This is a genomic window from Nocardia amamiensis, assembly GCF_015477605.1.
Classification (GTDB): Bacteria; Actinomycetota; Actinomycetes; order Mycobacteriales; family Mycobacteriaceae; genus Nocardia; species Nocardia amamiensis_A.
Genome location: NZ_JADLQX010000012.1, coordinates 115343 through 171676 on the forward strand (window position 1 = coordinate 115343; position 56334 = coordinate 171676).

Annotated in this window: 57 protein-coding genes and 1 pseudogene (2 of these 58 only partly in view); 23 read left to right on the plus strand and 35 right to left on the minus strand. The window is 68.2% G+C overall.

All coding sequences use genetic code 11. From position 1 onward, the window contains the following. Positions 1 to 430, plus strand: partial view of a DUF1206 domain-containing protein gene (locus IU459_RS17660; RefSeq protein WP_195130632.1) — the 3' portion only. 383 nt of this gene lie to the left of the window's left edge; the window shows 430 of its 813 coding nt (coding positions 384-813); the start codon falls outside the window, past its left edge; its stop codon occupies positions 428 to 430. Between the two features lie 62 nt (positions 431 to 492). Here IU459_RS17660 and IU459_RS17665 read toward each other — a convergent pair whose 3' ends face one another. The 4 genes from IU459_RS17665 to IU459_RS17680 form a co-directional block, all read right to left on the minus strand. After that, positions 493 to 3021, minus strand: a complete 2529-nt coding sequence (locus tag IU459_RS17665; protein ID WP_195130633.1) for an ABC transporter permease — start codon at positions 3019 to 3021, stop codon at positions 493 to 495. Between the two features lie 5 nt (positions 3022 to 3026). After that, the gene (locus IU459_RS17670) at positions 3027 to 3800 is read right to left on the minus strand and encodes an ABC transporter ATP-binding protein (RefSeq protein WP_195130634.1); all 774 of its coding nucleotides are present in this window, start codon (positions 3798 to 3800) and stop codon (positions 3027 to 3029) included. Between the two features lie 113 nt (positions 3801 to 3913). After that, positions 3914 to 4846, minus strand: coding sequence for a serine hydrolase (locus IU459_RS17675; protein WP_195130635.1), 933 nt, complete (start codon positions 4844 to 4846; stop codon positions 3914 to 3916). Between the two features lie 180 nt (positions 4847 to 5026). After that, positions 5027 to 5902 carry a LysR family transcriptional regulator gene (locus IU459_RS17680; protein WP_195130636.1) on the minus strand — a complete coding sequence of 292 codons (876 nt, stop codon included), beginning with the start codon at positions 5900 to 5902 and terminating at the stop codon, positions 5027 to 5029. Positions 5903 to 6067: 165 nt separating this feature from the next. On the opposite strand from IU459_RS17680, the gene bla (IU459_RS17685) reads away from it, so the two are divergent. The 4 genes and pseudogenes from bla (IU459_RS17685) to IU459_RS17695 all read left to right on the plus strand — a co-directional run bounded on the left by bla (IU459_RS17685) (position 6068) and on the right by IU459_RS17695 (position 8577). Continuing rightward, positions 6068 to 6991, plus strand: coding sequence for a class A beta-lactamase (gene bla, locus IU459_RS17685; protein WP_195130637.1), 924 nt, complete (start codon positions 6068 to 6070; stop codon positions 6989 to 6991). A gap of 10 nt (positions 6992 to 7001) precedes the next feature. Next, the gene (gene bla / locus IU459_RS17690) at positions 7002 to 7937 is read left to right on the plus strand and encodes a class A beta-lactamase (protein WP_440446501.1); all 936 of its coding nucleotides are present in this window, start codon (positions 7002 to 7004) and stop codon (positions 7935 to 7937) included. 54 nt (positions 7938 to 7991) lie between these two features. Continuing rightward, positions 7992 to 8157 (plus strand): annotated as a pseudogene (locus tag IU459_RS38545) (RNA polymerase subunit sigma-24); the annotation flags it as partial. A gap of 141 nt (positions 8158 to 8298) precedes the next feature. Next, positions 8299 to 8577 (plus strand): hypothetical protein, encoded by a 279-nt coding sequence (locus IU459_RS17695; RefSeq protein WP_195130639.1) that lies wholly within the window; start codon positions 8299 to 8301, stop codon positions 8575 to 8577. A gap of 29 nt (positions 8578 to 8606) precedes the next feature. Here IU459_RS17695 and IU459_RS17700 read toward each other — a convergent pair whose 3' ends face one another. The 5 genes from IU459_RS17700 to IU459_RS17720 all read right to left on the minus strand — a co-directional run bounded on the left by IU459_RS17700 (position 8607) and on the right by IU459_RS17720 (position 13031). Further along, positions 8607 to 9548, minus strand: a complete 942-nt coding sequence (locus tag IU459_RS17700) for a hydroxymethylglutaryl-CoA lyase (RefSeq protein WP_195130640.1) — start codon at positions 9546 to 9548, stop codon at positions 8607 to 8609. Then, a complete protein-coding gene (locus tag IU459_RS17705; protein WP_195130641.1) occupies positions 9545 to 9712 on the minus strand; it encodes a hypothetical protein in 168 nt (55 codons plus the stop codon). The genes IU459_RS17700 and IU459_RS17705 overlap by 4 nt, the downstream gene beginning before the upstream one ends. A gap of 85 nt (positions 9713 to 9797) precedes the next feature. Further along, the gene (locus IU459_RS17710) at positions 9798 to 11018 is read right to left on the minus strand and encodes a CaiB/BaiF CoA transferase family protein (protein WP_195130642.1); all 1221 of its coding nucleotides are present in this window, start codon (positions 11016 to 11018) and stop codon (positions 9798 to 9800) included. 80 nt (positions 11019 to 11098) lie between these two features. Next, complete coding sequence (locus IU459_RS17715; RefSeq protein ID WP_195130643.1) at positions 11099 to 12031, minus strand: TauD/TfdA dioxygenase family protein; 933 nt, start codon at positions 12029 to 12031, stop codon at positions 11099 to 11101. A gap of 229 nt (positions 12032 to 12260) precedes the next feature. Continuing rightward, positions 12261 to 13031 carry a deoxyribonuclease IV gene (locus IU459_RS17720; protein WP_195130644.1) on the minus strand — a complete coding sequence of 257 codons (771 nt, stop codon included), beginning with the start codon at positions 13029 to 13031 and terminating at the stop codon, positions 12261 to 12263. A gap of 123 nt (positions 13032 to 13154) precedes the next feature. On the opposite strand from IU459_RS17720, the gene IU459_RS17725 reads away from it, so the two are divergent. The 3 genes from IU459_RS17725 to IU459_RS17735 are packed head-to-tail and all read left to right on the plus strand — an operon-like array spanning position 13155 to position 17949. Next, a complete protein-coding gene (locus tag IU459_RS17725) occupies positions 13155 to 14393 on the plus strand; it encodes a protein kinase domain-containing protein (RefSeq protein WP_324198911.1) in 1239 nt (412 codons plus the stop codon). 55 nt (positions 14394 to 14448) lie between these two features. Continuing rightward, positions 14449 to 16257, plus strand: coding sequence for a serine/threonine-protein kinase (locus IU459_RS17730; protein WP_195130645.1), 1809 nt, complete (start codon positions 14449 to 14451; stop codon positions 16255 to 16257). A gap of 3 nt (positions 16258 to 16260) precedes the next feature. Beyond that, complete coding sequence (locus IU459_RS17735) at positions 16261 to 17949, plus strand: serine/threonine-protein kinase (protein ID WP_195130646.1); 1689 nt, start codon at positions 16261 to 16263, stop codon at positions 17947 to 17949. A 198-nt stretch (positions 17950 to 18147) separates the two neighbouring features. On the opposite strand, the gene IU459_RS17740 is transcribed toward IU459_RS17735, so the two are convergent. Both IU459_RS17740 and IU459_RS17745 read right to left on the minus strand, forming a co-directional pair. Then, a complete protein-coding gene (locus IU459_RS17740; protein WP_195130647.1) occupies positions 18148 to 18999 on the minus strand; it encodes a GNAT family N-acetyltransferase in 852 nt (283 codons plus the stop codon). A 43-nt stretch (positions 19000 to 19042) separates the two neighbouring features. Then, a complete protein-coding gene (locus IU459_RS17745; RefSeq protein WP_195130738.1) occupies positions 19043 to 19267 on the minus strand; it encodes a hypothetical protein in 225 nt (74 codons plus the stop codon). Positions 19268 to 19616: 349 nt separating this feature from the next. Between IU459_RS17745 and IU459_RS17750 the strand changes: the two genes are divergently transcribed. Continuing rightward, entirely contained in the window at positions 19617 to 20045 is a 429-nt protein-coding gene (locus IU459_RS17750) for a hypothetical protein (protein WP_195130648.1), read from the plus strand. Positions 20046 to 20085: 40 nt separating this feature from the next. Here the strand turns inward: IU459_RS17750 and IU459_RS17755 are convergent, their stop codons facing one another. Further along, positions 20086 to 21210, minus strand: a complete 1125-nt coding sequence (locus tag IU459_RS17755; protein WP_195130649.1) for an acyl-CoA dehydrogenase family protein — start codon at positions 21208 to 21210, stop codon at positions 20086 to 20088. A 9-nt stretch (positions 21211 to 21219) separates the two neighbouring features. Further along, a complete protein-coding gene (locus tag IU459_RS17760; protein ID WP_195130650.1) occupies positions 21220 to 22392 on the minus strand; it encodes an acyl-CoA dehydrogenase family protein in 1173 nt (390 codons plus the stop codon). A 318-nt stretch (positions 22393 to 22710) separates the two neighbouring features. On the opposite strand from IU459_RS17760, the gene IU459_RS17765 reads away from it, so the two are divergent. Further along, entirely contained in the window at positions 22711 to 23424 is a 714-nt protein-coding gene (locus tag IU459_RS17765) for a hypothetical protein (RefSeq protein WP_195130651.1), read from the plus strand. Between the two features lie 53 nt (positions 23425 to 23477). On the opposite strand, the gene IU459_RS17770 is transcribed toward IU459_RS17765, so the two are convergent. The 13 genes from IU459_RS17770 to IU459_RS17830 form a co-directional block, all read right to left on the minus strand. Next, positions 23478 to 24377 (minus strand): hypothetical protein, encoded by a 900-nt coding sequence (locus tag IU459_RS17770; RefSeq protein ID WP_228838064.1) that lies wholly within the window; start codon positions 24375 to 24377, stop codon positions 23478 to 23480. A gap of 351 nt (positions 24378 to 24728) precedes the next feature. Then, positions 24729 to 25508 (minus strand): ESX secretion-associated protein EspG, encoded by a 780-nt coding sequence (locus IU459_RS17775; protein WP_195130653.1) that lies wholly within the window; start codon positions 25506 to 25508, stop codon positions 24729 to 24731. After that, positions 25501 to 26784 carry a PPE domain-containing protein gene (locus tag IU459_RS17780; RefSeq protein WP_195130654.1) on the minus strand — a complete coding sequence of 428 codons (1284 nt, stop codon included), beginning with the start codon at positions 26782 to 26784 and terminating at the stop codon, positions 25501 to 25503. The genes IU459_RS17775 and IU459_RS17780 overlap by 8 nt, the downstream gene beginning before the upstream one ends. Continuing rightward, on the minus strand, positions 26781 to 27158 hold the full coding sequence (locus IU459_RS17785; RefSeq protein ID WP_195130655.1) for a hypothetical protein: 378 nt from the start codon (positions 27156 to 27158) through the stop codon (positions 26781 to 26783). The genes IU459_RS17780 and IU459_RS17785 overlap by 4 nt, the downstream gene beginning before the upstream one ends. A gap of 8 nt (positions 27159 to 27166) precedes the next feature. After that, positions 27167 to 27754 (minus strand): DUF3558 domain-containing protein, encoded by a 588-nt coding sequence (locus IU459_RS40110; protein WP_195130656.1) that lies wholly within the window; start codon positions 27752 to 27754, stop codon positions 27167 to 27169. 163 nt (positions 27755 to 27917) lie between these two features. Next, on the minus strand, positions 27918 to 28349 hold the full coding sequence (locus tag IU459_RS17795; RefSeq protein ID WP_228838066.1) for a DUF4254 domain-containing protein: 432 nt from the start codon (positions 28347 to 28349) through the stop codon (positions 27918 to 27920). Between the two features lie 31 nt (positions 28350 to 28380). Next, positions 28381 to 28839 (minus strand): DNA-directed RNA polymerase subunit beta, encoded by a 459-nt coding sequence (locus tag IU459_RS17800; protein ID WP_195130657.1) that lies wholly within the window; start codon positions 28837 to 28839, stop codon positions 28381 to 28383. 211 nt (positions 28840 to 29050) lie between these two features. Continuing rightward, the gene (locus IU459_RS17805; protein WP_195130658.1) at positions 29051 to 30280 is read right to left on the minus strand and encodes a helix-turn-helix domain-containing protein; all 1230 of its coding nucleotides are present in this window, start codon (positions 30278 to 30280) and stop codon (positions 29051 to 29053) included. Between the two features lie 378 nt (positions 30281 to 30658). Then, complete coding sequence (locus tag IU459_RS17810) at positions 30659 to 31225, minus strand: TetR/AcrR family transcriptional regulator (RefSeq protein WP_228838067.1); 567 nt, start codon at positions 31223 to 31225, stop codon at positions 30659 to 30661. Next, a complete protein-coding gene (locus IU459_RS17815; RefSeq protein ID WP_228838068.1) occupies positions 31222 to 31611 on the minus strand; it encodes a DUF1304 domain-containing protein in 390 nt (129 codons plus the stop codon). The genes IU459_RS17810 and IU459_RS17815 overlap by 4 nt, the downstream gene beginning before the upstream one ends. A 152-nt stretch (positions 31612 to 31763) precedes the next feature. Next, entirely contained in the window at positions 31764 to 32282 is a 519-nt protein-coding gene (locus IU459_RS17820; protein WP_228838069.1) for a hypothetical protein, read from the minus strand. Between the two features lie 137 nt (positions 32283 to 32419). Continuing rightward, positions 32420 to 33199 carry an SDR family NAD(P)-dependent oxidoreductase gene (locus tag IU459_RS17825; protein WP_195130659.1) on the minus strand — a complete coding sequence of 260 codons (780 nt, stop codon included), beginning with the start codon at positions 33197 to 33199 and terminating at the stop codon, positions 32420 to 32422. Between the two features lie 76 nt (positions 33200 to 33275). Further along, positions 33276 to 34121, minus strand: coding sequence for an NAD(P)-dependent oxidoreductase (locus IU459_RS17830; RefSeq protein ID WP_195130660.1), 846 nt, complete (start codon positions 34119 to 34121; stop codon positions 33276 to 33278). Positions 34122 to 34223: 102 nt separating this feature from the next. Between IU459_RS17830 and IU459_RS17835 the strand changes: the two genes are divergently transcribed. From IU459_RS17835 to IU459_RS17845, 3 genes are all read left to right on the plus strand, one after another. Next, positions 34224 to 35054: a helix-turn-helix transcriptional regulator gene (locus tag IU459_RS17835; protein ID WP_195130661.1), complete on the plus strand. Its 831-nt coding sequence runs from the start codon at positions 34224 to 34226 to the stop codon at positions 35052 to 35054. Positions 35055 to 35130: 76 nt separating this feature from the next. Continuing rightward, a complete protein-coding gene (locus tag IU459_RS17840) occupies positions 35131 to 35658 on the plus strand; it encodes an SUKH-4 family immunity protein (protein WP_195130662.1) in 528 nt (175 codons plus the stop codon). A gap of 263 nt (positions 35659 to 35921) precedes the next feature. Beyond that, the gene (locus IU459_RS17845; RefSeq protein ID WP_195130663.1) at positions 35922 to 36230 is read left to right on the plus strand and encodes an antibiotic biosynthesis monooxygenase family protein; all 309 of its coding nucleotides are present in this window, start codon (positions 35922 to 35924) and stop codon (positions 36228 to 36230) included. Positions 36231 to 36295: 65 nt separating this feature from the next. On the opposite strand, the gene IU459_RS17850 is transcribed toward IU459_RS17845, so the two are convergent. Beyond that, positions 36296 to 37396 (minus strand): 4Fe-4S binding protein, encoded by a 1101-nt coding sequence (locus IU459_RS17850; RefSeq protein WP_195130664.1) that lies wholly within the window; start codon positions 37394 to 37396, stop codon positions 36296 to 36298. Positions 37397 to 37644: 248 nt separating this feature from the next. Between IU459_RS17850 and IU459_RS17855 the strand changes: the two genes are divergently transcribed. Beyond that, positions 37645 to 37986: a nitroreductase family deazaflavin-dependent oxidoreductase gene (locus IU459_RS17855; RefSeq protein WP_228838070.1), complete on the plus strand. Its 342-nt coding sequence runs from the start codon at positions 37645 to 37647 to the stop codon at positions 37984 to 37986. A gap of 77 nt (positions 37987 to 38063) precedes the next feature. Here IU459_RS17855 and IU459_RS17860 read toward each other — a convergent pair whose 3' ends face one another. Continuing rightward, positions 38064 to 39866, minus strand: coding sequence for a CocE/NonD family hydrolase C-terminal non-catalytic domain-containing protein (locus IU459_RS17860; protein ID WP_195130666.1), 1803 nt, complete (start codon positions 39864 to 39866; stop codon positions 38064 to 38066). Positions 39867 to 39886: 20 nt separating this feature from the next. On the opposite strand from IU459_RS17860, the gene IU459_RS17865 reads away from it, so the two are divergent. Then, positions 39887 to 40150: a hypothetical protein gene (locus IU459_RS17865; RefSeq protein ID WP_195130667.1), complete on the plus strand. Its 264-nt coding sequence runs from the start codon at positions 39887 to 39889 to the stop codon at positions 40148 to 40150. Between the two features lie 87 nt (positions 40151 to 40237). Here IU459_RS17865 and IU459_RS17870 read toward each other — a convergent pair whose 3' ends face one another. Then, positions 40238 to 41149, minus strand: coding sequence for an SMP-30/gluconolactonase/LRE family protein (locus IU459_RS17870; protein ID WP_228838071.1), 912 nt, complete (start codon positions 41147 to 41149; stop codon positions 40238 to 40240). 107 nt (positions 41150 to 41256) lie between these two features. Here IU459_RS17870 and IU459_RS17875 point away from each other — a divergent pair, with 107 nt between their 5' ends. From IU459_RS17875 to IU459_RS17890, 4 genes are read left to right on the plus strand one after another with little or no spacing between them, the layout of a single operon-like run. Next, positions 41257 to 41979, plus strand: a complete 723-nt coding sequence (locus IU459_RS17875; RefSeq protein ID WP_195130669.1) for an alpha/beta hydrolase — start codon at positions 41257 to 41259, stop codon at positions 41977 to 41979. Between the two features lie 40 nt (positions 41980 to 42019). Next, entirely contained in the window at positions 42020 to 42454 is a 435-nt protein-coding gene (locus IU459_RS17880; RefSeq protein WP_228838072.1) for a hypothetical protein, read from the plus strand. Further along, positions 42447 to 43736 carry a WXG100 family type VII secretion target gene (locus tag IU459_RS17885; RefSeq protein WP_195130670.1) on the plus strand — a complete coding sequence of 430 codons (1290 nt, stop codon included), beginning with the start codon at positions 42447 to 42449 and terminating at the stop codon, positions 43734 to 43736. The genes IU459_RS17880 and IU459_RS17885 overlap by 8 nt, the downstream gene beginning before the upstream one ends. Further along, positions 43718 to 44581 (plus strand): ESX secretion-associated protein EspG, encoded by an 864-nt coding sequence (locus IU459_RS17890; protein ID WP_228838073.1) that lies wholly within the window; start codon positions 43718 to 43720, stop codon positions 44579 to 44581. Before IU459_RS17885 ends, IU459_RS17890 begins: the two co-directional genes overlap by 19 nt. Before the next feature lie 79 nt (positions 44582 to 44660). Here IU459_RS17890 and IU459_RS17895 read toward each other — a convergent pair whose 3' ends face one another. After that, on the minus strand, positions 44661 to 45008 hold the full coding sequence (locus IU459_RS17895) for a DoxX family protein (RefSeq protein ID WP_195130671.1): 348 nt from the start codon (positions 45006 to 45008) through the stop codon (positions 44661 to 44663). Positions 45009 to 45191: 183 nt separating this feature from the next. On the opposite strand from IU459_RS17895, the gene IU459_RS17900 reads away from it, so the two are divergent. Then, positions 45192 to 45716, plus strand: a complete 525-nt coding sequence (locus IU459_RS17900) for a gamma carbonic anhydrase family protein (protein ID WP_195130672.1) — start codon at positions 45192 to 45194, stop codon at positions 45714 to 45716. A gap of 6 nt (positions 45717 to 45722) precedes the next feature. Here the strand turns inward: IU459_RS17900 and IU459_RS17905 are convergent, their stop codons facing one another. Further along, a complete protein-coding gene (locus tag IU459_RS17905) occupies positions 45723 to 46346 on the minus strand; it encodes a phosphoribosyltransferase (RefSeq protein ID WP_195130673.1) in 624 nt (207 codons plus the stop codon). A gap of 11 nt (positions 46347 to 46357) precedes the next feature. Further along, positions 46358 to 47212 carry a carbon-nitrogen hydrolase family protein gene (locus tag IU459_RS17910; RefSeq protein ID WP_195130674.1) on the minus strand — a complete coding sequence of 285 codons (855 nt, stop codon included), beginning with the start codon at positions 47210 to 47212 and terminating at the stop codon, positions 46358 to 46360. A gap of 62 nt (positions 47213 to 47274) precedes the next feature. Between IU459_RS17910 and IU459_RS17915 the strand changes: the two genes are divergently transcribed. Together IU459_RS17915 and IU459_RS17920 are read left to right on the plus strand one after the other, a co-directional pair. Next, positions 47275 to 49062, plus strand: coding sequence for a DEAD/DEAH box helicase (locus IU459_RS17915; protein WP_195130675.1), 1788 nt, complete (start codon positions 47275 to 47277; stop codon positions 49060 to 49062). 237 nt (positions 49063 to 49299) lie between these two features. Continuing rightward, on the plus strand, positions 49300 to 53001 hold the full coding sequence (locus tag IU459_RS17920; RefSeq protein ID WP_324198915.1) for an AAA domain-containing protein: 3702 nt from the start codon (positions 49300 to 49302) through the stop codon (positions 52999 to 53001). Between the two features lie 6 nt (positions 53002 to 53007). Here IU459_RS17920 and IU459_RS17925 read toward each other — a convergent pair whose 3' ends face one another. Further along, the gene (locus IU459_RS17925) at positions 53008 to 54186 is read right to left on the minus strand and encodes an amino acid deaminase/aldolase (protein WP_195130677.1); all 1179 of its coding nucleotides are present in this window, start codon (positions 54184 to 54186) and stop codon (positions 53008 to 53010) included. Between the two features lie 49 nt (positions 54187 to 54235). Then, positions 54236 to 54718, minus strand: coding sequence for a TetR family transcriptional regulator (locus tag IU459_RS17930; RefSeq protein WP_195130678.1), 483 nt, complete (start codon positions 54716 to 54718; stop codon positions 54236 to 54238). Between the two features lie 415 nt (positions 54719 to 55133). Between IU459_RS17930 and IU459_RS17935 the strand changes: the two genes are divergently transcribed. Further along, positions 55134 to 55880 carry a tyrosine-protein phosphatase gene (locus IU459_RS17935; RefSeq protein ID WP_195130679.1) on the plus strand — a complete coding sequence of 249 codons (747 nt, stop codon included), beginning with the start codon at positions 55134 to 55136 and terminating at the stop codon, positions 55878 to 55880. Between the two features lie 7 nt (positions 55881 to 55887). Here the strand turns inward: IU459_RS17935 and IU459_RS17940 are convergent, their stop codons facing one another. After that, positions 55888 to 56334 carry the 3' portion of a class I adenylate-forming enzyme family protein gene (locus IU459_RS17940; RefSeq protein WP_195130680.1) on the minus strand. It continues 810 nt past the right edge of the window, so 447 of the gene's 1257 nt are visible here — the last part of the coding sequence; the start codon falls outside the window, past its right edge; it ends in the stop codon at positions 55888 to 55890.

Genomic DNA, 56334 nt, shown 5'->3' on the forward strand with positions numbered 1-56334 from the left:
TTTCGCACAGGGCAGTGGGCAGTCGAGCAGTAGCCAGAGTGTCGGGCTCACCGCACGCCTGATGCAGCACACGGCGGGCACGATCGTGCTCGTCGCTGCTGGGCTGGTCATCATCGCGGTCGGCGGCTACCACGTGCACAAAGGAGCCAGCCAGAATTTCCTCGACGATCTTCGCGGGGTCCCGAGCGCCTTTGTGCGGCGGCTGGGCACTGTGGGCTACATCGCCAAAGGGCTGGCCGTCGCCGCGGTCGGGTTGCTGGTCATCCTCGCCGCGACCGAATCCGATCCGAACAAGTCCGCAGGCCTGGACGGGGCCGTGAAAACGCTCGGTGCGCAACCCTTCGGCATGGTCCTGCTCCTGATCGCGGGGTCAGGCATCATCACTTACGGGCTCTACAGCTTCGTCATGGCCCGCACCACCAAGATGTAGCGCTCGGCGCCGACTGCGCACAAGGCCGTGCGGCGCACAACCGTTGTGCGCCGCACGGGTTTTCAGAGGTCGGCGATCGCCGCGAGCGGGGGTGTGCGCGCGGCGCGCACCGCGGGCCAGAGCGCGGCCAGTACTCCGACGACGGCCGAGCTGATCAAGACGAGCACCAGTTGCGTCCACGGGATCGCGATCTGGTCCAGGCCGAGGTCGCGCAGGGTGCGCAGGAAGCCGACGCCGAGGCCCAGTCCGAGCAGCATGCCCACGATCGCGCCGAATACCGCGATCAGCATGGACTCGAGATAGATCGTCCTGCGCACCTGCATGCGCTGCATGCCGACAGCGCGCAGCATGCCGATCTCCCGGCGACGCTCCACCACCGAGAGCGCGAGCGTATTGACGATGCCCAGGATCGCGATCACCACCGCCAACGCGAGCAGGCCGTAGAGGATTGCCAGCATTGTGTTGATCTGCCTGCCCTGTGCGCCCTTGTACTCCTCACGGTCCTGCACCTGCACCACGACGAATTGCTCGGTCGCTTTCTCCAGGTCGGTGCGCATCTGGGTGATGTCCGCGCCCGGCTTCGCCTTGACCAGCACCAGGAAGTTGGTCCGGAAGTTGAGCGGAACCGCCTCGTTGTAGACGGCTTGCGGCACCACCATGGGACCGAGCAGCGGAGTGTTCTTGTACACGCCGGTCACCGTGAGCGCGACCTTCTTGCCATCGAAGCTGGTCAGACTCACCGGTTCGCCCACCTTCCAGCCCCGTTTGCCGGCCTCGTCGTCCGATACGAGCACGTCGCGGTCGCCGAGAGTGTTGCTCCCTCGCACGATTTCGTAGTTCAGCACGCTGTCCAGCGGCCCATCCGCGGACGCGGCGAAGACCTGCTCGTTGCCGATCTTGAAAGCGGCGCCGCGGAGTCCGACCACCTCGGCCACCCCGGGAACTTTCGTGCGGGCCGCGTCGGCCGCGCCGAACGGAACTCCGAGCAATTGCGGGCCCGCAAGCGCGTAGTCGGCTCGCACCCCCTTGTCGATCAGCACCCCGACGCTGGCCTTGGCCGACGCGCCCAGCATGCCGATCGCCGAGACCAGCATCAGCCCGAGGGTGAGCGCGAATGCCGTCGCGGCGGTGCGCCGGGGATTGCGCGCCGCGTTGTTGCGCGCCATGTGGCCGATCGGCCCGAACGGCCGCACCAGCACCCCGAGCCCGGCCACTACCGGCCGAGACAGCGCGGGCCCTGCGAGCAATACCGCGAAGATCAGGCCGAGTGCGCCGACGCCGACCGTCGCGGCCGCCGTACCGCCCGTGCGCTGCGCACCCAGCACCACGAACGCGACACCGAGCACGGCGAGCACCGCTCCGATGACCGTGCGCCAGCGCAGCGACTCCCCGGTGGAGGCGAACTCCTCCCGCATGGCCTGCACGGGTGGAATCCGCGCCGCCCGGCGTGCCGGCGCGTACGCGCTGACCATCGTCACCGCGAGACCGACGAACAGCCCGACCAGGATGGTGCGCGGCAGCACCGCCATCGATCCGGTCGGCAGGCCCAAGTCGAAGGCGTTCAACACCGCCGACAACCCGAACGCCAAGCCGACGCCACCCGCGAGCCCGATCGCACTGCCGATCAACCCGATGACGAACGCCTCGGCCACCACCGACCGGCCGACCTGCTGACGGCTCGCGCCGACCGCGCGCAGCAACGCCAGCTCACGCAACCGCTGCGCGACGATCATCGAGAAGGTGTTGTAGATGATGAACGTGCCGACGATCAGCGCGATCGCGCCGAAGGCGAGCAGGAAGTAGTTGATGAAGTTGAGCGCGTTGGAGACTTCCTTCTTCAGGTCGGCGCGGACCTGATCGCTGTTCTGCACCTTGTAGCCGGGCAGGTCCCTGCCCAAGTTGTCGCGTAGTTCGTCGCCGGGGATGCCGCTGGCCGCCAGGTCCACGTAGGCGACGTGCAGGCCGTCGGTGAACAGCTTGCGCGCTTGGGTGTCGTCGAACAGCACGCCGATCAAACCACCGGTTTCCGACGGGATTTCGTAGATCCCGGTGAGGGTCACGTCGATGGGATCCGGCTGCGAGGGGATCAGGATCTTGGTCCGGTCGCCGATCTTCAGCCCGGCCCGCTCGGCTCCGCCGGTGTTGAGGGCGATCTCGCCAGGGCGCGCGGGCGGGACACCTTGGACGAACTTCTCCGGCTCCGCGACAGCCTTCTCCGGCGGCAGGTAGGACGTGCCGAAGGTGGGCGCTCCGCCGGTCTGCACCGCTTTCTTGCCCGCCGGATCGAGCAGCACCACCGGCCCGTTCACGCTCGGGGCCACCGTGCCGACACCGGGGTATTTCGCCAGCTCGTCCACCACGTTGTTCGGAATGCCCTGCGCTTGGCGCTCTTTCGGGCTCACCCGGACATCGACGCCTTTGGCCTCGTTGGCGAAGATTCCGTCGAAGGTGCGCTGCAGCGTGTCGGTGAACACGAACGAGCCCGCGATGAAGGCCGTGCCGAGCACCACCGAAAGCAGCGTCAGGGCCAAGCGGACCTTGTGCGCGGCGAGATTGCGCAGCGCCACTTTGCGCATCGGACTTCCGGCCATGATTGTCACGCCTGCTCCAGCGCTTTCATCCGGTCCAGCACGGTGTCGGCGGTCGGATCGCGCATCTCGTCGACGATGCGCCCGTCGGCCAGGAACACCACGCGGTCGGCGAACCCGGCCGCGTGCGGCTCGTGCGTGACGATGACGACCGTCTGCCCGAACTCGTCCACCGCCGCGCGCAGGATCGACAGCACCTCCTCCGAGGCGCGGGAGTCGAGATTGCCGGTCGGCTCGTCGCCGAAGATGATCTCCGGTTTGCCCGCCAGCGCCCGCGCGCACGCCACCCGCTGCTGCTGTCCGCCGGACAGCTCACTGGGCCGGTGGGTGAGCCGATCGGTCAGCCCGAGCCGCTTCAGCACCGTGTCCAGCCAGCCCTGGTCGGGTTTGCGCCCGGCGATGTCCAGCGGCAACGTGATGTTCTCCAGCGCCGTGAGCGTCGGCACCAGGTTGAACGCCTGGAACACGAAGCCGATCCGGTCCCGGCGCAGGCGCGTCATCTGCTTGTCGGACAGGGTGGTGAGGTCGGTGTCGCCGATGCGCACGGCGCCGGAACTGGCGCTGTCGAGCCCGGCCAGGCAGTGCATCAGGGTCGACTTCCCCGATCCGGACGGGCCCATGATCGCGGTGAACTCTCCCTTCGCGAACTCGGTCGACACACCGTCCAAGGCCCTGACCTGGGTATCACCCGATCCGTAGACCTTCGTCAGTTCGATGGCACGGGCCGCGACATCGGTCGTGACCGCCGTGTCGGCGGTGGCGCCCAAGGCTTGCGAAGTCATGCCGTCCAGTCTTACCGGGATCGCGGTCACATGCCATCAGGGAAAACCCTGTGTTTTCGGCCGCGCTCGCGGAGACCACCCCCGAAACCTGGGCGGCGGATGCTGCTCAGCGGTCACTCCTGGGGCAAGGGCCTGCGGAGCTCGGTGACGGCGATGCGGGCGGTCTCGGCAATGGCGGCATCGACGACCGGCAGGTGCGGGTCGGCGCGCGCCGCACGGGTGAAAACCGCGACCGCGACCGGATACTCGCCGGGGAACTCCACCACCGCGACCTCGTTGCGGATCACGCCGATGGTTCCGGTCTTGCCCGCGACCGACACGCTGCGGTGCGGGAAAGCCGCGGCGATGCGATGCGGCCAGACCTGGTAGCGCATGACGCTGCGGACGAACTCGGTCTGTTCGGGAGACAGCACCGTGCCGCTCCACAGTGCGCGGAGGAAGCGGGTCATTTCCTCCGGTGTCGTCGCGCTCGTGTAAGAGGGGTCGTACGCCGACACCGACCATGCGTCGTCGTTCTCCGCCAGGATCGCGAACGCCTCGGCGGTGGTGTGCGTGTCGGTGTCGCGGACCAGGCTGCGATGCAGGTCGGCGGTGCCGCCCACGATCCGGGTCTGGGTGAGACCGAGCTGGTCGAGCAGTTCCTCGACCGCGCCGAGCCCGGTCGCGCCGAGCAGGACATCGGCCGCCGCGTTGTCGGAGACGGTCATCATCGAGGTCGCCAGGTCGCGCAGGCTCATGGTCACCGGGTCGCGCAGGACCGCGATGCCGGTCGGGCCGGGCGTGCAGTCCGACGGGGTCACCGTGAGCCGGGCCGTGGGATCGATGCGCCCCGCGTCGATGTAGCGGCAGAACGCGACGAACAGCGGCAGCTTGTACACCGACGCGACGACCACCCGCTCGCCACCTCCGATGGAGATTTCGGCAGCGGAGTCGTCGCAGCGGCGGGCGTGCAGCCAGCCGGTACATCCCGCATCGGCGAAGACGGCGCGAATCCGCTCCTCGGCGCGCCCATACGGCTCACCCGTCGCCCGATCACCGCTCCTCATGGAGTCGCCGCGCGAGGCTTTCTGCCCACCCGTCATCCGACCGTCGCTTCTCGACAAGTCGCTACGCAACGCTCTCTGCCCACCTGTCACCCGACCGGACCCCTCACCGAGTCGCAACGCAACGCTTTCTGCTCACCCGTCACCCGACGACCACCATCAACTCGCTACACGACGCTTTCTTCATTGGAGGCGCTCCCGGTAGAGCACCCGGTCCACCGCATCGGCTTGGGTGTCGGCTCCCGGACGGTGGACGACGCGCACTCGCAGGGCTACCGCCTGCGGCGCCAGGCGCAGCCACGTCACGCCCGGCGTGGCAGACGGAGGAGTCGCCGTGAGCCCGAAGCTCGTTCCGGCGGCCACCGCGGCGAATAGGGCGCGGTCGTCGAGCGCGGGCACGGTCGGTGCGTCCAGGCCGCGCTCGCGCAGCAGGTCCAGCACGGTGTCGAAGGCGGGCGGGTTGGTGGCGCGCGGCGGGTGGGCGAAATTCAGTCCGGCGAGCATGGGGAAGGTGGGGCGTTCCGCGCCGGCGCTGCGGTGATCCGACGGCACGACCAGCCATCGCGGCAGCTTGACGACCGGGCGGGCCTCGACGCCGTCGACCAGGGCCGGATGCTCGATGACCGCGACGTCGCATAGGCCGGCGCGCACATCGGCGACCAGGTCGACGGTCGCGCCGACTGTGGTCGATACCGCGGCGTCCGGGGCGACCACGGTCCGCAGTGCGCCCACGCAGGCCGTGACCACCCGGTCGGGCAGTGCCGCGGTCGCGCCCCAGTGCACGGCGCCGTGGGCGTGTGCGATGCGGTGCGACTCGGCGAGCAGCCGCTCGGCGTCATCGACCAGCAGTCGAGCGCGAGGGAGAAGCTGGAGACCGGCAGAGGTGAGCACGGCGCCTTGGCGGGTGCGGTGGATCAGGTCGACGCCCAGGTGCCGTTCGAGCCGCCGGAGTCCCTGGGACAGCGGTGGTTGGGTCATGTCGAGCGCGGCCGCCGCCCTGCCGAAGTGCCCCTCGTCCGCGACGGACACGAAGAAGCGAAGGTGGCGGATCAGGTCCATGCGGTCATTGAACCAGTGGTGTTCCGGACCGTGGTTTCGTCGCCAGGCCGCGGTGTCCGCCGGAACCGAACCGTGCGGGCGAACCTGCGGCGATATCGAAGTCAACTCGTCCGCGCCGGGGTCTGATATTGGCGCGTACCGCCGTGTCGATGGTGTGGTGCGGCGGTGACCTTCGCACCATTTGCTCCCCAGGCCGGTCGTCGCCGACTTCTCGCCGCCGCGGCGGTATCCGTGCTGGCCGCCGTCACCGCCGCGTGCGGGTCCGGCGGCGATGCACCGGCGAACCCGAACACCACCCCCGCTGCCGCGACCCCGTCGTTCATCGAGATGGAGACGAACCACGCAGCGCGGCTGGGTGTGTACGCGACCGACACCGCTTCCGGCCGCACCGTCGCCTATCGGGACGGTGAGCGGTTCCCGATGGCTTCCACGTTCAAGGGTCTCGCGTGCGGTGCTCTGCTGCGCGACCATCCGCTGTCGACGGGTTACTTCGATCAGGTGATCCACTACCCTCGGACCGATCTCGTCGAGTATTCGCCGGTGACCGAGAAGCACGTCGACACCGGCATGACCGTTGCCGAATTGTGCGACGCCGCGATCACCGTGTCGGACAACACCGCCGGCAACCAGCTGCTGAAACTCCTCGGTGGCCCTGCGGGTTTCACTGCTTTCCTGCGTTCCATCGGCGACAACACCTCGCGCCTCGACCGCTGGGAAACCGAACTGAACACAGCCATCCCGGGCGACGAACGGGACACCACCACACCGGCAGCGCTCGCCGCCGACTACCGAGTCCTTGTCCTCGGCGATGTTCTCGGCGAACCCGAACGGGAGCGATTGAAGTCGTGGCTCATCGCCAATACCACCGGCGACAAACGTATCCGTGCCGGGCTGCCCGCAGGGTGGACGGTCGGCGACAAGACCGGCAGCCCCGCCTACGGCAGCGCCCTCGACGTCGCCATCGCGTGGCCGCCCGGACGCGCCCCGCTCGTCATCGCCGTCCTGACGACGAAGTTCGAGCAGAATGCCCAAGCCGACAACCCTCTGGTCGCCGACGCAGCTCGCGCCGCCGTCGAGGCGCTCAGGTAAAAGCGGAACCGTGACTGCATCGCCTACGATCGCTCGCCGCACACTACTCGGAGCGGCATTACTTCTTCCCCTGGCCGGATGTGCGAGCCACACGACGTCCGCGCCCTCATCCGACCCGATCGGTGGGCCGGGCTCAGTGGGAGTCACACCCACTGTGAACGACTCCGATATCCGCCTGGCCGAGTTGGAGCGGAAGTTCGGCGCACGCCTGGGTGTGTACGCCCTCGCCACCGGCACCGGTGTCACCGTCGCCTACCGAGCGGACGAACGATTCGCATTTTGTTCGACGTTCAAGGGATTGGCGGCCGCGGCGGTCCTGCAACGTAATCCTTTGTCGCACTTGGATACCGTCGTCACCTACACAGAAGCCGACCTCACAAAGAACGCATCCATCACACCACGGCATGTGGCCACGGGGATGACGATCGGTCAGCTGTGTGACGCCGCGATCCGCTACAGCGACGGCACGGCCGGCAACCTCCTGCTCCGTGATCTCGGCGGACCGGCCGAGCTGACGGCATTTGTCCGCGGCCTCGGCGACACGGTGACCCGGATGGACCGGATCGAGCCGCTGATCACCGAGGCCACTCCGGGAGATCAGCGAGACACCTCGTCTCCCCGGGCATTGGGCAGCGATTACCAGAAGATCGTGCTGGGGGACGCGCTGCCGGACGAGAAGCGCGCTTTCCTCCGCGACCTCTTGGAGCGCAACGCCACCCGCGCCGGAGCTCGACGAATCCGGGCCGGGATCCCGCAGGGCTGGACCGTTGCCGACAAAACGGGAACCGGTGACTACGGGACATTGAACGACATCGCCATCGTCTGGCCTCCGGGTTCCGCACCGCTGGTCGTCGCGATCATGTCCAGTAAGGCCGACCGGGATGCCGCATACGACGAGGCCCTCCTCGCGGAGGCCGCCGCATCTGTGGTGAGCGCTCTGACGTGACCCGGGCGCGGCCAACGTGGCCGGACCCGTCCCGGTCACCATCGACCGGCACGGATCGTCGGCGCGCTCGCGCGGTACACCGGCGATTTCGCGCTGTCCGAAGATCCAGCCCAGGAGGCACTGGCCGAGACACTGGTGACCTGGTCCCGCGAGGGCGTGCAATCCGGCCGGGTGGTTGCTCACCGACGGCCCGCGCCGCGCGATAGACGCGACCCGCCGCCCTCGATGAGAGGTCCGCCGCAGAGTTTGCGCCGGGGCGCCTTACGCGGCGAGTCGAATGAGTTGAATCAGGTCGCCGCAGGTAATTTGACACCGACGTACTGTTTGCTCACAAGTTGCCCACTATGGCGAGAGGAACAGAATGAAGCGTGTCGCATCCATCGTGACGGTGCTGGCGGGCGCGGTCTGCGCGGCCGCGCTCGCGGCTGCTCCCGCGTCGGCGGCGATTCCGCCATCCGGAGTGTTCTGCACGGGGATGACGTGCGTGAACTCGACCTCCGTACCGCAGGTGGTGACCGGAATGGCAGTGTGTCCCACCGGGCACACGCTGCCGGTCAATGCGGTGATCCTGCCGTTCGGCGTTCACGTCGTCGGTTTCGTGTGCCCGAACGGCGCCCCGCCGATGGCACTCAGCTTCTGACCTGGCGAGGCGCGCAAACCTTTTCCCGCCTATAGCTGGGGCCGACCGGAACGCTCCTTGTCGACGACCCACTCGAAGGCCGATGCTTCCGAGCGGGCTCCTTCGACGGCGCGGGAGCGGTTGGGTTCACCGAGGTCGGCGAGTAGATCTTCCGACATCGCCACCAACTCGGCCAGCGTGGCCGGGGTGAACCATGGTGGTCTGGTCGCGAACAAGATGTCCTCGGAGGCGGTGTTGCCGCTCGCGCCCGGCGCGAAGGGGCAGCCGCCGAGTCCCCCGAGCGCGCCGTCGACCATGTCCGCGCCCGCGGTGATGGCGGCGAGGGTGTTGGCCACGCCCATCCCCCAGGTGTCATGGCCGTGAAAGACAATGCGCCGGTGGGGAGTCCGATCGCGTACCGCGGTGACGAGCGCGGCCACCTGACCCGGATGCGCCTGTCCGAGCGTGTCGGCGAGGACGATGTCGTCCGCGCCCGCGGTGCGGGGATCGCGGGCGATGGCCAGTACCCGCTCCGGGTCGACCGGACCGTCGAACGGGCAGGTGAAGGAGGTCGCCAGGCACAGCTGGATCGACCCGTCCACCTCGCGTGCCACGCGCACCGCGTCCGGCATGGCGGCGATGCTGGCCTCGGTGTCGCGCCCGATGTTCGCCCGATTGTGCGCGTCCGAGACCGAGAAGCAGTACTGGAAGTTGCGCACGCCAGCCGCGGCGGCCTTCTCGACATGCCGCGGGGTGGCCACCCACACCCAGCAGCGGCGCAACTCCTCGGGCGTCAGCGCGGCGACCAACTCCATCGTGTTCGCCATCGGGGGGACCAGGTCCGGGCGCGCCATCGAGCCGATTTCGAGCGCGGGAACCCCCAGCGCGAGCAGGCGGCGGACCAGGTCCACCTTGCGCTGCACCGGCAGCAGCTTGCCGGTCAGCTGCAATCCGTCGCGCAGCGTGACATCGCGTAGCACCGGCGCGGTCATCGTTGCTCCCGCGCCTGGCGGCGGCCGCACATCACGCCACCCCAAGGCTTTTCGCCCGCTCCGGTCGGATTGGGCTGCACCGTGGGCCTGCTGCTGCCCGGCGAACGCAGTTCCCATACTCCGCGTCCCCGGGGACGCCTGCGGTCGTGCGGCTGTGTGCTCATCGCTCCTCCCGTATCTTCGCGCTTCCGGTCTCGGTGAGGCGCTCCGCCATCGAGTCGGCGCGACAAGGCGCGTGGACGTTGTTGCTCATCGCGCCTCCAACGCGTCTATCTCGGCGTCGCTCATACCGAGCAACCCGGACAGCACCTCGCGGGTGTGCTCGCCCAGATCGGGGCCGACGGTGCGGATGGGCAGCGACTGTTCGCCGATCACCGGGACGATGCCGGGGAAACCGACCGTCTTCGGTTCCGGCGCACCGACATCCACGGCGAAAGGCTGGATCATGTTGCGTGCCTGATACTGCTCGTCGGCCACGATGTCGGCAGCCGTATAAATCGGGCCGCACGGAATGGCGGCGGCTTCCAGGAGTTTCAGCGCCTCGCTGCGAGTGTGGCGGATCGTCCACTCGCCGATGGCCGCGTCCAGGCGCTCGCGGTGCCGCCAGCGGCCCGCGTTGTCCTGGAGTTCCGGGTCGGCGGCCAGGTCGGGGCGGTCGATGACCTGCATGTAGCGCTGGAAGATGGCATCGCCGTTACCGCCGATGATGATGCTGGTTCCGTCGGCGCACGGGTAGGCGTTGCTCGGCGCGATGCCCTCCATCCGGCCACCCACGCGCTCGCGCTGGATGCCGTAGGCCAAGTAGTCCGGCACCAGCGACTCCATCACCGACAGGATCGCCTCGTTGAGCGCCACGTCGATCACCCGCTCCCGCAGCGGAGCCGGTCCGTCCGCGTCGGGGCGGCGCTCCCGCTGGAAGAGCGCCATCACGGTGCCGAACGCGGCGTAGATGCCGGCGATGGAATCCCCGATCGAGACGCCCGTGCGCACAGGCGGACGATCCGGGTCGCCCACCAGCTCACGCAGGCCGCCGACCGCCTCGGCCACCGCCGCGAATCCCGGCCGCGCCGACATCGGCCCGGTCTGCCCGTAGGCGGAGATCCTGGTGATCACCAGGTCCGGGTTCGCCTCGTTCAGCACCTCCGGGCCCAGGCCCCACTTCTCCAGCATGCCGGGCCGGAAATTCTCCAGCAGCACATCGCAGCGCCGGATCAGCTCCAGCACGACGCCGCGCCCCGCTTCGGTACGCAGGTCCAGCGTGATCGACTTCTTGTTGCGGTTGATCGTCCGGTAGAGCATCGAGGTGTCGCCGCCGTAGAGCCGCCAGTTGCGCAGCTCGTCGCCCACCTTCGGGCGTTCCACCTTGATCACCTCGGCGCCGAAGTCGCCGAGGATGCGCCCCGCGGTCGGCGCGGCGATGTAGTTGCCGAGTTCCAGGACGCGCACCCCGTCCAGCGGCCTAATACCCATGGCCACCAGTGTGGACCATGCGGCCATCGGCCTCGGCGCCACCCGCGATTCAGCGGCGGCGTGGCGTGAGTGGTCCCCGCTCAGGACGCGAGCAGCTGCGTGTCCTCGATGATCGAGTAGTGCTCGGCGTTGCCCGCGATGCTGGTGCTCGCCACGCCGTCGACGCCGACCGGGACGTCGCCGGCCAGCGTGATGCGGGTCAGCTTGCGCGGCTGGTCGTCGTAGTCGTCGATGGCGTAGTGCTGGGTGGCGCGGTTGTCCCAGATGGCGACGTCGCCGGGTGCCCAGTTCCAGCGGGCGGTGTTCTCCAGACGGGTGACCCGATCCTGGAACAGCCGGAACAGCGCATGCGATTCGGTGCTGGACAGCCCGGCGAAATGCTTGACGAAGTGGCCGAGCAGCAGCGCCCGCTCCCCGGTCTCCGGGTGGACCCGCACCACGGGGTGCTCGGTCTCGTAGTAGGTGGACTCGAACTCGGCCCGGTAGACGGCGGCGTTCGGCCGCGGCGCCGCACCCGTGCGGGCGGCGTAGTCGTAGACGTTGGTGTGCACCGCGCGCAAGGACTCCGCGAGCCGCTTCAACGGCTCCGGCAGCGAGTCGTAAGCCGCGACGGTGGAGGCCCAGGTGGTGGCGCCACCGTAGCTCGGCAGGTGCACCGCGCGCAGGATCGAGGCCTTCGGGATGCGGTCGACGAAAGTGACGTCGGTGTGCCAGCTGTTGGCGCGGCCGTGCTCGGAATCGATGGCCAGGCTCTTCACGCCGTGCGAGGTGACGGTCGGGTGCGGGGTGGTCGGCGTGCCGAGCAGCTGGGCGAACTCGTACTGCCCGTCCTCGGTGAGGTGGTCCTGCCCGCGGAAGAAGATGACCTTGTGCTCCAGCAGGGCGCGACGGATCACCTCGACGGTGGCCGGGTCCAGGTCGCTGCCGAGCCGGACGTTGTCGACCCGCGCGCCGATGCGGGCGCCGAGCCTGGTCACGGAGGCGGTGGAGGGGGTGGCGGGCGCGACCGTCATGGGATCACCTTCGCTTGTCAGATCGGTTGCTACTAACCCGAGCACATCACCGAGACCACGCCGTCACCAGGATTTTCGTCGCGCTGATCCCAAACGAACGCCGAACGGCGAAGCCCACCCGAGTCTGGCCCGCACACCACAGCCGATCACTGCCGAACAACCACGTAACGGATGAAGCCCACCCAGCCCCACCGGGTGCGCGTCTTACGAGCACCGTTCGCGCTGCAAATCAAACACAGTGTTCGCGCAAGTACGCCAGATCCTCCGCGACGCCCTCGGCGGGGGTTTCCAGGATCACCGGAGCACCCGCCGTTTTGCAGACTTCGGCCAGCAACTGTGGATCGATGGTGCCGTCGGAGAAATTGGCGTGGCGGTCGGCGCCGGAATTGAACTCGTCGCGTGAGGAGTTCAAGTGCACCAGGTCGATCCGGCCGGTGATCGCCTTGATCCGGTCGACGACGCCGACCAGTTCCTCGCCGCCCGCCCAGGCGTGGCAGGTGTCCAGGCAGAACCCGGCGCCGTAGTCGCCGACCGCGTCCCACAGGCGCGCGATGGAATCGAAGTGCCTGGCCATGGCGTGATTGCCGCCCGCGGTGTTCTCGATCAGGATCGGCACCGCGAAGCCGCCCTTGTCCTGCTGGCGCTCGAACAGCTTGCGCCAATTATCGATTCCGGTCTCCAGCTCGGCGTCGGAGCGCACGTGCCCGCCGTGCACCACCAAGCCGAACGCACCGAGGTCGGCGGCCGCCTTCGCCTGCTGCGCCACCGCGTTGCGCGACGGCATGCGCAGCCGGTTGTTCAGGCTCGCCACGTTGATCTGATATGAGGAGTGCACCACGACCTCGATCGGGCTCGCGAGGATCTCCTCGGTCCGCGGATGCGGGGTGGGTTTGTCCCAGCTCTGGGGATCGACCACGAACATCTGGATGAGATCGGCGCCGAGTCTCTCGCCGAAGCCGATCGGGTCGCTGTCGAGCCGGACATGTGCTCCAATGCGCATGCGGTCAGCGTAACCAGTACCACCGACAGCGGCTGGATGTCGCGCCGCGACTGTTGCATCCCGATGGCCCGGCGAGATACATGGTTAGTGTCCGCGCGCTCGACTCGACAAGGCGGTGTAACGGTGTTGCAGACCGGCGATGTCTTCGCGGGCTACGTCATCAAACGCGTGCTCGGCCATGGCGGCATGGGCACCGTGTACCTGGCCCAGCATCCTCGGCTGCCGCGGCTGACCGCCCTGAAGCTGCTGAAGCGGGAACTGTACGCCGACGCCGACATCCGCCGCCGCTTCGAACGCGAGGCCGATCTGGTCGCGCGGCTGGATCATCCGAACATCGTCACGGTGTTCGATCGAGGCGCCGAGGACCAGCAGCTGTGGATCTCCATGCAGTACGTGCCCGGCGCGGACGCCTCCTGCGTCGACGTCGACGTGCTCGCGCCCGGCCGCGCGGTGCAGATCATCGCCGACACCGCCGCCGCACTCGATTTCGCGCACGCCAACCAGGTGCTGCACCGCGACGTGAAACCGGCCAACATCCTGCTGGCCAAAGCGCCGATCGGGCAGCGGGAGCGAGTGCTGCTCACCGATTTCGGCATCGCGGGCATACGCGGCGCCGACACCACGATCCGCTCGGCCGGCACGATCACCGCGACGCTCGCCTTCGGCGCGCCGGAACAGCTGATCGGCCAGCCGCTGGACGACCGGGCCGATCAATATTCGCTGGCCTGCACGCTGTTCTGGATGCTCACCGGCGCGCCGCCGTACTCGGGCGCCAACCCGGCCGCGGTGGTGAACAGTCACCTGTACGCACCGATCCCGGCACTGAGCCGGGTGCGTCCCGGCCTGCCGCCCGCGCTGGACCCGGTGCTGGCCCGCGCCATGGCCAAGCGCCCGGTGGATCGGTTCGCCAGCTGCGCCGAGTTCGCGGCCGCGGCCGAGCATGCCACCGGGCAGCGCATGGCACCGCACAACGCCGCGCCGCACCTGGGCGTCCACGCCGACGGATACGCACCGGCACAGCACACCTCGGCAGCACCACAGCATCCCGCACCGCCGACACAGCACACCGCGCCGCAGCCGTCGACACCGCAGGAACCGCCTCGGCCGCCACGCCCGAGTTTTCCGCCGCCGCGCCGACCTGTCCATCCTGGAATGATCGAGCTGCCGAACCTCCCCATGCGCCCGGGGTCAGCCGGGCGGCCGCACCAGCGCCCTCCGGAGCCGCGCCCGCCGCCGAGCGGGCGGGGCCGCCGTCCGCCACCTGCGTGTCGCCACGCTCGACGAGCGATGGGCGGCCGCGCGACTACTGCTAAGGTTTCGATGTTTTCCGTGGTCCGGCCCATCTCGGACCGCGCGTTCTAATGCTGTACGCCTGTTCGCCGGTGGGTCCCGGCGAGCGGCGGGAAGTGGAGCAGTCATGCTGGCCAGCGGTGACGTTTTCGCCGGCTATGTCATCGAGCGGCAACTCGGCCGCGGTGGCATGGGATCGGTGTATCTGGCGAAACATCCGCGGCTGCCGCGGATGACCGCGCTGAAGCTGCTGAATCGGGAGATGTTCTTCGACAAGGAGGTGCGGGCGCGGTTCGAACGGGAGGCGGATCTGGTCGCCCAGCTCGATCACCCGAACATCGTCACGGTCTACGACCGCGGGCTCGAGGACGAGCAACTGTGGATTTCGATGCAGTACGTCGACGGCATCGACGCGGCCTCGGTGCAACCGGCGTCGCTGCCGCCCGAACGCGCGGTCCAGATCATCAAGGAGACCGCCGACGCGCTGGACTACGCGCACGGCAACGGCGTGCTGCACCGCGACGTGAAACCCGCCAACATCCTGCTGGCCCGCTCCGGCGCCGGGCGCGGAGAGCGGGTGTACCTCACCGACTTCGGTATCGCGCGATTGCGCGACGACACCGGTCATCTCACCCAGACCGGCACCTTCACCGCGACCCTCGCCTACGCCTCGCCCGAACAGCTCACCGGCGCCTCGCTCGACCACCGCTCCGACCAGTATTCGCTGGCCTGCTCGCTGTTCTGGCTGTTCACCGGCACCGGCCCGTTCTCGGCGACCAACCCGGCCGCGGTCATCCAGGGGCATTTGCAAGGTGCGCCACCGGCGTTGAGCAGCGTCCGGCCCGGGCTGCCCTACGCGCTCGACGGCGTGCTCGCGAAAGCTATGGCCAAGCGTCCCGATGACAGGTACGGCAGCTGCGCCGAATTCGCCGCGGCCGCCATGCAGGCGCTGACCAATCCGAGCGTGCCGTCGATGCCGGTGGTCGGCGGTCCCCGGCCGGTCACGGGTCCACCGCAGCCGACCATGGGTCCGCGCCCGACGACCGGACCGCAGATCCCGACCACCGGCACGCCGCACCCCGTGGCGCACGGTGGTCACGTGAGCGGCCCCGGCTACCAGGTGAACGGACCGCACACCAGCGGACCGAATTCGCTTGCCGCAGGGGCGTCGCCGGTGACGCCGCCGCCGGCGACGATGGTGAACCCGAATCCGCACACCGGCCCGGCGCCGCAGCCCACCGCCGGCAATCCCTACACCCGGCAACCTGGGTTCTCCGGCTTCGCCGCTGCGCCGCACGGCGCGCACATGCATCCCTCGGCAGGACCGCCGGCCAAGAAGAACACCGGTCTGATCATCGGCATCGCGGTGGGCGTCGTGGTGCTGATCGTCGTGGTGCTCGGCATCATCGGCGCGGTCTCCGATTCGGGCTCGACCGCCGGTCCGACGACCACTACGGCGGTCAAGCCGAACCTCATCGACCCGACGCCGGAAGCGGTCGGCGCGGAGTTCCCCCGGATGGTGCCCGCCTCCCAGACCGAGGAGATCGGTTACAACGGCGCCGAGTGCTGGCTGGCCTCGCCGAGCTCGCCGCCGTCGCCCAACCAGGGCGACCCGGACTTCGGTGACTGGGCCGTGCAATGGCGCTGCTACAAGGGCGGCAACAACGACGATCCGTACTACCGCATCTACGCCTACAAGACGACCGCCGACGTGCAGAGCGTGCTGAAGGGCCTGCCCGCGCAGACCACCAAGTCCACCGACACCAACGGCGGAAAGTCCTACACCAACTACAAATACACCGACAACGGCGCCAAGATGGTCACCGCGTTCACCGGCGACCCGGATCGCGCCCAATTCCTGATGTACACCGATGGCTTCAGCTTCACTACGATCGACGAGCTGCTGCGCTGGTGGCGCTCGGCTCCGCTGAACTGACCCATGCTGAACACCGGTGAGGTTTTCGCCGGGTACACCATCGAACGCCTGCTCGGCCGCGGCGGGATGGGCTCGGTGTACCTGGCGCGGCATCCGCGGCTGCCCCGGCTGACGGCGATGAAGCTGTTGAACCCGGAGCTATTCCACGACAAGGAGATCCGCGCCCGCTTCGAGCGGGAAGCGGATCTCGTCGCGCGGCTGGACCACCCGAACATCGTCACGGTGTTCGACCGCGGCGTCGAGGGCGAGCGGCTGTGGATCTGCATGCGCTACATCGACGGCACCGATGCCGCCGCGGTGGACGCGTGGACGCTACCGCCGCACCGGGCGGTGCAGATCATCGCCGAGACGGCCAAGGCGCTGGACTTCGCGCACAGCCGCGGCGTGTTGCACCGCGACGTGAAACCGGCGAACATTCTGCTGGAACGCGCCGAGGGCGGGCCGGAGCGGGTCTACCTCACCGACTTCGGCATCGCTCGTTTCCGAGACGACACCGGACGCCTCACCCAGACCGGCAGTTTCACCGCCACCCTGGCCTATGCGGCCCCGGAGCAGTTGTCCGGAGGTGTGCTGGATCACCGGGTGGATCAGTACTCCCTGGGCTGCACGCTGTTCCGGCTGCTGACCGGCACGGTGCCGTTCGACGCCACCAATCCGGTCGCGGTGATCCAGGGACATCTCAGCGCACCGCCGCCGCCGGTCAGCAGGCTGCGTCCAGGGCTGCCGGCGGCGTTGGACGCGGTGCTGGCCAAGGCCATGGCCAAGCACCCTGCCGACCGCTTCGACTCCTGTACCGAATTCGCCAGCGCCGCGTGGCAGGCGCTGACGGCGCCCGCGTCGTGGCAGCCACCTCTTCCGCCGAATCACCCTGGACCCCCTACCGATTCGTCGGCGGTGCCGTCGTGGCAGCCGTCTCCTCTGCCTAACGGCCCTGCCCTCCAGTCCGATTCGTCGGCGCGGCGGCGGGAGGCACGCGCCTATCTCGGCCCGGTGCGACGTTCCCGCTGGCATGCCTCGGTGGGCGGGTGGCTCGGCCTGCTGCTGGTGCTCGGTCTGATCGGCCTGATCATCAAGGCGACGCTCAATGACCCCGGATCCTCCGGTTCCACTGGTCCCACGACCACCGTGCGCACCCAGAACGTCCTGCCCTCGACCCGCGGTCGTCCGGCAACGACCGCTGCGACCACGACCGTTCCGGCCTACCCGGATCGCGCCACGACCGGCGCCCGCGCCGCGGAACTGAGCGCCGCGTTCCCGGACATGCTGCCCGAGACCACGGCTGACACCTTGGTGCACGCCGGTACCGGATACAACAAGGCGGGCTGCTTCGCCCACGAACCGGGTGAATCGACGCCCGACCACGACGACCCGGATCTCGGCAACTGGGTGCTGATGTGGAGCTGCTTCGGCGGACCGAACAAGGCGGCCTTCGACTTCTACCTCTACGGCTCCCCCGCCGACGCGCAGGCCGTGCTGGACGCCTTGCCCGCCAACGACCGCGCCACCGCCACCAACAACAGCGGCCATACCTACACGAACTACACCCTGCGCGGCAGCCGCAACCTGCGCCCGCGAATGCTCACCGCGTTTCCTGGCGACCCGCGCCGAGGGGCCATGCTGATGTACAGCACCGGCTTCATCGCCACCGAGACCGAGTTCATGAACTGGTGGAACTCGGCCCCGCTGAACTGATCTTCGCCGCAGCTCTATACGCCGATCGGGCGAGCAACTCAGGCCAATGACTGGCCCCCGGTTATCGACGCCTGCCGACAGGAAGGCTCTGGCCTACACACTTGTGTGGGTGAAACCGGCCCGAATGACGTGGGAACCAACGCTCACGCCGTATCAGCGTGAGCCGAGGACGTCCGAGAAGGACGGCGCCTACCGATCTCACCGATTGGGAGACACGCTGGAGTCGAAGACGTAGTGCGCGAAGTCGTGGGTCGGGTGGAACCCGATTGTGCGGTAGATCCGGGTAGCCGTGGCGTTGGCCGTGTCGGCGAACAGGCAGACGTCCAAGCCTTCGGCGCGGAGCAGCTTCGCCACGTGCGCGGTCACGGCGCTGGCATAGCCGTGCCCGCGCGCGGCGGGCGGGGTGTAGACCGGCCCGATCCGCGACCAGCCTTGGACCGGAATCTGGTAGGCGGCAAGGCTCACCGGCCCGCACTCGCGCTCCCACAGCCACCAGCGGCCCGCGAGGATGCGGCGACGGATTGCGGCCTTGCCCAGTCCGGGTCCCATCTCCAACTCCTCGCGCATGGCGGCCAGCCATGCCTGCAACAGCGCGATATCGGATTCGACCGCCTGACGCGGGTTTCCGGCCACGTCGGGTATCCGCAGAGTGCCGAGCGCGTACAGCCTCGTCGTGGAGGACTGGCGAATTCCCGTGCCGAACAGCGCACACCAGTGCTGGGCGAAGGCGGTCGCGTCATCGGCGATGCCCTCGACACCCGCGCTGTCGGGAACCACGTCGGCCAGCGCCGCGGCCACCGCCGCGATGCTGTCAGGCGGTAGCTCACCGAGGTACACGTCGCGACGCCCCACCCGCATGGCGGCGCCGATCACCGAATCGTCCTCGTCGTGGATCGAGAGGAATCGCGACGGCTCCGCCGGAGCGTCGAGCCCCGTGACGTGATTGGCGATGCTGGTGGTGATCACGGTATGGCGCAACGGATCACGCAGCAGGAACGACCCGGCGCGCGAGCGGAACTCGGTGGCGTCGGTGGTGATATCGATCCTCATGCAGATCACGGTAGGCGCCTGAAACCTTGCGCGCCCTGATTTTTCAGCCGGCTTCGCCACCACCCGCACGGAGCTTGAGCAGGACCAGCCCCGCGGTGCACGCGAGAATGAGTCCGGCCACGGTGATTTCGACGTGCAGGCCCGCGATGCCCAGCACCGCCCCGACCAGTCCGCCGATGAAGATCAGCCAGGCCAGCGTCCGCGACAGAATCGTGGACAGCGTGCGCGCCTGCTGATTCGACGCCAGATGCTGTGTAGTTGCCGACACCGCATCTTCCGCGGCGCGGGATGACCCACGCCGGGAGGCTGTCGAGTAAGCTCCCATCATCTACTCCTCGATGACGCCGGTCAGAGAACCACTGTCACGTTCTCACACAACGTGTCTCTCAGCCCGATACCGGCGTCTCACGCGTAACTTTGCTCACACACGCTACGACTCCGGCACGCCGGAAGATAGCGACACGTGCCCGCGACACGCCGACGAGACCAATTCGATATCTGAATTATCAGCGTTTAAGGCGCCCTCGGGCGCCTATCCCAGCGACCGCTCACCTCGCTCGACCAACCGGCCTCGAGTAAGGTGAGGCCACTCGATACACACGAGGAGAGTGTCACCGATGGAGAGCAGCAGGGCCAAGATCGCCGGTCCGGCGATCGCCGCGGGAGCGGTTTCCATCGGACTCGTCCTGATCGGCGCGTGCGGGGTCGGCAAGCACGACACCTACGTCCCGCCACCGCCGCTGAAGGCGGGTCAGCATGCCGAGCCGGTCGTCCGGGAGGACACCACCGGCCCGACGACCCCCAAGGTGATCATCCCGCCCTCGCCGACCTGGAAGATCGCGCCGTACAACCAGCAGCGCGCAACGCCGTTCGCGGGTTTCATCACCAGCACCTCCGCCGACCCCTCCGCCCCGGTCGACGACCCCGCCCACGCCGCGCCGCCCGGGGACACGCGGCCGCCGGCCACCACGCGAGCGGCCGAACCGTCGGACGAGCCGACCGCAACGCCGCGCAGAACCACCACTGCGCGAGACGAAGAGGAGTGACCTGCGGTGGTGTGCGCGAATCGCACACCACCGCACAGTCCTACAGCTCGGGCAACTCGTAGTCGCCGACGCGGGCACTGAGCACCCGCAGATGCTCGAGGCCACTGCCGAGGGTGCGCTCGATCGCGGTCAACCGGGCCACGTAGTGGCCGACCGGGTACTCGGCGGTGACGCCGATGCCGCCGTGCATCTGGATCGCTTCCTGCCCGATGTGGCGTGCCGCGCGGCCGACCTGCAAGCGCGCCCGCGAGGCGATCACCGGGTCGTCGGCGCCGTCGGCCAGCGACGCGGTGGCGTACAGGCTCATGCTGCGCGCCAGTTCCAGCGAGACGTACATGTTCGCCGCGCGCTGGGTGAGCGTCTGGAACTTCGAGAGCGTGACGCCGAACTGCTTGCGCTGCTTGAGGTACTCGGTGGTGAGCCGCAGCGCCTCTTCCATCGCGCCGACCGACTCCGCGCACAGGCTCGCCTGCGCGTGCGTGAGCACCGAGGCGATCACATCGGCCGCGTCCCCCTCGCCGAGCCGCTCGGCGGGCGCGTCGGTCAGTTCCAGCTGCGCGCCGCGCTGGCCGTCCACCGTGCGGTAGGCCTTGCGGACCACGCCCGCCGCGTCCGGCGCGACCAGGAACAGCCCCACCCCGCCGTCCGGCAATACCGCGCTGACCACCAGCTCGTCGGCGCTGTCACCGTGCGGAACGGGATTCTTGACACCGGTCAGCGTGTACGAATCACCGTTCGCGGCGGCCGTGGTCGCCAGTTCGGTGGCCGGCCAGCGCACCCCGGGCTCGGCGTGGGCGAACGCGAGCAGTTTCGCGCCCGAGGCGACCTCCGGCAGAATCCGCTGCCGCTGCTCGGCGCTGCCCGCCTCGGCGATCAGCCCACCCGGCACCAGCACAGCGTCCAGGATCGGTTCGGGCGCGAGCCTGCGGCCGACCTCTTCCAGCACGACCATCGTCTCCACCGGACCGGCGCCGACGCCGCCGTCCTCCTCGGCGAAGCTCAGCCCGAGCACGCCGAGTTCGGCGAGCTGACGCCACACGTCGCGGCTCCAGCCCAGGTCGGAATCGGTGATCTTGAGCCGGGACTCGGCGTCGTAGGTGCGGGCGAGCAGGTCGCGAACCGTGTCGCGGAGCATGACCTGTTCATCGGTGAGATCGAAATCCATGGTGACGCCTCACAATCCGAGGATCGTGGAGGCGATGATGGTGCGCTGCACCTCGCTGGAGCCTCCGTAGATGGTTGTCTTGCGGTAGTTCAGGTAGCTGGGGCCGCTGCGCTGCGCCCAGTCGGGCGAGGCGATGTCGTCCGCCTCCACCGGGATCGCGTCGGGTCCCGCGATGTCCAGCAGCAGCTCGGTGGCCGCCTGCTGCAGCTCGGAGCCGCGCAGCTTCAGCACCGACGAAGCCGGATTCGGCTTGCCGTCCTCGGAGTTGGAGACCACCCGCAGCTGGGTGAGCTCCAGCGCGAGCAGTTCGTTCTCCAGCTCGGCGACCCGCGCCGCGAACACCGGGTCCTCCAGCAGCGTTCCGTTGCCCGACCTGATCTGGGCCGCGTGCTGCTTCGCGACGCCGAGCTTGACCTTGGTGCGGCCGACGCCGGTGATGCCGGTGCGCTCGTTGCCGAGCAGGAACTTCGCGTAGGTCCAGCCCATGTTCTCCTCGCCGACCAGCTGATCGGCGGGCACCCGGACGTTCTCGAAGAAGACCTCGTTCACCTCGTACCCACCGTCGATCAGCTTGATCGGACGGATGGTCACGCCGGGCGATTTCACGTCGAACAGCAGGAACGAGATGCCCGACTGCTTCTTCGCCGCGGTGGGGTCGGTGCGGACCAGGCAGAAGATCCAGTCCGCGTACTGGGCCAGCGTGGTCCAGATCTTCTGGCCGTTGACGATGTAGGAATCGCCGTCGCGGACCGCGGTGGTGCGCAGCGAGGCCAGGTCGGAGCCGGCGTCCGGCTCGGAGAAGCCCTGGCACCACCAGATGTCCAGCGCGGCGGTCGGCGGCAGGAAGCGCTCCTTCAGCTCCTGGGAGCCGAAGTGGGCGATCACCGGGCCGACCATCTGCGCGTTGAAGGTCAGCGGCTCCGGCACCGAGGCGAGCTGCATCTCGTCATGCCAGATGTGCCGCTGCATCGGCGTCCAGTCCTTGCCGCCCCACTCGACGGGCCAGTTGGGCACCGCGAGGCCGTGGTCGTTGAGGATCTTCTGCGTGGTGACGATGTCGTCGCGGGTCAGCTCCCGGCCTGCGCGCAGGCGCTCGCGGATGTCCTCCGGGATCTCGGTCCGATAGAACTTTCGCAGTTCGTCGCGGAAGGCGACGTCGTCGGGGGACAAGGATAGTTTCATACGTAGCTCCCTGTGTGTCTCGTACGTCCCGAGTCAAACGTACCCTGCGGGAAACGTCCACTGTCGACTGGATCACACGGAGAGGTCGCGTAGGTCACGAGCGGCTGCTATGGGCGCAGCCGGACGGAGTCCGCCGGTGTCCCGGGCCGGACCCGAGGGGAAGGCGCCGCAGGAAGGGCACAGCACGGACGTAGCCCGGCCGCACGCCGGTGTCAGCGAAGGCGGGGCAGCCGACTATCCAGTACGGCGGAACCGGGGACCTGGTACGTTGCTGCTCGTAGATCGGGGACCAGGCAGGATTTGTATCGAGGAGAACGAGTGAACGGCAGGACGATCGCACGCGCCGCCGCGGCTGCGGCTTCTCTCGGCATCGGCGCGGTTCTGACTTTCGCCGTTCCGGCGGCCGCCGAGCAGACCCCGGCGCCCGTGGACACGGGCTTGGCCCACTTGACCGAGACCGCCGGATCCGACCCGACCGCGCAAGAAGGCGTCGCCGCGCTCACCCGGTACGCCACCCTGATCGACGCCGCCAACCTGCGTGACGTCTCCAGCGTGTTCACCCCCTTCTCCTACGCCGCGCCCACCTTCGGCTGTGGCAGCAACGGGCCGATCACCACGATCATCGCCGCCGCGACCACCGATGGATCGGGCACTGGCCGGGACCTGAACGTCCCGCCCGGTGCACTGCGGTTCAGCGCCACCCCTTCGCACCCCGGCGCGCCGCTGGCCTCCGGGCTCGTCGTCGCGTGGGTCAACGTGAACACGGGCGCCAGCGGCATCACCCCGCTCGACGATGTGACCGAATACCGTTTGCCGACGCTGTCCAAGACGGTCGACAGCGGTCCGGGCACGGTGCTGGCCTCGATGTGGGGCATCATCGACTACCCGTTCGCGCACTGCGTGATGACACCCACAGTCGGCCTCTTCACGGTGCCCGACCGCCCGGCCCCCGCACCCGCCCCGGCCGCCCCGGCACCGGTCCCACCCGGCCCGAACGGATCCGGACCCGCACCGGCCCCCGCAACTCCATAGCCCCTGCCAGGTCCCGGACTCCGCATACGCGCTCACGCTCGCACTAGCCGGAGTTACCACGGCCCCCTCCCGAATATGACCTCGGTTCCGGACGGAATGATGAGTTCGGAGTTGTAGGTAACCCGCGACAGCTCGTCGATGGTCGTTACCTGAACCGTATCCGTCACCCTGGAATAGGTGTCGGTGTCCGGGTCGTGCACCACTTCATGCTTTGGCGGAGGCCAAAAGGAATACACCTCGGGAGATCCATCCGAGCCCACACGTCCCGTGGCCATCGAGACGTGGAGGGCGTCCCGGCCCCACATAACGAGGTCACCGCGTTGCGGCCTCGGGCCACCCGGCTCTCCGGTGTAGATACTGCGCTCCCCTGGAATGAGCCGATCGCCCATTCGGTTCAGCCAGGAGTCCAGCACCCCCTTCCCGAATCTCCCATTGGGATCTCTCGGCGGATCGAGCAGCTCACGGAGCGTGGGTTTATCCAGCACCCCCGCCCGAGCGGCGGCATAGCAGGTCATCTCCCAGCAGTTCAGACCGTAGTGCCGGTTCAGCGGGGCAAGAGGCCCCTCTGTTCTCAGCCACCTTTCGAGGGTTCTCAGATCATGTCGATACGCTCCGGGATCATAGTTCGCCCACCTCGCCTCACCACCTTCTCGCCGCATTCTTTCGAATTCATCCGCAATCAGCTGCGGGGCATTCTCCGGCGTCGAAATACGTGCCGGAGGGTCCGGCCACACGTAATCAGTTCTGTCGAACTTGCCGTTGTCCGACATGCTCTTTTCATTGCCGACTCCAGCGTCATCGAGCGTACGTGAATTCACCGCGTCGCTTTCCGCGAACACTCTGGTCCCGCGCACACCTTCGGCCACTTCCTCCAGGTCACGACGGAGAATGCCACTCGCATCGCCGATTCCACGGTTCAGCCGGCGCAGCACTCCGGCAATTGTTCTGCTCAATTCACTAGCGAACATCGGGTCACTCCGGGCTCAGAGCGCATCCGAGTCCTCAGGCCGCTGGCCTGAGGACCGGAAAGATCTTGGACAGTGAGTTACGGAACATGTGAACGCTCAGCGTAAGTCGCGGATTCGCACGGAACACCGGAACCGGGATTCTCTGCCCCGCATCGCAATTTGCGAGCCTCGAAACAAAACTTCGCTGACCGGCACCCTGACTGTCACGCCCGGAGCTGTCCGTCTTGTCGGTGCCATGGGGATGGAGAGGGTTGGCTGCAATCGGTGGCAGACCACCGAGCGGGAGGTTTCATGCCATCCGGCGGCATGGCGCTGTCGGCAGGCGGTGCGATCGGCTCAGCGGCGGGTGCGGAGGTATTCGTCGTGCTCGCGGTCTTCGAGGTAGTAGCGGTGAGTGAGGGTGGTGAGGCGGGTGATCTCCGCCGTCATCGCGGCGGCGTTCATCGGCTTGGCGATGATCGGGTCGCCGGTTTTGACGTAGTAGCGACCGTCCTCGTAGTCCATCCACCAGAATCCGCGTCCAAACGACGGGCGGGCGTCGACGGCGGGGCCTGGGAGCACGGTGATTTCACCGAGGCCGCGGCGGACGCGTTTGAAGATGCGGTCGAGCTGCTGCGCGATGCTCACTTCGTGCGCCCGGCGTACCGGCCGCTCCCGGTCGGCAGTGACCTCCGCGCGGCGGACTTCGATCGGCGGGTTTGCACCGGCCTGCGCGTGCGGTAGCGCCGCGACCGCGTACGCTGCGACTTGGCTTGCGGCGCAGTACTTTACGATCACATCCGCGCCGATATCGGGCAGCGAGCCAGGCAGCTGGGTCACAGTCGCTGCGGCCTCGCCCTGGACAGCACCGTGGAACCTGAGGGTTTGGGTCAGGCCGGGGCCGCTGAAGCCCTTCGATTCGATTCTGACCTCCGGTTCGAGCAATACCCCCAGTGCGCGCTCCAGCTCGATCGAGTGCTTTCCGAGCAGTGCGTCAACTGCCGCGTCCCGCTGCCTGGCCAAATCGTCGAAATCCAGAGCCTGTGGGCGGAATTGGATCGGATAGGGCAACCGGTCCCGGCCGTAGGCGGCACACAGGATATGGAATTCGAGGCCGCTGAATCGCCACTCACTCATCGGGGTTGCTGCCGATGACCGGTGGAACCGTCCTGGGCATCGAGTCCAGTCCGGTGACTTCCTCGCCGTGTGCCTTGGTAATCAAATAGTCCTTGACGCCGGAGGTCTGCTCGTCGTCCTTGCGCTGAGCCGCGCCCGGCGCCATCCCCGGCATCCCGGCCATTCCGGGGCGACCGGAGCCGGGTGCACCCGACCGCGCGGCCGCCGCAGCCGGGGTTGCCGCGGGCTGCTGCGGTACGCCGGGGATACTCCGGCCCGGGGCACCAGTGGTATTGGGAGAACCAGGAATGCCGGTGGGGCGGCCGGTGGGAGTGCGGCCGCTCGGGGTACGGCCGGTCGGCGCTCCCGGCGTGCCGGGTGGAGTGACACCGGGAGCGTTCGAGACCGGAGAGGCGGTGGTATTGGGAGTCGACTGCGGAGTAGTGGGCGCAGTTGGCGCGGTCGACTGTGGGGTTGTGGTAGCCGCGGGAGTGACCGACTCCGGTGTGGTCCCGGCCGGTTGGGTGCCCGGGTCCGGCTGCCCGTTCTGGCTCTCGCTGCCTTTGTCGCCCGTACTGGGTCCAGCGCCATTGTCCGAGCTGGTTGCTCCTGGCACTCCGGGCCCCGACGGTGCGGGACCGGGTGAGTCGCTGATGACATTCGGCGCTGCCGGAATGACCGGCACCCCATTGTCGGTCTGGTTCGCGACCTGCCAGTACACCGTCTGGAGGACGCGCTGCGCCTCGGCGCGAGCTTCCTCGGTGGTGTAATCGCCCGATTTCATCACGCCGTCTTGTGGAAGCGTTTTGCCCTTCAGGTCGGGCACCTGTGTGATGCCCGGCGTCAGCGCCTGGGTCTGGTGCAAGCCGGTGTACATCTCGGTCAGCTTGAGGTGGAGCAGGTGCGCGGCGTGGGTCAACTGCCCCGCCCCGTCGCTGTACTTCCGCACCGCTTCGGACGCCTTGCCCGCGGCCTGGCCCGACCACCCGCCCGCGATGGTTCGCTGCACGCTGGCATTGAAGGACTCAGTGGTGTCCCGGAAGGCGGTGCCGATCTGGAACCATGCCTCGGCGGCCTGGAGTACGGTTCCCGGGTTCATGGCGGCCACCCGCCCGATCAAGTCTTCCAGCGGAAGCGTTTCGAACAGCGCGAGGTCTTCGTTGGTGATCTTCGGCGGTTCGTAATCCCCGTCGAACTGGTCGTTACCGATGTTCGTGAGGGTGTAGATATTCGCCCGATCGCGGTTCCACTGCTCCTGCGCCGCGATGATCCGGTCCCGATACTCTTCGTAGGTCATGACGGGATATCGATTCCGGCGATCTTGTCGGAGTTCGATTGGTCGACGGACCGGAAGTTCTCGATCGCCTTCTCGAATACTTCCTTCATAAGCATTACCTCGTCGATGTGCTCTTTGATCCGGGTCTGGATCGAATCTGCGCCAGTGGAGCCTTTTAGCGAAAACTTCTCTTCCAGAACTTGACCCGACGGAAATCCACCGAAGCCCGAGACAAGCTCGACCCTCCGCGCCACGAGCAAGATATCTCGTAGACTCTCGAGGTGGCGATCACAGTCTTGCGCTAGCCCGTTTCCGACGTTCTCGTCGAGGAGTAGCTCGCCTGCGTTGGCAGAGTTGAGCAACTGCCGCCACGTCGACGTACTTCCTTCAGCCATAGGAACACCTATCCGTTTGGCAGATACTTGGCAAGGTCGGATGCATGCCTCACCGCTACAGTGCACGGCTCCTCTTGCTGAGGCTCGCCATAGCGCCCAAGCATGTCAAATATCACCGTTCCGCCTGGGGATTCAACAGCAACACCGCATCCGAGATGGTCATCATCGCTAGCAAGATTGAACTGGACTGCACGGCGATTCGCGATACTCAAGGGCTTGAAGTCAACGAAATCTCGGCGATTTTGAACATCTGCTAGCGTCGGTGTCCCGGCGAGAATGCCAAGGTTGTACCAACGGGCGAAAGCACGCCAGTCACAACTTTTCCAACCGTCGAACTCCACCCCCGCGGTGCCCTGCTTCTTGCTGGCTGGATCCAATCCAGATGCACGCGCAGCGTCGTCCGGCAGCGTGCAGGGATCCCACGGAGCCGCACCCTTAGCGGGTGACGTTTTCGCCGTAGAGGCATTGGCGCTTACAGACGTGTTCTGCCCGGTCGCGGTCGGCGTACCGTCGGAATTGTTCCCGCATGCGGCGAGTACCAGCGCTGCACCGGCCGCGAGCGCGACGGCTCGAAGAGTATTCCCCCTGCTCGTCATCGGCTCCCTCACTGCCGGTGATGGCTAGTGCTTCTGCCGTGGGCCGGACCGGCTCCTCCGCCCCCGTGACTTCGGCCGACTTTACCGTTGGGTTCAGCGAGGCGGCAAGCGCAGCAACGCGCTTCGAGTCGTAGTGCGCAGTGGCGAAACCCTGTTACCGCCCCTATGGTCCGCCGGGCAAACGCCGCCGCCCGGCACGCACTTCCGCCGCCATGTCCTCATAGCCGATGGCCAGCTCGGCAAGCCGTTCCCAGACATCGCCCAGTTCACCGGGGGACGTACTGGCCAGTGCGGCGTAGGCGCAGGCGGTGAGCTGGCCCAGACGGTCGACAACCGCGCCGATGGTCTCGGTGTGTACCAAGGCCGCGCCGTGTGACGGTGGGAGTTGCGCAGTAACCCAGCGGTCGATATCGCGCACCAGGCGAGCGCGCAGGATGTCGATGTCGTCTGCGGTGTCACGGTTCGCGCACAGGCGCCGCTCGTGCAGGCAGGACAGTTCATGGGCGAAGCGCAGTAGCGGATGGTCATTGGCAATATCGCCCCTGCAGGCCCGCAGCAGTTGGTGTTTGGAGGGCAACGGATCGCTCGCGATCATGATGCGCCCCTCCGGCAACGATCTGAGCCGTTCATCGACGCACCGCCTTTGCCGAATAGTCGAGCAGTGTCTCCACAACGGTGGTCATGTTGGGGCGGTATGGATCTCGCGGTGCGACCACCCACCGGCGATAGCCCGCCAGCTCGTCGGCCGGGCCGGGCAACGCGATCTCACCGCCCGCCGGGACGATCGAGGCGCTCAGCCGCATCAACCGCGCCGCGATGACGTGGTCGCCCGCCAACTCCGGCGGCTCCGCCCTGGTCAAGAAGGTCCAGCGCCGCGAACGGTGCCAGACGATCGGCCCGCGCAAACCCTGTCTCGCAAGCCGGTCGCGCACCGTTTCTCCCCAGAGCTCGGGCATCGTCACCGCGCCGACCGGAACTCCCGCGCGTAGCACGATGCGGTGCGCCTCACGGTCGACGTAGCACGGCAATCCGCAGGCGTGCCGGTAGTAGTGGTATCGGTGTATGACGTCGGCGGGCGCATGCATCGGTCTACCTCCTGCGGGCGATCGGTTGTGGTAAGGCACCCGACGCCGAGGGCATCAACACACACGCCAGCACGGCCACACAGGCGAAGCGAGAAAGCGCCCAGAGGAGAAGTGGTGCGTACTGCTCACCCCGGCGTCGGGGCCGGACGCAACGTTATGAGTTGCAGCACAAGGGATCTGTCCTCAAGGGACAGACAGCGATGGATCGGAGTCAGTTCTTCGGTGCCAAGTCGGGTGCGATGCCGAGACGCCAGGCCAGGCCGCGCAGGTTACGGCCGCCCGCATCACGCCGAGCCGTCCGAAGCTGATCGGCCACGGCCTCACGAACAAAGAAATCACTCCGGACACGTTGGGGGGCAATCTCTTCCGCTTTCAGTAACATTGCCAAGCCTCGATCTCGGCACTTCGGTTCAACGAGCAGAGCCCGACCGACCTCGGCGTAGTAGTTCGCCTGTCGCACTGGGCTGGGAATGGCCTCCACAGGCACATGTGCGGCCTGTTCCACAGCCCGCACGCCGTCTCCGAGTTCCAGACCGATCGAAGACCGCCAAATATCGACATTGATACGTCCGAACCAGAACCCACCGAAGGTACCCACTTCGTCGTCCATCCGCGCGGCCACCGCCGCTGCCTCGTCCAGATGGGTTTCGGCGGTGCTGCGGTCCGCCTGAACGGCCGCAGCCAGAGCCGCGTTCAGGTGCAGCATTCCGTAGCTCTGGATCGTGGCCGAGTCGTCCAGATGTGGGCTGAGCTGGTCGGCCATTGCTACTGATCGGTTGTACTGCTTACTCCGTGACACCTCTCCGGCGACACTGCCACGCAACCACACTGCGAACCCGATGGACGCGGGCGACCCGAGTTCCTCCGCACACTGGTACGCCGCCTTCGCCGCCAGCAACGGCAGCCCACGGCCCCCCAACCGTTTGGTAGCCCACGCCATCGCGTCGTAGCAGATGATCAGCCCGCGCAGAACCTGTTCGCGTAACTCGGGCATCCGCACGTGCGCCGCGTGCAACTCGCTGAGCAACCCCGGCGTAAGCCCGCCCTGAGCGGCGTAGTCGGCGGCCTGACGATAACGCCTCAGCCGCCGCAGATCTGCGGCGATCTCCGGCCACGGCCGGATAGGAACCTCGAGGTCTTCACCGAGTTCGCACTCATCCAAGGCGTTCTCGAATGCGATCAACGCGCTGTGCGCCGCTGCGGTGACACCGTCCGGTGACTCCCACGGTCGCCCGGTCAATTCCGATGGCGCCACCTGCAACGCCCGCGCCAGCGCCTCCACGGTGTGCCGGTTGGATAGCGGTTGCTCCCCACGTTCGAGGCGGCCGAGATATCCGTAACTGATACCAGCCAGGCCCGCGACAACCTCCAGGCTTTGCCCGCGCCACGAACGGATCTCACGCAGCCTGCGCCCGACCTCATTCGGGGGAATGTCGTTCATGGCGTGCTCCTCCGCCGATGATGGCTACCCACTTGTGACGGTACCTGTCGGTTCTTGCCGGGCGCCCGATATCGCACACTGGAGGCTGGCTCGTGACCTCGCGCGGCAACGGCCGAGCGGCACCCGCACCAAGTCACCGGATGCGGTGCCGCTGCGGAATACAGCCCAGCAGGGCGAAGAACGCGCGGATGTCCGCGACGTGGGCGGCACGCAGTCACCGCGAACCCGGGACAGACACCACCCGCGGCCGATCGGTCCAGGCGGAAGACGAAGCAATGGCGGGGACGCAGGAGAAGACCACTTCACGCCCGAGGCGTCCGGGTCGACTTCCGATGACGGGTGAACACCACGGCAGGCGGGGGTCGTTGGGGGCGCTCGTCAGGGCAGCGGGGTGCGGTGCAGGGTGACCAGCAGGCGCCAGACCCGCTGCGCGATCTCGGCGGGGGTCGCCTCGATGAGGCCGTGCAGCCAGTCGGCGAGCACCCCTGCGAAGGTCGCGGCCACGGCCGAGGCGACCAGATCGGGCTCCGGCGCACCGACCAGGGTGCGCTCGGTGTGGCTGCGGGCGCGTAGATCCTGATGGAGTACCTGGCCGAGCGGGCCGCTGCCGCCCGGGCGCAGTAGTTCCCGGTAGAGCCCGGCATGCGAGGTGAGACGGTCGAAGAAGGCAAGCAGGGCGGGCGGCGGGGTGGCGGGGTCGGGTGTACCGCGCCAGGCGTGCAGGGCCTCCACGGCATCGCGGACGATATCGGCGCAGGCGTCGACGGCGAGCGCCTCCAGGTCGGCGTAGTGGAGATAGAACGTAGCGCGGCCGACCCCAGCCCGGCGCACCAGCGCGGCGACGCTGACCTCTGCCAGCGGGCGGCTGGCGCACTCCTCCAGCAGTGCCCGCCGCAGCTTGGCCCGGGTCCGTGCGGTGCGGGGATCTGCCTGCACCGAAGTCACCGGGCCAGCAGGACGGCGACGAGCGCCAGCGCCCCGGGCAACGCCTGGGCGGTCAGGATGCGCCGGTTGGCGGTGAGGCCGCCGTACAGTCCAGCGACGAGCACGCAGACGAGGAAGAAGACCTGGATCCCGAACCTGGTCGGTTCCTCGGCGATCAGAGCCCAGACCAGCCCGGCCGCCAGGAACCCGTTGTAGAGACCTTGGTTCGCGGCAAGCGGGGCGGTGGCGCGGGCCATCGGCGCATCGAAGCCGGAGAGTTTTCGGCCCGGCTTCCTCTCCCACAAGAACATCTCCAGAACCAGGATGTATGCGTGCAGCGCGGCCACAAGGCCGACCAGCACATTCGCGGTCATCTCCATCGGCGTATCCACTCTCTCAGACTTCATGTACAGATGTCTAGAATACATAGACAGATGTCCATCAAATGACCGACCTGGAGATAACCCACGTGGCCGCGTCCGCTGCGGCGGACGTCGATCATGTACACCTGCGCCGACGCCAGCGGCACCGCGCCTGAGGCGGCGCCGCCCTGATCTACTCAGCGCAACATGGCGAAGAACGCGCGGATGTCCGCGGCGTGCGCGTCCGGGCACTCCATCGCCACGAAATGGTTGCCGGTGTTGCCCTCCGGCCAATGCAGGATGGTGTTGTCCTGTTCGGCGAGTCGCCGCATGAGCGCGGAGCCGCCGCCGTAAGTGCCGGTCGGCACCAGCTTCTGGCCCTTCGGCCACGCGAACCCGCCCTCGCCGAGGCCGTTGTACATCGGCCAGGACGACGAGGCCGCGGTGTTGGTGAACCAGTACAGGCTGATGTTGGTCAGCAGGTGGTCACGGCTGATCACGTCCTCGACGCGGTCGGCGAGCGGGGCGAACTCGGTGAACTTCTGCATCAACCAGGCGAGCAGACCCGCCAGCGAGTCGGTCCAGGCGTGCGCGAAGGTCTGCGGCGCGTCGTGCAGCAGCACGTGGTGGTTCACGCCGGTCATCCAGGTCTGCATGAGGTCCCACTCGGCGCGTTCGTCCGGGGTCATGGTGGGCACGTCTGCCTCGGTCGGCATCGCCCTACCCGCCGCCGACGCTGCCGCCTATGTCAGTGGCAGCCGAACCGACTGGGGCACACCGGCATACTTACTCCGCCTTCGCCGCAACGACTTCGGCGCCGGTTTGGGTCTCGGCTGGGCGAGATGGAACTGGTTCAGTTGGCCCGGTAGCGGGAGGCGAGTTCGGGGCTCTGTCCGCCGAACGCGGCGAGGTCGGCCTTGAAGACGGCGTCGAGGAGGCCGGCGTCTTCCACGCCGGGGGCGCAGACGACTTCGCCGAGCTCGAGTCCGCGCAGTCCGGCGGTGACGACCTCGTCGGCGGTCATGCGGGGCACGGCGCTCAGGTCGAGGCCTTGGCGCTCGTGGAATTCGGTGGCGACGATGCCTGGGCAGAGGACCTCGACCTGGACGCCGGTGCCTTCCAGTTCGGCGCTGAGCGTCTGGGACATGGCGACGAGGTGGGCCAGGGTGCCGGCGTAGACGGCACGGCGGGGCATGACGGAACCGTCGGCGGGGCCGCTGAAGGCGATCATCCCGGCCACGTTGATGATCTTTCCTTCGCCACGTTCCTGCATGCCGGTGACGGCAGCGCGGGCGAGCATGGTGGGGGCGACGACCTTGACGTGGACGAGTTCGCGGGCCTTGTCGGCGGGCAGTTGGGCCAGCGGCATGTAGTGGGCGACGCCGGCGTTGTTGACGAGCATGGTCAGCGGCTCTCCTGAGCAGATCTCGGCAACGGTGTCGATGCCGGTCTCGGTGGACAGGTCGGCGGCGACAGCGCGGACCGTGACTTCGGGGTGGTCGGCGGCGAACTCCTCGAGGCGGTCCTTGCGGCGGCCGACGATGATCAGGTCGTGGCCGTCCGCAGCGAGGCGTTCGGCGAATGCCTTGCCGATGCCGGAGGTGGCGCCGGTGATCAGGGCGAGCTTGCTCATGCGTGCTGTTCCTTTCGGGTGTGGGCCGAAGTGGCCGGAGTGAGTGTGTGTTCGGTCGGCGTACTCGGCGACGGCCTCAGGTGTCGAGGCGGTCCAGCAGCCGCGCAAGTCCGCGCGCTCCGGCCAGGCCACGCTCGGTGACGGCGGTGGAGTCGATTCCGGCTTCGCGCATGGCTTGGTCGAACAGCTCGATGTCCAGCACTTCCAGTACGGAGAGGTGTTCGACGATGTCGGGCCGCACGATGGCACTCAGCAGGGACAGTGCTGCGCTGGCGGCGCTGCCCAGCTGGAGGAGCTCCACCAGCCGGCTGGGATCCAGCTCCAGCTCTACTGCCAGTTCGACGATCTCCCCGATCGCGGCCTGGTTCATCATCAGCAGCGCGTTGTTGAACAGCTTCGCCGTCTGGCCCGCGCCGGCGTCACCGAGGTGCACCACGTGGCGGGAGAAGGACTCGAACACGGGCTTGCAGCGCTCGGCCGCGGACTGCGGACCGCCGACCATCGTGGTCAGTCGGCGCTCTTCCGCGGCCGGGCGGCCTCCGCTGACCGGCGCGTCCAACACCTCCACACCGCCCTTCGCGCACAGCTCGCTCAGCCGCACGGCGTTGCTGGGAAGTCCGGTGCCGTGGTTGACGACGACCGCGCCAGGACGCAGGCCTTCGAGCAACTGGCCGGCCAGCTGCAGGACGTCGTCGTCGGTACGGACGCACAAGCCGACGAGGTCGCAGGCGGCCGCCAGCTCACCGACCGTGTCGTGCCGTTGGTGGGCGACCGTGCCGAGGCTGTCCAGGGAGACGGGGCGCCGGGCCCAGGCGTGCAGGGGGAAGCCCGCTTCGGCAATCGCGGTGGCCATGGGCAGGCCCTGGTCACCCAGCCCGATGAACCCCACGACGGGCCTTGCGGCTGTTCGTGCTTCTGTCATGCCTCCACGGTCGGCTCGAAACGCATGATCAGGTAGTAGACCCGTTTTCCTGGGAGTGGCGGTACCAGGACAGGCAGCTATTCGCTCGTCACAATCGACGGCATGGCGACCACAGCACTCGGCGCGGCCTTGCACCGCTGGCGCGATCACGTCTCGCCCCAGGCCGTCGGCCTCCCCGCGGGCGGACGCAGGCGCGCCGTCGGGCTGCGCCGCGAGGAACTGGCCCAGCTGGCCGGCATCTCCGCCGACTACATCATCCGGCTCGAACAGGGACGCGCCACCAATCCCTCACCGCAGGTCGTCGAAGCCCTGGCCCGCGCGCTGCGACTCACCCAGGAGGAACGCGCCCACCTCTTCCACCTGGCCGGCCTCGCCCCACCAGGCCCCGGCATGGTTCCGCGGCACATCACCCCCAGCGTGCACCGCATGCTGGACCGGCTGACCGGCACGCCTGTCGCCGTCTTCGACGCCGCCTGGACCCAGCTGCTCGCCAATCCCCTCTATACGGCACTCATGGGGGAATGGGACGGCAACGACCTCAACGCGGTCTGGCGCAACTTCCTCAACCCCCACAGCCGCGTACGCCACACCCCCGAATCCAAAGCCGCTCTCCAGCAAGCACAAGTCGCCGACCTGTCCCGCACCGCCAGCCGCTACCCCGATGACGAGAAGCTGCACTCTCTCATCGCCGAATTACGCCGCCGCAGCGCTCACTTCGACAGGCTTTGGGAATCAAGCGCCTTCGGCCGGCACCAAGCCGCCCGCAAAACCATCGATCACCCCCACGTCGGCGCACTGACCCTGGACTGCGACGTCCTCAGCGTCGACGGCAGCGACCTGCGCATCATGGTCTACACAGCCCAACCCGGCACCGAAGACGCCGCCCGCCTGGCGGTCCTGAGCGTCATAGGAACACAGACCCTCGTCGGATAACCCCCGGGGAGATGCGGAGCCCGGACATCTGCGCCAAGGGTCCTCGACTGGGGAATGCGACAATGCGCTGACATTTGTGTTCTACGTTCGACGGGAGACCGCGGTAAATCAATGGGACGACGTTCGTGAGCTGTGGAGCGGCTCGCTGGCGCCGATTCCGGCCCACCTCGTCGGGCCGCACGTCTCGGCCGGCACAGCAGCATTCCTGATCGCGGTCGGGCTGCCGATCGAGCACCCGCTCGAGTTCACGTTCTACCACGATGAGCGGCTGCTCAACCCCGCCGTACGGGGAGAGCGGACCTTCATCGTGTTCGGCGATGACACCGGCACCGTGCCGTTCGCGATCGAGCGCGGCCGAGAAGAGGTGTTCAGCCTCTACCCGGATGGCCCGTTCATGTTCATCAACTCCACGATCGCCGACTTCGTGTACTGCTACGGGCTCTTCAGCCAACGGGTCGAGCGAATCGTCCAGACGCCGTTCGCCGATCGCAAACCACTCGTCGATGAGCTTCGCGGTCTCATCGCCGCCCGGGACCCGGAGGCTCTCGACCCCGACGACCTGCTCGCGTGGTGGGACTCACTGCTGGAGCCGTACGAGCAGTGAACTGCCGCAACCCGCGCCCGTGCGTTTAGGGAGTGGCCGGGCGATGTTTATCGAGATAAGAGTCGACAGCGGATGTCCGTATCTGTGGGTAGCAGGTCCTCGAGGGACCCTGTCGGCGTGCGGAGACTTGTTCTGTGACGTCCGGGTAGCTCTCGCGGGTGCGATGTCGTTGCGCGACCGGTCGTTTCGATCGGTGCGACAGCCGGCCATGAGTCCCCGGCGTCACCTGAGGCACCCATCAACTACGAGCAGACAGGACTCGGATGACCAGCGACGGCGTCACCTTCATCAACGTCTTCGAAATACCCGCCGACGAAATCGATGAATTCATCACGAACTGGCACGAACGCGCGAGGATCATGCGCCAGGCACCGGGTTTCCGCGATGTACGCCTGCACCGGGCACTCCTTCCGGATACCCGATTCCAACTGGTCAACGTCGCACACTGGGATAGTGTCGAAGCCTGCGAGGCCGCGGGAGCCAATCCGGTCGTCGTCGAATCGGTGGACGCCGCCAGAAAGGTCGCCAGCGCAAATCCGGCTCTCTACCAGGTCGTAGCCGAATACCTGTGATCTCGCCGAGGTGAAGCCCAAGCGAACACCCGCGCCGCGGTGGGGTCACCCGGCGAGACCGGTGATCAGTCCGGGGCGTTACGCGGTCGAGGCCGGGGGCCGATCTGATCGAGCAATGCGTTGACCTCGTCCGGAAAACCATTGGTCACCGGCTTCGGAGTCTTGTTCGGAAACCGGCGCGCTACGTGTTCCTCGGCGGCCGATCCCGGTAGCACGTAGACGGGTTCCGATTTGTTCTGCAACGGACGCACGACCTCGTCGAGGTGTCCCTTCCGGTCGTCGAGGAACGCGCCGATCACGTCCTCGCCGGCCGGGCACACTGCCATGCAGTAACCGGCCTTGTAGCTGGGTTTGAACGACAGGCTCTGCCACATCGAGAACGACTCGCCCGTGGTGACGCGTTCGCGATACTCGTCGCGGTCCGCGCTGTCGGCGACCGTTTCGGCCCAATCGGTGAAGCCGCCCATGAACTCTCGATAGTTGTGGGTGTAGCACGCCTGAAAATCGAAACCACCGTCGTTGGTGATCGCACCGACCGGGCACGCGGAGACGCAGAGCTTGCACTCGAGACACGGATTGAACTCCAGGGCCGCGCTCGGCTCGTCTACCACGGCATCCGTGACGACCGTGCCGAGCAGAATGAAGTTGCCGAATTTCGGGTGAATGACGTTGCGGTGTATACCCATGACGCCCAAGCCCGCGGCCTCTGCTACCACCTTGTGAGCGATTACCCAGATGCGGCCAGGGAACTGATGGACCTCCATCGGATACCCCGGTGCGGGATAGACAGCCCGGTAGCCGGCATCTTGGAGGGCCCTGGTGATACGGCGCGACACTTCGTTGGTTTCGTCGTCGGCGTGGTTGAACTCGGTATTGGCGAGGCTACGCAGAGGACTGCGCAGATTGTCGCGATTCATCCGCACACAGAACGCCACGAACGTGCGGGCCGTGGGCAGAATCCCCCGCGCGTGCTCGAATTCTTCCGCCACCCTCGGATCGTCGACCGGAACGAAGCCCACATCGTCCGCGCCTGCGGCGAGGCAGATCTCCCGCAGGCGCGCGGTGGTCACGACCGGATCAGGCGTGGTCCGCGCCCGCTCGGTCACCTGTTTGACGGTCGGGTGGTCGGCCAGCCGCCGCCTCGTCGGTTCCTGGTCCGTCGACATCGGTCCCTCCTGATTCCACGAGACCGGAACGGCCTCACCAAGTTAGACCCCGCGAGTCACCAAAACTCATCGCTCGATTGCCCCCGTATCCGTCGATGTCCGGACACACCGACGCGCGACTGTCCGCCGGACCGGCATCCACGCTGGAGGTCGTTCCCGAATGTCACTTACCCTGCTCCATCGCCGAGGGAACACTAGATTGGGACTCGATACTCGTTCGGCAATCACGACAACTGATGGAGCTGAGAATGGCGCTCGGAACGGTAGTGCGCGGATTCAACGCCGGGTTCCTGGCACTCACCAAGGCGCCGTGGATCGGGCCGCTGGTGGGCCGGAACATCACGGAGGTCACCTACGTCGGCCGGCGATCCGGGCGGACGATCAGTACACCGGTGGCCTTTCGGCGCTCCGGCGACGAAGTCACGATCAATGTGGCCCTGCCGGACCGGAAGGCGTGGTGGCGCAACTTTCTCGGCGCGGGCGGCCCCCTCTCGCTGCGGTTGGATGGCGTCGAACGATCCGGGCATGCCGTCGCCCGACGCGATGACAAGGGCCGCGTCAGTGTCCAGGTGCGCTTGAACGATGCCTGACCGGGGCACGTCTCGCCGCGGCGGCAGCGGTCGACCGCGGTGTGGCCCGAGCTCCTTTCGAGACCGGGCCACACGCGTCAGCCGAGCGGCAGCTCCAGATAGGACGGGGCGCTCTCCGAGGAGCTGATGGTGATCGTGGAGCCGATCGAGTTGGCCGTGGAATAGAGGAAATCCATTCCGTCGAGTACCAGCATCAGCCGGTGGCCGTCCGGCACGTCGTAGGCGGCTGCCTGCAACTCCCAGACGACAGTGGCGGGCATCCCGGAGTCGACGGTCTTCGGCTCGTGGGTGATGATCCGCCCCGCGCCCATTTCATCGACATCGAGCAGGTAGGCCACCACAGTCGCGGACTCGTGGGTGCTCTCCAGGGTCACTTGCAGCCGGGGAATTCCACGAATCCGTCTGGCTACGCCACTATTCGGTGCGACCAGCGGCCCAGTCGACCAAATCAGGGCATGGCTGCGTTCGATCTCGTTCGTTCGGTAGATCTTCGGGTTGCCGGACCATTCCTCCTGGCCGGTCGTCATGAGCTTGTCCATCGCGACGACCTCCGGCTCGTCACCGACGGTGAAGCTGCGCTGCCAGCCGGACGTGTTCTGCGGGCTCAGCGCGCCGTCGCCGCCTTCGCGCTCATCGGTCAGGGTCAGTGACTCGATCTCGGTGGTGACGTCGGCCCACGACGCCCGCTCCTCCCGCCGGGCCGGTTCGATGATCGTGTTCTGGTCACCTGCCGGGGTCGTGACGTAGGTGAACATGACCTGGTTGCTGATCTGCGGCCAGCTGTCCACGCCGTTGTCGACGCCTTTGAGGTGATAGTCGAGCCAGGCATACGCCTCGGACAGTGGCAGATTCGGCCCGGCGCCCGGCGCGGGCGGGGCGATCAGGCCAGGTCCCTCCGGAGCCGCGTGATCGCCGATCCACATGTTCAGCCTTTTGGGTTCGGGAAGCTTGTCGAAGGTTTCCAGAACCTGGTTGACGGGGAAAAGTCCCTCGTGCCAGGTGTTGGAAAAGAAGGTCGGAACCGCGCGGGTGTCGCCATCGATGTAGGTTTCCGGCGAGCGCTCCGTGCCCCAATCGACGACGTCTTGCATTTCCCGGCCTTCGGCGAATTTCGCCAGAATGCTCAGAGCCTCCGCATCGAACTTGTCCTCTTTCGCGCCCCCGGTGAGGCCGACCAGAGCCTGGACAGCCCTGAGATGGCGGGTGCCGTTGTCGTACAAGCTGGTAGCGAGGTTGCCCCAGGTACTCAGGGCGACGACCACGTCGACCCGGTCGTCGTGCGCGGCCACCAACTGGCTGATGCCGGAGCCGTACGACTCGCCCATAAAGGCGACGGCGCTGGGGGCGCACGCGTCTATCGCATATTCGAGCACCGATATACCGTCCGTCCGATCCAGTCGACCGGCGACATGGACGGTGCCTTCGGACGTCCCCAACCACGGCAGGTTTGTGCCCGGGACGGTGGACCAGCCGATTCCGCGTGGGGTGTAGGCCAGCACGTGGTAGCCCTTGACCGCGAGCGTGAGGTACGCGTACTCGAACAACGGCCACCCCACCGGCGTCCATCCGGCAGGAATGATCACCAGCGGGCACGGCCGGGTCGTGACCTGCCGCAGCATGTGTGCCGACAGGCCGGTCCCATCTTCGGCCTCTATACGCGGAAATGTCGGCACGACAAGGTTCAACGCCTGGTTCACCAACTCCCCGACGTCGTCGGGTACCAGCCCCGTGCCGCTGCGTTTTTTGACCGCAGCCACCAAGTTCGAAGCGAAGTGAACAGCTTCCGGGCGGACCGCGCCCTGATCATCCCAGGCCCCTTCGACGGAGATCCGAGCGACCTCTTCGGACGTGATTCCGATGACCGAATCGCCTTGCGACATACGATTCCTTCCTGCCAGTTATGGAAACTGCATCCGGCTCACAGCTTGACATGTCACACGATGAATTCACGGGATTCGACCATGTGTGCATTTCGGCGAGACACGTCGATCACCAGCAAGAACGCCCCGACACATCGCGCGGATTCGAACAAAGCCCCGTCCAGCGGTTCAGCCCGAATCGAAACGAACTCGAATTCTGGAACACCACAGATCAACGAACCGGCGCGAAGAAAAACCAATCCCAATATACGGAGCTGTCCAATTTTTCCGGCAAGGCAGCCTGACGCACATCGCACCCACCCCGCTATCGATGCGGACAGCCGACCACCGATATCCAGTCGCTGCCATACACGGCCCAGTCGGCCAGTCGATCAGCGGGACAGCCGGACTCGCAGGATGGTGCCGACCTCGGTACTCGCGAGCAGTTCATCCGGGCTGCCGGGAACCGCGGCGACGGCGGTCAGCGGCTGGCCGTTGAGGACCGCGCACGCGGCGCCGGTGGCGGGATCGACGCGGACCAATTGGCCTGCGAGGGTAGTCACGTAGAGGATGCCCGCTTGGTCGACCAGGAGGTCGTCGGCGAAGTCCGGCAGGCCGGGCAGCGGCGAGGACAGATCGGCGACGGCGCTGCGGGCGGCGGGCGCGGCGAGCGGGATGCGGACGATCCGGCCCAGCGGGCCGCCGTTGGCGGTCACGTAGAGCACGCCGTCGTGGACGGCGGCGCCGTTGGCGGCGAGCCCCGCCACCGCCTCGCTCCACGCGGCGTCGACAGCTCCGTCCGGACGTACCTTGACCACACCGGAAATGGTCGCGACATAGAGGTTTCCGGCCGGGTCGAACGCCGCGCCGTTCGGCATCGTGAAGCCGGAGACGAAGATCTCCGGCTGCGGCGCGGCCGCGCTCGGATCGAAGCGGATCACCCCGCCGGGGCGGACGACGCTGACCGGCGCGTCACCGTAGACGACGTAGAGCAGTCCGTCCGGGCCGAGCCGGACCGCGCCAGGAAATTCCACCGGCACGGTCGCGGTCAGCTTGCCCGCGGCGTCGTAGCGCTGGACCTCGTTGCGGTACAGCCGGGAAACCCACAGATTGCCCTGCGCGTCGTACCCCAGGTTCTCCGCCCAGTCGAGCACCGGCAGCCCGGCGGGCACCGCGGTAGCCGCGACGGCGGGCGCACAGGAGGCGACCGACGGCGCCGCGGTGGCGATCGGCGCGAACGCACCGGCGAGGGCGACCGCCGCGGCGGACAAGAGCAAGGCGCCTGGACGGCAGAAGCTTCGCAACGGGCACCTCGGACTCGGGATAAGGGGCGGGTCGCCGCGCAGTGTAACCGCCTTTCACCGGAAATTGTGCGGTCCATCAGCGACACGATCTTTGGCACTATCGGTGCATGCCCTTCTTCGACGGCGCGCGCGGCCGGTTGCACTATCGGCGGTGGCCGATGGAAAACGCGCTGTACAGCGTCGTCTTGTTACCCGGAATCGGTCAGCACAGCGGTCACTATCACCGCTTCGCGCGCGCCATGAACTCCGCCGCGGCCGAGGTGTGGGCATTGGACACCTCCGGACATGGGCTGAGCGAGGGCGACCCGCGGCGGCCGGGCACCCTGACCGAGCTGGCGGATGACGCGACGCGGTTCGTCGAGCTGGTCCGGGCCGCGCAGCCGCGGCCGGTGATCTTGATGGGACACTCGCTCGGCGCGGTCACGGCGCTGGCCACGCTCGGTGCCGCGGTACCTGATCCAGCGCATGCGACACCGGATTCGGCTGCGTCCGCGTCGGACTATCCGCTGCGACCCGCCCTGCCCGCGCGGGAGCTGGCGGGACTCGTACTGTCCGGCGTCCCGAAGCGCGCGCTCGGCGGCGGAGCGCCAGGCGCGCCGGGAACGCCGCTGCCACGCGAACTTCCGGTGCTCGCGGTGCACGGAGTGGATGATCGGCGCGCACCGATCGATGCGATCAGGGTATGGACTAGCCGCCACGAATCGGTAGATTTACGGCAGTACACCGACGCAGGGCACGACCTGCTGCACGAGCCGGTGCACGCGCGGGTCACTGCCGACGTCGCGAACTGGATACAGGGTGTCGTCGTGGGGTTGGCACGACGTCCGTAAACCGAACACGCTCTTCGGATGAGGAAGGGGGACGGCGCATATGCCATCGCAGGAGAACGGGTTCGGCGGAGAGCCACCCGCCGAGGTCACCGCGCCCGGTATCGACGTCGCCGCGCTGAACCGGGCGGTCGACGACGGCTCGCTGTGGATCGACGGCCTGCTGGTCGCCGACGGCGCACATGAGCGGTGCGCACGGCAGTACGAGCAGCTCGCCGACCGGGTAGAGGCGCAGATTCGTATCTTGAGCGCGGCAACGTCGCTGCCCGGTTTCGGCGGATTCGCCTCGGGTGACGCGCTGCGCGGCGGTTTCGAGCGCAAGGCCGACGGCGCGATCGCCCGGCTCGCCGAATATGCCGCCGAGGCACGGGAACTCGCGCAGACCTTCCGTGCCGCCGCCGCGGCGTACCAGAACGCCGACCAGGCGCTCGCCGTGGCGGTCGAGCGGATCGACGTGACGGGAGCCGCTCATGCGTAAGATGCCGCGCGCCGGTGAGCGGGCCACCCACCGGCGCACCGACCCCGCCTACTCGCCCAACGTCGAGATGTTCGACAACCTCACCCATGCGGAGATCCACGCCAAGGTCCAGCTGCTGCATCCCGGCGTCCTCGCGGGTGGCCAGCAGGCCTGGGGCGACGCCGCGGCGCATCTCGCCGACGCGATCTTCCAGGCGCACACCGAGATTCGCGCCGTCATCGCCGACGGCTGGCGCGGCGCGGCCGCTGAGAACGCGGATGCGGTGGTGCGCGTGTTCGAGCAGAGCGGCCAAGACCTCGCCGACGTTTTCGCCGTGGTCTCGCAACGCCTCGGACAGGCGAGCGACGCGGCGGAGGCGCTGCGGGCCGCGGTATCCGAGCCCGCCGACGGCACGCCGGATCTCGGTGCGGCGCTGCTGGATCCGGACCAGGCGACCAGCAATGTCGAGGGCCAGAAGGCGAGCGAGCACGCACGTCAGGATGTCGTGCGCGCGATGAACGACATCTACGCGGGCGTGTTCATCCGGACCGGCACCGACGTGCCCGCGTTCCCCGACGAACTGGACGACCCGGCACCTGCCCCGTCCGCTGCCGCACCGGCGAGCAGAATCACCGGAGCCGACTCGATTTCCCGTGGTGCGCAGTCGATTTCGCTCGAAAGCGCCCCCCAAGGTCCGAGCCGGACAGTGGAGCCCAGCCTGAGCGCGGCGCCAACTGCCCAGACCCCCGCCGACGACAACCCGACGACGACAACCGCGGGAGTCACACCGACCGGCACCCCCGTCGCGGGAGACGCACCGACGGCGACGCCCCGCGTCGTATCCGCCGCCGAGACACCGCTCTCGACGGTCCCGGCCGCGTCCGGGGTCCGCGCCGTTCCCACGACGAGCGCACCTGGACCGAGGACCGCCTCCGCATCGGCGACCGGCGAGCCGGTCATCGTGCCCGGCGCGGGTAGCCAGCTCCCGCCCGAGGACCAGCGCAAGCGTGACGAGCGGCGCAAGGACAACGACAGCGGCGATGCGGTCACCGGCCTCGGCGCCGGCGCGGTGGGCGGGTTGATGGGCGGCGCGCTGGCCGCGGCCGACGCCCCGCGCTCGGGGCCGAGCCCGGCCGCGAACGCCGCGAGCGCGCGAGCCGTGCCCGTCGACGACGAAGACGACGAATTCGACCTGGACGACCTCCCGACCTTCCTGGAGCCCTCCGACGACGGCGGTGAACTCATCGGGTCGATGGATCCGACCACGCCGCCCGTGCTGGGCGAATGGGCCGAGTACGAGTGAACTGGACGCTGACCCCGGACCAGTTCGCGCTGGCTTGGTCGCGCACCGACGGCGATCGAATCCCCTATCCCCTCGCCGTACGTCTGTCCGCACGCGACACCGGGGAGCGAGCAGCGCAGTTGCCAGCGCTCGAGCGCTGGTGCGATGACGTGCTGGACGCGGATCTGGAAGCGGCGCTGCGCGTTCTCGCGCAGCCGGACCTGCGGATCGAGGTGTTCGGTCAGCGTGATTCGGCACCGGCCCCGGCGACCTGCGTTCCGCACCGGGATGGCGGACCGTTGACGCCGCCTCCGGCACCGTCGGCGAATGGCGAGCAGGCACCCGGCACGGCTCCACGGCCAATCCGGATTCTCGGCGCCGTAACCGGCAACGTCGCGGTGGTCGCGGCGCAGCGGGCGGGTGCGACGGCGGATCGCGGAGGCGACGTGCGGTTGTTCGTCGGCAGCTCTAAAAACCTATGTGCGCGGGTGGTTTCGATGCTGCCGGAAAACGTTCCTGGCACCCTGGGGCGCCTGACCGCTCCCCGTGCCCAAGTGGGCGAGGACAGCCGCAATCTGGTGACCATCCCGGTCGCCGGTCCGTCCACGCCGGCCCGGATCCGCAAGCTGCTGAAGCAACCGCGCGATGGCATCGGCCAGATCGTCGTCTCCGCCCGCCGCGGCACGGGCGAGCCGCGCCCGTTCGGCGTGCTGTGCTGGATCGACGTCGTCGCCGACGGCCGATACGCCGTGCGCACCGGTACCGACGTCGACATCGTCGCCGTGACCGCGGACCGTTTCGCCGCCCAGTTGCGCCCGCTGGTCAGCGCGGCCGCGCGCACGTCCACGGCCTACGCCCAACGCTGAACGCCCGGCGGAACTCTGCCGCGTGGGAACGCGGCCCGGGACGATACGTTCCGGCCGGATCCCTGGCGCGCAGTCGAGTTCAGCTGGCCGCCTGCAATGCCAGGGTGGCGATTGCCGGGGCCATGTACAGCAGCGGGAACGGCGTGGTCTTGTAGGAGCGAGCACGCAGCGTGGTCACAACGGCACCGGTGAAGTAGAGAATGAGACCGATGGCGGCGGCCACGCCCACGACCGGGATGAAGAAGCCGGCCACAAGGCCGACCGCCCCGGCGGCCTTGGCCGAGCCGAGCCAGTTCCACCACGACTTCGGTACGCCGTACTCCACCAAGGGCTCCACGACGAACTTCTGCCTGGTGAGCAGGGAGTAGGCCGAGAAGCCGATCCACAAGGCGGACAGGACACCAACGATGTAGTAAGCGGTGGTCATCGGAATCACGTTCCCTTCGCAGTTCGTTTTCACGTATCTGTCGAGGAGACGATGGACCGGCCGCGAGTGTGACATGCGATGACTGGACCGAACCTGGTAGCGGAGCGCCCGTGGCTATCGGCACCGGCGCCGTCGACAGGGTCATCGGGTTGACGGCTGGAGCGGACTGCTTACGGTGTACGAGTGCCACTCTATGAATTCGAAGGCAAACGTCCCGAGGTCGATCCGTCGGCGTTCATCGCGCCGACCGCGACGCTGATCGGCGATGTGCGAGTCGAGGCGGGCGCCTCGATCTGGTACGGCGCGGTGCTGCGGGCGGACCTGGCGCCGATCGTCATCCGGGAACGCGCCAATATCCAGGACAACGCGGTCCTGCACGTGCCGCCGGACGTGCCGATGGAGATCGGTTCCGGCGCGACCATCGCGCACAGCGTGGTTTTCCACGGGGCCGCGGTCGGCGCCGAGGCCATCGTCGGCAACGGCACCACGGTGCTGGACCTGGCCACCATCGGGGCGGGCAGCATGATCGCCGCGCATTCGCTGGTGCCGCCCGGCGCCGAGATCCCCGACGGTGTGCTCGCCGCGGGATCGCCCGCCGAGGTGAAGCGCCCGATCGAGGGCACGCAAGCCCAGATGTGGGTGCGGCTGAACCCGGGCTTCTACGCGGAGCTGGCGCAGCGCCATCGCAAGGGCATCACCGAGATCTGAGCGCGCTCAGCACAGCAGCGCGGTGACCTCCGCGTCCCCGAGCTGATGGAAGTCACGGTAGGCGCCGCCGACGCCGCCCAGCGAGCGCGGCACCCACGGACAGACCACCTCGTCGGCCTCGTCGGCCACCCGGCGCATCGCCTCCGTCGAGGCGACCGGTATCGCGGCCACGACCCGCGCGGGCTGGTGGAGGCGCGCGACCCGGCAGGCGGCCGCGACGGTGGCGCCGGTCGCCATCCCGTCGTCGACGATCACCACCGTGCGTCCCTCCAGCGGAATCGGCTGGGCGTCGCCGCGCAGCACCTGCTTGCGCCGTTCCAACTCGGCGCGCTCCCTGGCCTCGATCGCGGCCACGTGCTGCTGCGATACGCCGGTGTGCGCCAGCACGTCCGAGTTGAGCACACGCACGCCGTCCTCGCCGATGGCGCCCATGGCCAGCTCCGGCTGCCACGGCACACCCAGCTTGCGAACCAAGAGGACGTCGAGGTCACCACCGATCACGTCGCGCACCGCGGCGGCCACCGGGACCCCGCCCCGGGGCAGGCCGAGCACCAGCGGGTTCGACGCCCGCAGGTGTTCCAGATGCGCACCCAGCGCGCGACCGGCCGAGGTCCGATCGGTGTAGACCATCGATTCGAACGCTACTCCGGTCCGCGCGCGGCGATCGAGAATCTGCGCAACGCGAGGCTCGGGTTGGTGGTGCGCACCTTGCTCAGGTACGCGAGGTCGATGCCCGCGGTCAGCACACCGGGCTCGTCGCCGAGTTCCGCGAGCACCGCACCGGTCGGGTCCACGATCATCGAGGCGCCCGCACCTCGCGGTGCTGCCTGATCCGCGGCGGCCACGTACACGGTGTTCTCGATGGCGCGGGCACGCACCAGCGTCGTCCACTGGTCCACCTTCCCCGGCCCTGGAATCCACTGCGCGGGCAGCAGCAGCACCTGCGCGCCGGCGGCGGCGACCCGGCGCACGCCTTCCGGGAAGCGCAGATCGAAGCAGGTCTGCATGCCGAATGTGACATCCGCGACGGTGAAGGTGGCCGGCGCTTCGATCGCGCCCGGCTCGACCACGTCGGACTCCACGTGCCCGAAGGCGTCGTAGAGGTGCACCTTCCGGTACCGCGTGACGAGGCCGCCGTCGGGTCCGAGCACGACGAGCGTGTTGCGAATCCGGTCACCACCGGGGGCGACTTGCTCTACCGTTCCGGCGACCAGAAACACCCCGAATTCGCGGGCGATATCGCCGAGTCCGGTGACGAACGGGCCGGTCAACGGCTCGGCGACGGCGACGACCCGCTCGTCGAGACGGGTCACGGCAAACATCGAGTATTCCGGCGCGACCACCACGCGCGCCCCACGCTCGCCGGCCGCGCGCACGTGTTCGCGCAGCGCGCCGAGGTTGGCCGAAGGGTCGGTCGAGGGGGCGAACTGGACGACCGCCACGTCCAGCTGATCCGGCGTCCGGTCCTGATGCGCGGGCGAGTCGTCCAGTTGCATAGATCTCACCGTATTGGGGCGGTGGCCGGGACGGCCAGCACGAGGCAGTAAACTGCTGGTCAATGAGTACCAATCAGGTCGACAGCGTTCCTGGCGACAACGACAGGGACACCGACGGCCCGTCTTTCGCCGATCTCGGTATCGATGACCGCATCCTCGCCGCTATTGCCGACGTCGGCTATGAATCGCCTTCGCCGATTCAGGCCGCGACGATTCCCCCGCTGCTCTCCGGCGCCGATGTGGTCGGTCTCGCGCAGACCGGCACCGGCAAGACCGCCGCCTTCGCCATCCCGATCCTGATGGGCCTGGAGGCCACCGGCCGGAGCCCGCGCGCGCTCGTGCTCGCCCCGACCCGCGAGCTCGCGATCCAGGTCGCCGAGGCGTTCGGCCGCTACGCCGCGCACATCCCCGGCCTGCATGTGCTGCCGATCTACGGTGGCCAGAGCTACGGCGTCCAGCTGTCGGGCCTGCGCCGCGGCGCGCACGTCGTGGTCGGTACGCCGGGCCGGGTGATCGATCACCTGGAGAAGGGCACGCTCGACCTGTCGCAGCTGCAATACCTGGTGCTCGACGAGGCCGACGAGATGCTCAAGATGGGCTTCCAGGAGGACGTCGAACGCATCCTCGCCGACACGCCCTCGGACAAGCAGGTGGCGCTGTTCTCCGCGACCATGCCTCCGGCGATCCGCAAGATCTCCAAGCAGTACCTGCACGATCCGGTCGAGATCACGGTCAAGGCGAAGACCTCGACGGCCACCAACATCACCCAGCGCTGGGTGCTGGTCTCGCATCAGCGCAAGCTGGACGCGCTCACCCGGGTCCTCGAGGTCGAGTCGTTCGAGGCGATGATCATCTTCGTCCGCACCAAGCAGGCCACCGAGGAGCTCGCCGAGAAGCTGCGCGCCAGGGGTTTCTCCGCCGCCGCGATCAACGGCGACATCGCGCAGAACCAGCGCGAGCGCACCATCGGCCAGCTCAAGTCCGGTTCGCTCGACATCCTGGTCGCCACCGACGTCGCCGCCCGCGGGCTGGACGTGGACCGCATCTCGCACGTGGTCAACTACGACATCCCGCACGACACCGAGTCCTACGTGCACCGGATCGGCCGCACCGGCCGGGCCGGCCGCAGCGGTGAGGCACTGCTGTTCGTGGCGCCGCGCGAGCGGCACCTGCTCAAGTCGATCGAGCGGGCCACCCGGCACCCGCTGACCGAGATGCAGTTGCCCAGCGTGGAAGACGTCAACGCCCAGCGCGTCACCAAGTTCGGCGACGCCATCACCGAGAACCTCACCTCGTCGAATATCGCGCTGTTCCGGAAGCTGATCGAGGATTACGAGCGCGAGCACAACATCCCGCTGGCCGATATCGCGGCGGCACTGGCGGTCGGCTCGCACGACGGCGACAACTTCTTCATGGAGCCCGAGCCGGAGCCGGCCGAGCGCCCGCAGCGCGATCGTCCGCTGCGCGAGCGGCCCGCGCGGCGGTTCGAGGAGGACCGCGGCGGGTCGCACCACCGCGTCAGCGGAACGGAGCTGGCGACCTACCGGATCAGCGTCGGCAAGCGGCATCGCGTGGTGCCCGGCGCGATCGTCGGCGCGATCGCCAACGAAGGCGGCCTGCGCCGCAGCGATTTCGGGCACATCAGCATCCGCCCCGATCACAGCCTCGTGGAGCTGCCCGCGCAGCTGCCCGCGGAGACGCTGGAGGCATTGCGGCGCACCAGGATCAGTGGTGTGCTGATCCAGTTGCAGCTGGACTCGGGTCCGCCGCAGCATCGCACGTTCAGCCGCGGCCAGCGCCGGGAGCGCGAGGGCGCCAAACGACCGGAGCGCCGTAAGCCACGCTCCTGAGCCGGGGAGGGTACGCCGAGGTAGACGCATCCGGACGGGTTCCGTCCACACCGCGCCGGGTCGAGCGAAGGCTCGCACAGCCGCTCATGCGCAGACGAGCGAAGGCTCGAGCAGCCGCTATGCGCCGGGCCACGCGCAGTCGAGGCAGCCGCATAGCTACAGTGTTGCCGTCCGTGCGTAACGAGGCGCACACGGCAGCGGGTGTCCCGCGAAGACACAGGAGGGCCGCGTTTGTTCGTGTTCGGTGATCGTGTCGTCTGCACCGCCGTCGATCTTGTGCGCGCGGCGCACTGCGAATTCGCCATGCTGCGCGCCCTCGATACCGAACTGGGCACCCTCCCAGCCGAACCCGGCACCGCCGCACCGGCGCCCGAACACGCACGTGAAATCGATGACGCTCGGCAACGCCATCTCGCCGACTACCGCGCCCGGTTCCCGGGAGCGGTCGTGGAGATCGACCGCCCGCCGGACAACGTCGGAGACCCGGCCGAACCCAGCGATGGAGTGAGCGCATCGGCACCCAGTGATGGAGTGAGCGGTCGCGCATCGGCACGTATCGCGGCCCTGACGGCCGCGCACACCGAAACCGTCGCGGCCCTGCGCGCGGGCGCGCACGTCGTCCACGGCGCCACCTTCTTCGACGGCCGATTCCATAGCTCCTGTGACTTTCTGGTACGCGCGGAACATCGAGTCCGCTACACCGTGCACGGCGCCGCGCGCACGGCGGCGGATCGCGTGGGCGCCGCGCTCGAACTCGCCGCCTGCGCCGCCGCCCTCGACCGTTCGGGCGCGCTGACCGCGCCTTTCGTCCGGCTGCACCTGGGCGAGGTGAGCATGGCCGAGGCGCTGAGCGAGCTGCTGCCGGTGTATCGGGCGCGCAGGCGCCGGGTGGAGCGCATCGTGGACGAGAAGCTCGGCGAACTGCTGCCGGTCCAGTGGGGCGACCCCCGCTATCTCGCCTGCGGCCGCTGCCGCACCTGCACCGCCGCCCTGTCGGCCGCCCGCGATCTGCTGCTCGTCGCCGGAATGGCGTCCCCGATCCGCGCCCGCCTGCGCGAAGCCGGAGTGAGCACCATCGATCGCCTGGCCGCCACCGAGATCGCGGTGCCGGGTGTGCCGCCGCGTACCGTCGCGGCGCTGCGTCGCCAGGCGGAAATCCAACTGCGGCGCGAAGTTTCGAACGAACCGACGTACGCCCTGACCGACCCGGCCGCGCTGGGCGCACTGCCGCCGCCCTCCCCCGGCGACCTCACGCTCACCATCGGGGGCGGCGGACGGATGCCCCGCACGGTCGAGATCGGCGGCTTGGACAGTGTGCACCTGTCCCTGTGTTGGTCTTCCGGCCCGGATGAGCGGGGCGGCGGCGGGACCGCGGAACGCCGCGCGCTCGAGCAGGTGCTCGACTCTCTGGCACAGCGGCGGCGGATGTATCCGGACCTGCACATCTATCACTACACCTCGGCGGCGCGCACGGCGCTGCTGCACTGCGCCGGGCAGCACGGCGTCGGCGAGGAGTTCGTCGACGAGTTGCTCCGCGCGGGCGTCCTGGTCGACCTGTACCCGGTCGTACGCAACGCGATGATCATCGGCGAGCCGTCCTATGACCTGAGCACACTGCGGCGAATGTGGCCCGATGCGGAACATTCGAGCGACAATCACACCGTATTCCGGCTGCGCGATTGGCTGCTCGATTGTGCGTCCGAGCAACGTGATGCCCGGGACAGTGCGTGGAGCACGGTGCCCGTCGCAGGCGAAGCGGAGCCCGCGCCGGCGTCCCGGCAATGGTCACCGCGGGCTGCCGCGGTGGAATTCGCTGCGGGACCGGAAGGCGCACAGCATCCTGTCGACCATGCCGCCGAGCAGCACCTCGGACCGCAGGCAAGAGCCGGTTCGTGGTGGACCGCGACCGTCCCGGGCACGCCGGAACCCGCGCCGGCGCCCCGGCAATCGTCAGCGGGGGCTGGTGCGGCGGAATACGTGGCGGAACCGGGGGATGCACAGCATCCTGCCGAGCAGCACCTCGCACCGCAGGCAAGGGCCGGTTCGTGGTGGACCGCGGCCGTCCCGGCCGCGCCGGAACCCGCACCACCGCCCCGGCCGTCGTCTCTGGAGGCTGCCTTGGCGGAATACGCTGCGGGACTGGGTGATTCCCTGCACCCCGCGGCTTTGATGGCCGCCGCACTCGGCTATCACCGGCGCGAGCGGCAGCCGCTGTGGTGGGCCCATGCCGACCGGCTCAGCCACCCGGTGGACGAATGGCCCGACGCGCCAGGGGTTCTCGTCGCCGACTGGGGCACGGTGGACACCAAATGGCATCGTCGCCCCGACCTCCCGACCATGCGGCGGTATCTGACGCTGACCGGCCGAATCGGAACCGGCGCTAGCGGCGCGGCGGGGCCGAGTGTGCTCACCCCCGGCACAACGGTCTACACCTTCTACGACCAGCCGCCGCCCGCGGGCATGGTCACCGCGGTCGGCCACCGGGCTACCGCGACGGCGACGGTGCTCGGATGCTCGGTGGACACCGAGTTCGACGACACCGTCCGGCTGGAGGAACTGCTGCCCGAAGGCTGCGAGCCCTACGACGAGCTGCCGACCGCCATCGCGCCCGACCTGCCAGCCTGGGACGAAAACGCCGAACTCACGGTCGAACTGGCGGCGCAACAGTTGCTCATGACCCTCCCGGACACGCCGCGGGAAGCGGTCTTCGACATCCTCGCGCGCCGCCCGCCCCGGCTCCACGGCGGCGTGAGGTTGCCCGAGGTGCACGGCGATCATGCAGCGGCGATCACCGCGGCCGTGCGCGCGCTCGACCGCTCCTACGTCGCGGTGCAGGGACCGTCGGGAACCGGGAAGACTTCGACCACGGCCCGGGTGCTGGAGCGCCTGGTCACCAAGCACAACTGGCGCGTCGGCATCGTCGCGCGGGACCACGCGACCGTGGAGAACCTGCTCGACGCGATCGTGCGGGTCGGCGTGCTGCCGGAGCTGGTCGCCAAGAAGGACGCGGCGGCGGTCGCCCCGGTGTGGGCGGTGATCGACGCCGCCCGCTATCCGCGTTTCCTGGACAACGCCATCAGTGGCTGCGTGCTCGGCGGCACTCCGGCCGATTTCGCGAACGAGGAACTGGTGCCGCGTGAAGCCCTCGATCTGCTCCTGATCGCCGACGCGGGCCGTTTCGCGCTGGCCGACACCGTGGCCGTCGCCGCGAGCGCACGCAACCTGCTGCTGCTCGGCGATCCCGTGCCGTCGGCCGTGCGCGGGACCCATCCGGCTCCGGTCGGTGAATCAGTGCTCGGCTGGCTGGCCCAGGGGCGTCAGACTCTGCCCTCCGAACGCGGCTACTTCCTGGACCGGACCTGGCGGATGCATCCCGCGGTATGCGAACCCGTCTCCCGGCTGTACTACGACGGACGACTGCGCTCCAATGAAACCGTCACGCTGGCAAGGCGTCTGGACGGCGAGGAGCCCGGCGTGCGCACCGTCCTGGTCGACCACCACGGGAGTGCCACCACCTCGCCCGCCGAGGCGCGGGAGGTGGTGCGCCGGGTCCGCGCGCTGCTCGGCATGTCCTGGACGATCGGCGCGACGACGCGCCGGGTGCACCCGCACGACATCTTCGTGGTCGCGCCATACGCCGCGCAGGTGGGGCGGATCCGGACCATGCTCGCCCGGGCGAAGATCGAGGACGTGCTGGTGGGCACGCCGGATCGATTCCGTGGCAGGGAAGCGGCGGTGGTGCTGCTTTCGATGACCACATCCAGCCCCGCCGACGCCCCTTACGGCATGCGGTCGCTGTTGTCCCGGGGGCTGATCCGCGCCGCGCTGTGCCGGGCCATGTGGAAGGCGATCATCATCCGCTCGCCGCTGCTCACCGAGTATCTGCCCGCCACCATGGAAGAGCTGGCCGACCTGGGCGCGTTCCTGCGGCTGGGCTGACCGCGGTCAGCCGAAGCAGACGCCCTCGCCACGGTAGGTCGGCACGGAGACGCGGGAGCCGTCGGCGTCGACCAGATGAAGCGTGTCGAACCGCTCGCACAGTTCCCCGGCCTTCGCGTGCCGGAACCACACCCGATCACCGATCCGCAGTTCCGCGGCGCCCGACAGCGGCGTTTGCACCTCTCCGGCGCCTTCGGTGCCGAGCAGCTTCAATCCGCTGGGCCACACCGGTTTCGGTACTCGGGACGGCCCTGCCGGGCCCGAGGCGATGTAGCCGCCCGCGAAGACGGTGGCGATCTTCCCCGTGGGCCGCCGCAGTACGGAGGTGGCGAAATACAGTGCGGGCCTGGGGGTGAACGATCGGTAGTGGTCGAACAGCGTCGGCACGTAGAGGCCCGATCCGGCGGTCACCTCGGTCACGTCCGGGTCGGCGACGCTGACTTCGATGGATCCGGTGCCGCCGCTGTTGACGATCTCCAGCTTGCCGGTCACCGAGCGGACCGCGTCGAGCACCTTCGCGCGCCGCTTGGCGATCTCCGCCGCCGACGCCCGCTTCACCAGTCGCACCGCGGCATTCGCGTCGGGCAGCCCGGCGATCTGCGCCTCGTAGGTCATCACGCCCACCACGTCGAAACCGCGGCGCACCGCGTCGCTCGTCAAGGCGGCCGCTTCCTGTGGCGTCCGAACCGGGGACCGGCGGACACCGAGATGCAGCGGGCCGATGCGCAGCGAGGCGTCCACGTCCAGGCAGACCCGGGGGCGCACCCGATCGGTGCCGAGAGCGGCACGGATCAGCTCGAGCTGGGCGGCGTCATCGATCATGAGCGTGATCGATCGCAACAGGATGTCGTCGGAGGCCAGTTCGGACAGCGCGGCGCGGTCCACGGTCGGATAGCCGAGCAGGACGTCGCGCGCCCCGTGGCGCACCAGCCAGATGGCCTCACGCAGGGAATAGGACATGATGCCCGCGAAACCGCCCGCGGCGGTGAGGTCCGCACCGAGGACTTCGGCGAGAACGGCGCGGCAGCGCACAGATTTGCTGGCCACCCGCACCGGGACACCGCCGGCGCGACGCACCAGATCGGCGGCGTTGGCGCGCAGCACGGCCAGGTCGAGGGCGGCCAGCGGTGGGTCCAGTTCGGCGGTGGCCGCGTGCAGCCCCGCGATCGGCGACGTCTGGGTCACCAGGACACTCAACCACCAAACTGGTCGATCGTCCAGTATTTCGGAAGAGCTAGGCCTCGACGGCTTTGGTGACCAGAGTGCTGGTCATATCGTCGAGGACCACGAGCATGGTCTCGTCGTTGCAGTCGGCCAGCCAGCGCAAGACGGTGCCCTGTACGAGCGAGACGACAAGCGACGCGATCGACTCGACCGGCTCCAGCCATTGCGTTTGCGAACGTTCCGCGCACAGCTCCAAAAACGCGGTAACCTCCGCGTCCTTGTCGCGATAGAACGCTGCCGCGATCGGGTCCGGCAAGCAGCTGTTGCCCGCCTCCCAGTTCGTCCGCAACGCCTGCACGGTCATCTCGTATGACCTGACCTGCTTGATCGGAGTGGCCTTGACCAGCGGCCAGTACGCGCTGATTCCGGCATGCAGCAGCACGCGCAGTGCGCGGAGGCCCGTGTAGTCGAGTGTTGCCGCCGCCTGTTCGACGGCCTCGAGAACGGCCGGCCGTAGCCGAATCTCCGTTATTACTTCTCCACCTGCGCTCAACGACGACTCCCTCGGCGAAAGAACACTTACGCACCTCGGTCGGCACGACTCGCTGAACATGGCGGGCAACTTCTAGAAAACTCCACGCTGCCCGGTCCAACGTTCATCAATGTTAGAGGGTTCTCCGGTTTTAGAAACGGGTTCATTGGGTATTTCCGTACTGGAAGAATGTTTTGTTACCCAACCGCGATCGCGATGCAATGGACCCGTGTCGCCCGGAATCCCCGCCATGACGGGCGATCTCGGACCGTGCCGGTCATCGACAGACCGTAGAAGAGGGTACGGTCCGCGGCCCTAGCATCCCAAGTCTTGTGATGAACCCCACACTGGAACCACCCAAATCGGTCAGCTTATTGTGTGGGGTTCGATCCGCGATGGACATCCTTTCGTACCGCGGGGCCGATAGCCTGGATCGGTGACTCTCTCGCCACCCGCCGACCAGTACTTCCTCTCCGGCACCTTCAACTTCCGGGATACCGGCGGCCTGCGCACCGATGACGGCGCGAAGGTCCGCCCCGGGGTGCTGCTGCGCTCGGCCCAGCTGAGCGGGCTCGACGAGGCGGGCCACGCCGCGCTGCGCGAACTGCGCGTCACCGACGTGCACGACCTGCGCGGACACCGCGAGATCGCGCATATCGGGGCCGATCGCCTGCCCGCGGACGTCCGGCTGACCGTCACGCCGTTCGATTCCAGAATGGCCGAGGCCCCGCCGCACGAGGCGACCGCGCGGACCGCGTACACGCACATGCTCGAGGTCTACCGGATGTTCCCGGCGTTACCCGAGGCACACGCCGCCATCGCGGCGCTCGCCGAATCCATCCTGCGCGGCGCCGGCGCCGTGCTGGTGCACTGCGCGGCGGGCAAGGACCGCACCGGCTGGGCCGTCGCGACACTGCTGCGCGCGGTCGGCGTCACCGAAGACGATGTGCGGGCCGATTACCTGGAGAGCAACGGGGCCGTCCCCGCACTGCGCTCCTTGATGACGTCGAAACTGCTGGGCGGCGAGGAGGTCTCGGTGGACCTGCTCGGCGTGCGCGAGGAATACCTGGAGACCGCTACGGTCTCGATGCGGGAGCTGCACGGCGATCTGCGCGGCTATATCAGGGCCGTCGGCCTGACGCCCGAGCTGCTCGCGCGCCTGCGCACCCGCATGCTGGAGTGAGTCCGGACTACTCGGCGGGCACCGCTTCCCGGCGCACCAAGCCGTCGGCGTCGATCGTCACTTGGTCGCCGGTGTGGAACCAGGTTCCGGTGAAACGCGCCGCGGTGGTGGTCGGGTCGTCCCAATAGCGTGGCGTGACGTTCGGCCCGCGGCACAGCAGTTCCCCGTGTCCCGCGGTCGCCTTCGGGCCCCATAGCGCCAATTCGGTACCGCCGAACGGGAATCCGAGCACGGCGTCCGCGCCCGACGGGTCTGCCGCCTGCTCGGCGTCGTCCACCGCGAGGCCGATGCCGCTGGTCTCGGTCGCACCCCAGACCGACCACTGCCGAGCGGCCGGGAACACACCACGGAGTTCGGCCGTCAGGTCGAGGAGGGTGGCCGACGCCGCGGCGCGTTCGGCACGGTGACCGGCTTTGCTGATCCGCGCGACGCCCTCGGTGCACAGCCCCTCGGC

Excerpts from the sequence above, each read along its gene's own strand:
- IU459_RS17665 (WP_195130633.1), bottom strand. The coding sequence starts at position 3,021 with ATGGCCGGAAGTCCGATGCGCAAAGTGGCGCTGCGCAATCTCGCCGCG.
- IU459_RS17670 (WP_195130634.1), bottom strand. The coding sequence starts at position 3,800 with ATGACTTCGCAAGCCTTGGGCGCCACCGCCGACACGGCGGTCACGACC.
- IU459_RS17675 (WP_195130635.1), bottom strand. The coding sequence starts at position 4,846 with ATGAGGAGCGGTGATCGGGCGACGGGTGAGCCGTATGGGCGCGCCGAG.
- IU459_RS17680 (WP_195130636.1), bottom strand. The coding sequence starts at position 5,902 with ATGGACCTGATCCGCCACCTTCGCTTCTTCGTGTCCGTCGCGGACGAG.
- IU459_RS17695 (WP_195130639.1), top strand. The coding sequence starts at position 8,299 with ATGAAGCGTGTCGCATCCATCGTGACGGTGCTGGCGGGCGCGGTCTGC.
- IU459_RS17700 (WP_195130640.1), bottom strand. The coding sequence starts at position 9,548 with ATGACCGCGCCGGTGCTACGCGATGTCACGCTGCGCGACGGATTGCAG.
- IU459_RS17705 (WP_195130641.1), bottom strand. The coding sequence starts at position 9,712 with ATGAGCACACAGCCGCACGACCGCAGGCGTCCCCGGGGACGCGGAGTA.
- IU459_RS17710 (WP_195130642.1), bottom strand. The coding sequence starts at position 11,018 with ATGGGTATTAGGCCGCTGGACGGGGTGCGCGTCCTGGAACTCGGCAAC.
- IU459_RS17715 (WP_195130643.1), bottom strand. The coding sequence starts at position 12,031 with ATGACGGTCGCGCCCGCCACCCCCTCCACCGCCTCCGTGACCAGGCTC.
- IU459_RS17720 (WP_195130644.1), bottom strand. The coding sequence starts at position 13,031 with ATGCGCATTGGAGCACATGTCCGGCTCGACAGCGACCCGATCGGCTTC.
- IU459_RS17730 (WP_195130645.1), top strand. The coding sequence starts at position 14,449 with ATGCTGGCCAGCGGTGACGTTTTCGCCGGCTATGTCATCGAGCGGCAA.
- IU459_RS17735 (WP_195130646.1), top strand. The coding sequence starts at position 16,261 with ATGCTGAACACCGGTGAGGTTTTCGCCGGGTACACCATCGAACGCCTG.
- IU459_RS17740 (WP_195130647.1), bottom strand. The coding sequence starts at position 18,999 with ATGAGGATCGATATCACCACCGACGCCACCGAGTTCCGCTCGCGCGCC.
- IU459_RS17750 (WP_195130648.1), top strand. The coding sequence starts at position 19,617 with ATGGAGAGCAGCAGGGCCAAGATCGCCGGTCCGGCGATCGCCGCGGGA.
- IU459_RS17755 (WP_195130649.1), bottom strand. The coding sequence starts at position 21,210 with ATGGATTTCGATCTCACCGATGAACAGGTCATGCTCCGCGACACGGTT.
- IU459_RS17760 (WP_195130650.1), bottom strand. The coding sequence starts at position 22,392 with ATGAAACTATCCTTGTCCCCCGACGACGTCGCCTTCCGCGACGAACTG.
- IU459_RS17775 (WP_195130653.1), bottom strand. The coding sequence starts at position 25,508 with ATGAGTGAGTGGCGATTCAGCGGCCTCGAATTCCATATCCTGTGTGCC.
- IU459_RS17780 (WP_195130654.1), bottom strand. The coding sequence starts at position 26,784 with ATGACCTACGAAGAGTATCGGGACCGGATCATCGCGGCGCAGGAGCAG.
- IU459_RS17785 (WP_195130655.1), bottom strand. The coding sequence starts at position 27,158 with ATGGCTGAAGGAAGTACGTCGACGTGGCGGCAGTTGCTCAACTCTGCC.
- IU459_RS40110 (WP_195130656.1), bottom strand. The coding sequence starts at position 27,754 with ATGACGAGCAGGGGGAATACTCTTCGAGCCGTCGCGCTCGCGGCCGGT.
- IU459_RS17795 (WP_228838066.1), bottom strand. The coding sequence starts at position 28,349 with ATGATCGCGAGCGATCCGTTGCCCTCCAAACACCAACTGCTGCGGGCC.
- IU459_RS17800 (WP_195130657.1), bottom strand. The coding sequence starts at position 28,839 with ATGCATGCGCCCGCCGACGTCATACACCGATACCACTACTACCGGCAC.
- IU459_RS17805 (WP_195130658.1), bottom strand. The coding sequence starts at position 30,280 with ATGAACGACATTCCCCCGAATGAGGTCGGGCGCAGGCTGCGTGAGATC.
- IU459_RS17815 (WP_228838068.1), bottom strand. The coding sequence starts at position 31,611 with ATGAAGTCTGAGAGAGTGGATACGCCGATGGAGATGACCGCGAATGTG.
- IU459_RS17820 (WP_228838069.1), bottom strand. The coding sequence starts at position 32,282 with ATGCCGACCGAGGCAGACGTGCCCACCATGACCCCGGACGAACGCGCC.
- IU459_RS17825 (WP_195130659.1), bottom strand. The coding sequence starts at position 33,199 with ATGAGCAAGCTCGCCCTGATCACCGGCGCCACCTCCGGCATCGGCAAG.
- IU459_RS17830 (WP_195130660.1), bottom strand. The coding sequence starts at position 34,121 with ATGACAGAAGCACGAACAGCCGCAAGGCCCGTCGTGGGGTTCATCGGG.
- IU459_RS17835 (WP_195130661.1), top strand. The coding sequence starts at position 34,224 with ATGGCGACCACAGCACTCGGCGCGGCCTTGCACCGCTGGCGCGATCAC.
- IU459_RS17845 (WP_195130663.1), top strand. The coding sequence starts at position 35,922 with ATGACCAGCGACGGCGTCACCTTCATCAACGTCTTCGAAATACCCGCC.
- IU459_RS17850 (WP_195130664.1), bottom strand. The coding sequence starts at position 37,396 with ATGTCGACGGACCAGGAACCGACGAGGCGGCGGCTGGCCGACCACCCG.
- IU459_RS17855 (WP_228838070.1), top strand. The coding sequence starts at position 37,645 with ATGGCGCTCGGAACGGTAGTGCGCGGATTCAACGCCGGGTTCCTGGCA.
- IU459_RS17860 (WP_195130666.1), bottom strand. The coding sequence starts at position 39,866 with ATGTCGCAAGGCGATTCGGTCATCGGAATCACGTCCGAAGAGGTCGCT.
- IU459_RS17865 (WP_195130667.1), top strand. The coding sequence starts at position 39,887 with ATGGAAACTGCATCCGGCTCACAGCTTGACATGTCACACGATGAATTC.
- IU459_RS17875 (WP_195130669.1), top strand. The coding sequence starts at position 41,257 with ATGCCCTTCTTCGACGGCGCGCGCGGCCGGTTGCACTATCGGCGGTGG.
- IU459_RS17880 (WP_228838072.1), top strand. The coding sequence starts at position 42,020 with ATGCCATCGCAGGAGAACGGGTTCGGCGGAGAGCCACCCGCCGAGGTC.
- IU459_RS17885 (WP_195130670.1), top strand. The coding sequence starts at position 42,447 with ATGCGTAAGATGCCGCGCGCCGGTGAGCGGGCCACCCACCGGCGCACC.
- IU459_RS17890 (WP_228838073.1), top strand. The coding sequence starts at position 43,718 with ATGGGCCGAGTACGAGTGAACTGGACGCTGACCCCGGACCAGTTCGCG.
- IU459_RS17895 (WP_195130671.1), bottom strand. The coding sequence starts at position 45,008 with ATGACCACCGCTTACTACATCGTTGGTGTCCTGTCCGCCTTGTGGATC.
- IU459_RS17905 (WP_195130673.1), bottom strand. The coding sequence starts at position 46,346 with ATGGTCTACACCGATCGGACCTCGGCCGGTCGCGCGCTGGGTGCGCAT.
- IU459_RS17910 (WP_195130674.1), bottom strand. The coding sequence starts at position 47,212 with ATGCAACTGGACGACTCGCCCGCGCATCAGGACCGGACGCCGGATCAG.
- IU459_RS17915 (WP_195130675.1), top strand. The coding sequence starts at position 47,275 with ATGAGTACCAATCAGGTCGACAGCGTTCCTGGCGACAACGACAGGGAC.